Genomic DNA, 57,074 nt, shown 5'->3' on the forward strand with positions numbered 1-57,074 from the left:
GTCGCCAGATCCTCGCGCGCCGGCACGAAGCGCAGCGTGAAGGCCGGTCCCACCAGCCGCGGCAGGCCCGGCCGCAACGGACGCGCGCCGCGCATCCACACATTGCGCAGGCCCTTCTTCAGCAGGAGCGGGGGCTGGGGCCGGAGCAGCCGGCGCTTGCGGGTCGACCGTAGCCTGCTGCGGCGCCGTCTCGTTCTTCTTGGCCTTCTTGGGCTTATTCTGGCCTGTGTTGTCGTAGACGCCGGGGATCTGCACCGTGCCGCGGTCCGGATCGATGCGGATGGTGCGCCCGCCATATTCAAACGTGTACTGCGCCTGCGCGGCAGTGCTCGCCAAAAGGAATGCGGCCGTGGCCAACAGCTTCCTCATTTCCGTCTCCTGAACAGGTGGTCCCCGCACCGACGCTACGCGCCGGCTCGCTTGCAAAAAGTGATCTAGATCACTGTCGTTGGTGTGAGTCGTCTCCCGGCGGTTCCGGGTTCAATAGGCCCGGAGCCGGTCCAAAGTTTGGCGAGGCAAAGCGACGGAAGGACACGGCCTTATCGAACCAGGCCGGGCAGATCTTCTTGCAGGCGCCGTATTCCATGGCAATGTGCAGCCACTGGTCGACCGAAAAGCGGACAACTTTTCGGAAGGCAGAAATCGAAGGGAATCCTTGAAGTGACGATCTCGATCTACGAGGCCTCGGTCGGCCTGTTCGTGCCCTATTTGCGTAACCTGTCGGCGCTGCTCGACAAGGGCGTCGCGTATGTGCCGAGGCCCGGAAGTTTGATCCGGCGATTCTGCTCGGCATGCGCCTTGCGCCGAACATGTATGACCTCGCCCAGCAGGTCGGCGAGGCCTGCCGCCATGCCACGGTCGCGCCGGCCCTGCTGGCGCAGTGCGAGCCGGTGACGCTGCCGGCGCTGGAGCATGACATGGCCGGGCTGCAGGCGCGCATAGCGACGTCGATCGAGTTCATCGAGAGCCTGCCGCGCGCGGAGATCGACGTGGCGGCGGATCGGAATGTCTTCTTCAGATTGAAGAACGGCACCGAGCTGCCCTTCACCGGGCGGACGCTGCTGCTGACGTTCAGCGTCCCGCAATTCTTCTTTCACGTCACCACGGCCTACGACCTGCTCCGGCACGCCGGCGTCGAGCTGGTGAAGAAGGATTATCTCGGCAGGAAGTGAGGTCTTACGCTTCGCCCTTGCGTTCGTAATCGGCGAGCGAGCTGCGGCCGGCGATCTCGCTGCGCAGCAGCTCGAAGCGCCGCTGCGCCTCGTCTTGCTGGGTGTCGACGAAGCGCACCGCGGCCTCGCTCGTCATGGGACCGCTGACCACGGGCGCGGATTGCTCGCCGATGGTCTCGTGGACGTAGTACTGGCCGTCATCGCCGCGATGGACCGTCCATTTCAGACGGATCGCGACCATGGGTCCGGGACCAACCTTGCTGTAGCCATCGGCATCGGTGTGCTCCGGCGCCAGCGGCTGCTCCTCGACCACGGGATGCTCGTCGATCACCGGATGCTCGTCCACGATCGGCGGCTCGTCAGACGCGATGTGCTCACGCTCTCCGGCGACCACGATTTCGGTCTCGGTCTGGCGAATGACGAGAACGGGCTCGGGGTGCTCCAGGATGCTGGCGATGGTCGCCAGCGCGTGGTCGGTCGGGTCGATCTCTGACAAGGGTCCATCCTCCAGCTCGCCGCGCCGGCCAGTCTGTCCCACCGCCGCCGCGTTTCAAGCCCATTACGCGCGTTTGATTAAGGCTGAGTTGGGGCCCGATCTGCACCAAAATGGGACGCTTTCTGGCGTTCCGAAGGCGGCGGGGTGAGCCGCTGACCTTCCATAATCTCAGCCCAGCACGTCCTGGTTGATGACGTTCTGCCTGATGGGATCGCCGTCCAGCACGCTCAAAATATTGCGCGCGGTCTGCTCGCTCATGCGGCTCACCGCCTCGACCGTGACGCCGGCCACGTGCGGAGCCATGATGACGTTGGGCAGCGCGAACAGCGCGTTGCTGACCGGCGGCGGCTCCACCTCGAACACGTCGATGCCGGCGCCGGCGAGCTTTCCGGACGTCAGTGCGTCATAGAGCGCCGCTTCCTTCACGATGCCGCCGCGCGCGGTATTGATGAGGTAGGATCTATCCTTCATGCGGCCGATCCTGTCGGCATCGAATAGGCCGACGGTCTCCGGCGTCTTCGGGCAGTGGATGGTGACGAAGTCGGCGTGAGGCAGCGCGGCATCGAGGTCGGTGACCGGCTCGCATCCGGCCGCCCTGATGTCGGCGGCGTCCTTGTAGGGATCGTAGACCTGCACCTTCATCTCGAACGCCAGGCAGCGCTTCGCTGTGCGGCTGCCGATGCGGCCGAAGCCGATGATCAGCACGGTCTTGCCGTAGAGGTCGAACGGCAGCATGCCGAGCCGGTCGGCCCAGGTGCCCTCCTTGACGCAGGAATGCAGCTCCTGCGCGCGCTTGGCCAGCGTCAGCATCATGAACAGCGCCGCCTCCGCAACCGAGGGCGAATTGGCGCTGCCGGCGACCATCAGCGGCACCTTGCGGCGGGAGAGGGCGGGCACGTCGACGGCGTCGTAGCCGACGCCGATGCGGGTTACCACCTTCATGTCACGCGCGGCCTCGAGCTCGGTCTCGCCGAAGGCGGTGGCGCCCAGCGCCACGCCATGGACCGGCGCATGGCTCTTCAACAAGGCCTCGAAATCCTTCGCCGAGATCAGGTTCGGAAACTCGACGAGCTCGATATCGTCCCGCTGGGTGAGGAGGGCGCGAGCCCCTTGCGACAAAGTCTGCGTAACGAAAATCTTCTTCTTGTTGGTCGCCATCGCTCCCCTGCCTGCTCGCTTTTCTTGGATCGCGGCGTCACAACACGACGCCGGTCTCCTCATTTAGCAGGTGCATGTTGTTGAGGTCCATCGCCAGGCGCATGGGTGCCCCGTCCTTGGCGCCGGCATTGGGATCGACGCGGCCGCAGACCGGCGTGCCCTCGAGCCCGAAATAGACCAGCGTCTCCATCCCCATCGGTTCGGTGACGTCGAGCACGGTGTCGAAAGTCTCGACGCCGGGCGCCAGATGCGCATGCCACTCGGTGAGATGCTCGGGACGGAGGCCGAGCAGCAGCTTGTCGGTGCGTGGCAGCGCGTTGTAGCGCGCGGCGCGGGCCGGCGGCAGCGCGAAGGCGAGGCGGTCGGTGAGGCGCAGCTGAAGCGTGCCGCCGACATCCTCGAGCCGGCACGGGATGAAGTTCATCGCGGGTGAGCCGATGAAGCCGGCAACGAAGCGCGTCGCCGGCTTGTGGTAGAGCTCGTTCGGCGTGCCGATCTGCTCGATCTTGCCCTTGTTCATGACAACGACGCGATCGGCCAGCGTCATCGCCTCGACCTGGTCGTGGGTGACGTAGACCGTCGTGGTGCGCACCTTCTGGTGCACCTTCTTGATCTCGATCCGCATCTGCACGCGGAGCTTCGCGTCGAGATTGGACAGCGGCTCGTCGAACAGGAAGACCTTGGGATTGCGCACGATGGCGCGGCCCATGGCGACGCGCTGGCGCTGGCCGCCGGAGAGCTGCTTCGGCTTGCGGTCGATCAGATCGGTGATGTCGAGGAGGCGGGCGGCTTCGGTCACCCGCGCCTTGATCTCGGCCTTGGGATAGTGCTTCAGCCGCAGCCCGAACGACATGTTCTCCGCGACCGTCATATGCGGGTAGAGCGCGTAGTTCTGGAACACCATGGCGATGTCGCGGTCCTTCGGCGGCACGTCGTTGACGATATCGCCGCCGATCATGATGTCGCCGTCGCTGATGTCCTCGAGGCCTGCGATCATGCGCAGCGTGGTCGACTTGCCGCAGCCGGAGGGGCCGACCAGCACAATGAACTCATGGTCGGCGATGTCGAGGTCGATGCCGCGCACGGCTTCGACATCGTCGTAACGCTTGACTACCTTCCGCAAGGAAACGTCGGCCATTTCAGTTCAACCCCTCGCTTTCAACCCTTTGTCGCACCGGCAGTAAGGCCGGCAATGTAGTAGTCCATCAGGAAGGCGTAGATGATGAGCGGCGGCGCGGCTCCGAGCAGCGCGCCGGTCATGATCTGTCCCCAATTGAAGACGTCGCCCTTGATCAGCGTGGTGATGATGCCGACCGGCAGAACGAGCTGGTCCGTTGAGGTCGTGAACACGAGTGGATAGAGGAATTGCGCCCAGGATACGGTGAAGGCGAAGATGGTCGCGGCAATCAGCCCGGGCAGCGCGACCGGAATGAAGATCCGCGTCAGTGTCTGAAACCAGGACGCTCCATCGATGATGGCGGCCTCGTCGAGCTCCTTCGGGATCGAGGCGAAGTAGCCGATCATGATCCAGGTGCAGAACGGGACCGTCAGCGTCGGATAGATGAAGAGCAGCACGTACCATCTGTTGATCAGCTGGACTCCCGTCCAGTCGCCGATCAGCGCGAACATCTTGAATAGCGGAATGAACAGCAGGCTGTCGGGGACGAGGTAGGTGAGGAACACGCCGGTGGCGAGTGTCGCCGAGCCCCAGAACTTCATGCGCGCCAGCGCGAACGCGGCCGGCACGCTGATCAGCATGGTGAGGGTCACCACGATGATCGAGACCCACGCCGAATTCCAGAAGAAGCGCAGGAACTGGTTGGACGTCAGCAGCTCGGCATAGTTGTCCAGCGTCGGATGGAACACCCACCAAGGGTTGGTCGCCGCCGAAATCTCGGCGCTGCTCTTCAGCGAGGTGATCAGCATGTAGAGTGGCGGCGTCAGCGAGAAGATCGCAAACAGCACCAGGAAGAAGTAGGACCAGCGCAGCGCCCAGGCGCGGTCGCGGCTCATGCTGCCGTATTTGACGTTGCGGCGCGGTCCGGCCTTGTCGATTGTCATGGTGCTCATCAGGCTTCGTTCCCGCGTTTGTTGACGTCGCGAAGGATGAAGATTGCGGCGACCGCCAGGATCGGCACCATGAACAGCGAGACGCTGGCGCCGAGCGGAATGTCGCTGCCCTCGATGCCGACCCGGAACGCCCATGTCGCAAAGATATGGGTGTGATCCAGCGGGCCTCCCGCGGTCAGGATGCGCACGATGTCGAAATTGGCGAAGGTGACGATGAGGGAGAACAGCGTGGTGATCGCGATGATGTTGCGCATCATCGGCAGCGTCACATACCAGATGCGTTGCCACCAATTGGCGCCGTCGATGGCGGCGGCCTCGTAGAGTTGATCGGGCACCGATTTTAGGGCGGCCAGATACATGATCATGAAGAAGGGCGCGCCATACCAGACGTTGACCAGGATCACGGCGAAACGCGCCCAGGCGGCGTCGCCGGTCCACGGGATGGGCCCGATACCGAAGAATGCAAGTGTGTAATTGAAGGCGCTGTAGGACGGGTCGAACAGCCAGAGCCAGGCAAGCGTGCTCATCGCGGGCGGGATCACCCAGGGCACGAGCAGCATGCCGCGCCATTTGCGCTGGCCCTTGGCCGGAATGTTGTGAACGAAATGCGCGACGACGAATCCGATCAGGGCCTTGAAGACCACGGCCGTGATGGCGAAGATGCAGGATTGCTTGACCACCAGCCAGAATGTGTCGCGCCTGAACAGGAACTCGAAATTGCCGAAGCCTACAAACTTCTGCATCGACTTGTTCAGCGTTGCCAGATGCAGCGAATAGAAGGCCGGATAGACCACGAGCAGCGTGATCAGCAGGATCAGCGGCAGCGTCATCAGGAACGCCACGGTCGATTTCCGCCTGAGGGCGTTGTGCAGGCTTGCACGTTTTCGGGCGCTCGCAGGCCGGGCGACGCCGGGTTGCCGAACTACGGCATCAGCCATGATGCATCTTCCTCGCAGGATCGTTCGCACGGAAGCCGGCGGAACCGGCTTCAGAAATTGAAGCTTGTGGCGGCAGCCAGACCGGGCGGCTCACGTCCAGCGTGAGCCGCCGGTCTCTGTCTCAGCTTCGCATGAAGCCTTCGCACTCACCCTCCGCCCAAGCGAGCGTCGCCTCCATCTTCTCGCCTTGCGCGTAGCGGAGGCACATCTTGGTCAGCGTGGCCTGCGCATAGATCTGCTGGGCGATCTTGGGCGGAGCAGGAGAGGCAGCAATCGACAGCGTCTGGTGATTGTGGGGATTGGGGTAGTGATAAAGGGTGCCCTTCGGCGGCCCTTCCTCCTGCCAGGTCTTCAGCGTCGTCATGTTCGCGTAGGCCGGCAGGTCGTAACCGCCGCTCGCGGCCACGAACTTCTCGATCGATGACGGCTGCGACAGATGCGTGAGCAGGCTCTTCGCCGCTTCCTTGTTCTTGGAGAAGCTCCAGGTCCCCCAGAAATAAGGCAGGTAGGGCGCATAACGGCCTTTCGGACCGGACGGCATGCCGTGGGTCCAGCACTGCTCGGCGACCTGCGGCGCGTCGCGCTTGGCGACCGCCCACGCGCTCGGAGGATTCATGATCAGCGCGCCTTTGCCGGAGATCAGCCACTTATTGTTGGAGGCGTCATCCCAGGCGGCGACGTCGGGCGGCAGGACCGCGATAAGCTTCTTGTAGAATTCGAGCGCCTGGCGAACCGCGTCCGTCTTCACCGTGAGATCGCCCTTGGCATTGACCAGCTCAGCGCCGAACGACTGGAAGATGGCGCCGGCAGTGTCGGTGCTGTCGGTGGTCTCGCCCAGGCCGATGCCGAAGGGCACGCCGCCTTTTTGGCAGGCCTCGGCCGCCTTCAGGAATGTCTCCATGTTCCAGTTGTCGGCCTTGGGCTGGCTGCCCGCCGGATATATTTCCTGGATATCGATATTGGCGAACTTCTTCAGGAGATCGATGCGGGAGCAGGGCCCCTTGATCTGGCTTCCGATTGTTGCGGGCACCGCGAGCCATTTGTTGCCGGCCCGTCCCAGATATTTGACGGTGCCGTTCACGTCGCCGTTCTGCTTGATGATCGGCTCCATGATGTCATTGACCGGCTCGAGCAGTTCGGCATGGGCGTGCGGCCACCATGTCGGCATCGCCAGGACATCGTGACCTGACTTCGCCGCCGCCTCGGCCGCGATGGTGAGCTCGATCTTCTTGCCCTGGCTTGTGATGTAGTCGATGGAAATCTCGACCTTCTCCTTCGCCGCCCATTCGTTGACGAGCTCGGTCGAGGCCTTGTTGGCGCCCGGCACCCAATGGTCCCAGAAGCCGATCGAGAGCTTGCCGGCGGCGTAAGCGCCCCGGACATAGGGCGCCGAGATCAGCGCCGCGGAGGACATTGCAGTGGCAGCCACAAATTGACGTCGCGTCAGTGTCTTGCGTGACATCTCGTTTCCTCGCTTGGGTGTTGTTGTTGGAGTTTCCTCTGAGACTTCTTTCTTGAGTTCTTGTTGTCGATTTTCTTGTTGGTGCCGTCGGCCCGCGTGGGCAATTCACGCCTGTCGCAGCAAATTGGTAGCGCGATCAGATCATGATTGATCGCGTCTGTCGAGAAAGCCGAACGGCTCCGCGTCCAAAACTCATGTTGTGCCCGGAAAGGTCGCAACGTCTGGCAAGGCGATAGGGCCACAGGCGCAGCGCACGGTGTTTTTTTGCGACGCACACTTCGCGCCAAACGGCCTCGAACGCTGCCGTGCGCAATTGCGCCTCAGTTTCGCAAGAGGCTGGATAACCGCTTCGCGTGAAAGACCTTTCGGGCGTGGACAGCAATCGGCCACGTCTGGACCTCGAAGCGGCGGAAACGATAGAGTTGCGCCTAGCGGCTGATCCTCGCTGACAGGCCAGATCGATGATGGAGACGAGAATGATCAAACCGGCGGCACCAGCGCGGCTTCATCTGCGGCGATGCCTGGCGCTGGGGTCTATGCTCGCGCTGTTGCTCGGGGCCGGCGCGGTGGCGAATGCTCAAGGTCTGGTCAAGGGCGTTCAGGAAGGCGCCGCAGCCGGCAACAAGGCGGCAGGTCCGGTCGGTGGTGTGCTCGGTGGCGCCATCGGTGGCGTGGTTGGCGTTTTCACCGGCGTGCTCGGTGTCGGCAACACCAACACCGGCAATCAGGCGCCGCCGCCCAAGGAGGCCGGCAAGGACGCGGCTAAGGATTCCAAGCAGCAGGGCGGGGCCAAAGACAAGGATGGCAAAAGCGCCAAGGGCAAGAGCGCCAAGGCGACCAAGGAGGCGAAGAACGCGCCGCAGGACAACAAGGGTAAAGACAACAAGGAAGTCACGGTTCTGACCCAGCCCGGTGCGCCGCAGCTGACTGCCGAGCAGATCGTCGCGAACAGCGATTCCTACATCGAGCGGATCAAGAGCGAGCTGAACCTCACGCCGGATCAGGAGAAGCACTGGTACGGCTTCTCAAGCGCGATGCACTACCTTGGGCATAATGGCGCAGAGCGGCTCAACCTGCGGATTGCGCGCGCCAAGCGCGATCCGCCCGACGACATCATCGAGCAGATGCGCAACGAGGCCCAGTTCCTGATCGATCGCGCCGGCGATCAGCGCAACGTCGCCGATGCCGCCGAGCCGCTCTTTTCCAGCCTCGACGACAAGCAGAAGCAGGTGTTCATCCAGGCAATGGTGCGCCTCAGCCACGAGCGCGGACTGGATTGATCAAGTTGAATCGGTTCGGGCGCGTGTGAATTAACGGCGCCCGCCACGAATTCGTGTATCTACAGCGCAATTCGGTTATGCTTAGCTTCGCACGGCTGATTGCGGGGTTGATATGGCGGACGGACTCTCCGTTTTCCTGGTCGAAGACGAGGCGTTGATCCGGATGATGATCGCCGACATGGTGGAGGAACTCGGCCACCACGTCGTTGCGGAGGCAGACAATGTGCGCGACGCCAGCGCCTTTGCCATGACCGCGCAGTACGATCTGGCCATCCTCGACATCAATCTGATGGGCGTCTATGTCGACCCCGTCGCCGATTTGATCGAACGTCGTGGAAAACCGTTTCTGTTCGCCACAGGCTACGGTCCGGAACTGCTGCCGTCCTTGCTCCGGCGCAGGCCGATCCTGCGCAAGCCGATCGCGATGGATCAGCTCAAGGCGATGATCGACTCGATGTTTCCGGAGCCGTCGGCCACTATCCCGAGCTGACCGATCGCGCTTTTGCCGCCTGGCGGGAAGGACTCAACCGGCAGGGTTGCGGCCGTTCCTCAGCACCCTGGCAATGGTATGAGCCGTCATGGCCGCGCGATCCGAAGCGCGCTGGGCGGCCAGCTGGTCGCGGGCCTTTTCCTCGATCAGGAGCTCGATGAGCGCCAGCCGCTTGTCTTCGCTGTCCGCTTCGCGCAACAGGCGGTGATAGCGGTGATAGTCGAAACCCGAATCCTGCTTACGCATGTCACGCCCCCGCAACTACGCCACACACGGACAGATTGTTTCTCATCGGGAACAGGTAGGCAAGCACGAACCTGCGTGGAACCGCAGATGTGCCGCAATCAGCTGTGCATGACGGGAACTCGCCGCGGGGGCGCCCTCAGCCAGAATTGTGCTCGGCAAACATCGTCAGGCCGAGGAAGCTCGCATCGGGTTTGATCACGAGCCTGGTCGGGATGTTGCGCAGATAATCCCGGAACCGTCCCTTGGCTTCGAAGCGCGCCCGGAAAGCGGAGGCGGCGAGGAACTCGCGGAAGCGCGGCACGATTCCGCCGGCGACATAGACGCCGCCGCGGGCGCCGAAGGTCACCGCGAGATTGCCGGCGACCGAGCCGAGGATGGCGCAAAACATTTCGAGCGTCGCGCGGCTGACCGGACAGCTGTTCTCCAGGGCCGCCTTGGTGATCCCGGCGGCATCGCGATGCGGCACCTGGACGCCGTCGATCTCAGCCAACGCTTCATACAGGTTTTGCAGCCCCGAGCCCGAGAGGGCACCGCGCTCGATCGAGACATGGCCGAGGCGCTGCCGCAAGCAGGCGATCACGCGCTCCTCGCGCTCGTTCTCCGCCGGCAGGGTCGCATGTCCAGCCTCGGTAACGACGGCCAGGCGCGAACCATGGCGGTCGACCAGGCAGGACACACCAAATCCGGTTCCAGGCCCCACGACCAGCAACGGCTCGCCGGCCAGGCCGTCGCCGCCGCCGAGTGGGACCAGGTCTGAAGGCTCCAAGGCAGGCAGGGACCAGGCCACCACCTCGAAATCGTTCAGCACATGGACGCTGTCGAAGCCGAGCGCGGACTGCAGCTCGTTGCCGTCGATGACCCAGGGACTGTTGGTCATGACGCAGCGATTGTTGGTGACGGGACCCGCCACGGCCAGCACCGCGCGATGGGGCTGCTCGCCGTTGGACCGGCGCGCCAAGACGTCCGCGATGGCTTCGCGCACGGTCGGGAAGTCGGCGACCTTGACATAGTCGATCGGTCCGGTCTGACCGCTCGGGCTCAGCGCGAAGCGCGCATTGGTGCCGCCGATATCGGCGAGAAGAATTTTTCCGGTCTTGCCGATATTCATGGCCTCATCGCCGCCACGACCTTCAGGCCCTGGCAGCCCTGTCCTCCGCTGCTTCGACCCGATCCGCCTGGCGCGGGCGGTGCGAGAATCTGCCCTTGGGTGCGCCTAGTCAACACGGACGAGGTCAAACCGTTGCATCGTGGCGGCCACGGTGACCAATTCGCGCAGCTGCCGCGCGTGCCAGTGGTTGCGAAGCCGCGCGGGAAGGCCGACACTGAGGTGGTCGCCCGGCGCCGTCGCGCCCGGCAGATCGAAATGGGACGGCGATGAAGATTTCCGACCGCGACGTGTTGCTGGTGATCGACGTGCAGAACGACTTCTGCACCGGCGGGGCGCTCGCCGTTCCCGGTGGCGAGAAGGTCGTGCCCGCCATCAACAGGATCGCCCAAAAATTCGCCAATCTGGTGCTGACCCAGGACTGGCATCCGAGCGACCACGTCTCGTTCGCGCCGAACCATGCCGGCAAGCAGCCGTTCGAGACCATCGAGCTCGACTATGGCCGGCAGGTGCTGTGGCCGACGCATTGCGTGCAAGGCACGGCCGGCGCGGAATTTCATCGCGATCTCCACGTGACACGGGCAAGCCTCGTGGTGCGCAAGGGCTTTCGCCGCGGCATCGATTCCTATTCGGCGTTGTTCGAGAACGACCATCGGACACCGACCGGATTGCTTGGTTATTTGCGCGAACGCGAGCTGAAGACCGTCTTTGTCGCAGGTCTGGCGCTGGACTTCTGCGTCCGCTTCTCGGCGGAAGATGCGCGCAAGGCAGGGTTGGAGGTGGCCGTCATCGAGGATGCCTGTCGCGGCATCGATCTCGACGGCTCGGTCGCGGCGACCCATCGGAGTTTTCGGGACCTCGGCATTGCCGTCGTGAGCCTCGAGGCGTTTCTGTGAGGATGTCGAGGTAGCCATGGTGGACAAGACCTCCAAACCGCCACGCAGGTCAGCCCAGGCTCATGATGATCCACGGCTCTGGCCGTTTGCGGCAGCGCAGCTCGCCATGGATGCCTGCTTCTGGTGGCTGGAGCGGGCACCCGAGCAACAGGATGACAGCAGCCTGCCATGGACGACGCCGAGCCGCGTTGCGTTGGAGCTCCCGACGATGGACTTGCGCGATTGCTCGCAGACCCGGTCCGGCCAGCCGGCGCTGGTCTGCGCGCCCTATGCGCTGCACCGGGCCCTGATCGCCGATTTCGCCCCAGGCCACAGCGTGGTGCAGTCGCTGCAAAACGGCGGCATCGACCGGATCTATCTCACCGACTGGCGGTCAGCGACGCCGGACATGCGCTATCTCTCGATCGACAGCTATCTCGGCGATCTCAACGTCGCCATCGACGAGATCGGCGCGCCGGTCGATCTCGTCGGGCTGTGCCAGGGCGGGTGGCTGTCGCTGCTCTATGCCGCGCGCTTTCCAGGCAAGGTGCGGCGGCTGGTTCTGGTCGGTGCTCCCGTGGACCTGTCGATCGAGTCCTCGCTGGCCCGGCTCGCCCGCAACGCGCCCGAGCTGGTCTATGACCAGCTCGTCGCGCGCGGCGGCGGCAATGTCAGCGGCGAGGAGATGCTGCGCTTCTGGTCCAAAACCCCTGACAACGACGATATCAGGACGGCATTGCAGCGGGATCTCTCGGACGAGCAGGGCTCCGAGCTGCTGGCGCGGTTCGACCGCTGGAACACCGAGACGCTCAACCTGCCGGGCACTTATTATCTCGAGATCGTCAACGCGATCTTCCGGGAGAACCGCATCGCCGAGGGCCGTTTCGTCGCGCTCGGGCGCCCGATCGATCTGAAGGACGTCAAGGCGCCGATCTTCCTGCTCGCCGGCCTCGACGACGATGTAGTGCCAGCGACGCAAGCGCTGGCCACCGCGGGGCTCGTCGGTACGCCACCTGCCTTCGTTGCAGCGGCATCCGAGCCCAGCAACCACCTCGGCCTGTTCATGGGCGCGCGCACCCATGCGCATGCCTGGCCCCGGATCGCCGGGTGGCTGCGCGGCGATCTGCCCGGCGTGCTGGCCCGCAGCGCCTGACCTCGCCGGCACTGGACCGGATGGGGCGCAAATCCGTTATGCATGACGGCGGATGGCCTGCACGGGGCCAGATCGATGGGCTAAATATGACCGGAGCTGACGGCGGTGGCCGCCGGCGAGAGATTTGAGGGTACTGCGCTCGATGACTTTCCACTCGATTTACGCCCACGGATTTGCGCGCGTGGCAGCCTGCGTGACCACCTCCCACGTCGCCGATCCCAGCGCCAACGTGAAGGCCGTGTTGGCGGCGGCCAATGCCTGCCATGAGCAGTCGGTCGCGGTCGCGGTGTTTCCCGAGCTGTGCCTGTCCGGTTATGCGATCGAGGACCTGGTGAAGCAGGATCCGCTGCTTGATGCGGTCGAGCGCGGGCTTGCAAGCGTCGTTGCGGCCTCGGCGGGGCTGATGACGGTCCTGATCGTCGGGGCGCCGCTGCGCTTCGGCAATCGCATCTACAACTGCGCCGTCGTCATTCATCGCGGCAACGTCCTCGGCGTCGTGCCGAAATCTTACTTGCCGACCTATCGCGAGTTCTACGAGGGACGGCATTTCGCCTCCGGCGCCGGCATCGCCGGTGAGACCATCGCCTTTGGCGGCCTGCATGCGCCGTTCGGCGTTGATCTCCTGTTCGCGGCCGAGGACGTTCCGGGCCTCACCATTGGCGTCGAGATCTGCGAGGACATGTGGATCCCGGTGACGCCGGCCTCGGAGCTCGCGCTTGCGGGCGCGAGCGTGCTGATCAACCTCTCGGGCAGCCCGATCACGATCGGCCGGGCGCGCTCGCGCGCGTTGCTGTGCCAATCGACCTCGGCGCGCTGCCTCGCGGCTTACGTTTATTCCGCGGCCGGGGCCGGAGAATCCACCACCGATCTCGCTTGGGACGGTCAGACCTCGATCTACGAGAACGGCGTGCTGCTGGCCGAGGGCGAGCGGTTCCGCCAGGGCGGCCAGATCACGCTGGCTGACGTCGACCTCGACCTGCTCCGGCAGGAGCGCGCGCTGATGGGAACGTTCGACGACAACCGGCGGCAGCGCGAGGCATTTTTCCGCAAGGTGACATTTGCCCTGAAGCCGCCGGCCGCCGATATCGGCTTCCTGCGCAAGGTCGAGCGCTTTCCATTCGTGCCGAGCGATGAGAGCCTGCTCGAGCAGGACTGCTACGAGGCCTACAACATCCAGGTCGCCGGGCTGGTGCAGCGCATGCGCGCCACCGGTACCAAGCGCGTGGTGATCGGCGTGTCGGGCGGCCTCGATTCCACCCACGCCCTGATCGTCGCCGCCAAGGCGGTCGACCTGCTCGGCCTGCCGCGCGAGAACATCCTGGCCTACACCATGCCGGGCTTTGCCACCGGCAGCGAGAGCAAGACCAACGCGCTCGCGCTGATGAAGGCGTTGCAGACGAGCTGGCAGGAGCTCGACATCCGCACCACGGCGACGCAGATGCTGAAGGATATCGGCCATCCCTTCGGAAAGGGCGAGAAGGTCTACGACGTCACCTTCGAGAACGTGCAGGCCGGCCTGCGCACGGATTATTTGTTTCGGCTCGCCAACCATCACGGCGGCATCGTGATCGGAACCGGCGATCTCTCCGAGCTCGCGCTCGGCTGGTGCACCTATGGTGTCGGCGACCAGATGGCGCATTATAACGTCAACGCCGGCGTGCCGAAGACGCTGATCCAGCATCTGATCCGCTGGGTGATCTCCTCCAAGCAGTTCAGCGACGACGTCAACCGGACGCTTGGCTCGATCCTTGTGGCCGAGATCTCGCCGGAACTCGTGCCCGTCGAGGCCGGCCAGAAGCCGCAGAGCACGGAAGCGTCCGTCGGACCTTACGAGCTGCAGGACTTCAACCTGTTCTATACGCTGCGCTTCGGCATGCGGCCGTCAAAGATCGCCTTCATGGCGCTTCAGGCATGGAAGGACGTTGCCAAGGGCGAATGGCCACCGGCCTTCCCGAGCGATCGGCGCCGGGCCTATGACCTGCCGGATATCCGCCGCTGGCTCGAGGTGTTCCTGCGCCGCTTCTTCGCCTTTAGCCAGTTCAAGCGCTCGGCCATGCCGAACGGGCCGAAGGTCTCGGCCGGCGGTTCATTGTCGCCGCGTGGCGATTGGCGCGCGCCCTCGGATTCGAGTGCAGCGGCATGGCTCGAGGATCTCGAGCGGAACGTGCCGAACTGATCGGGGCAGCGGATCGGTGGGGATGATCGGATGTCAGCTGGCGATGAAGCGGAAGCGGGTGAGGAGGCCAGGGTCGTCAACGGCCTCTACATCTTCGACATCGAGATGCGGGACGGCAAGCGTGGGCAGGCCAGGGGCGTGGTCGTGCTCAGCGACGGCCGCATCATGGGCGGCGACAGCTACTTCTACTACACCGGCAGCTACACCTTCCGGAACGGCAAGTGGCGGGGCGACATGATCGTCAATCAGCACACCGAGGCGGTCGGCAGGACGCTCGCATTCGGCGGCAGGGAGGTCACCTGCGGCTTTTCCGGCGACTATTTCCCCGGCGGTGCGGAAGTCGAAGGCATGGCGCTGGTCGGCAAGACCAGCGTGACGTTCACGGCGCGGCTGACGCTGAAGGATGCGATGTAATGGCGACTTGATTGGCTCACCTCCACGACTGCGTTCCTGCTCAGGAACCTTCGTACGAACAGAACGTTCGCGTTTATTGTTGCGAATTGTCGAGGAGAGGGACCATGCGTCAACATTTGATGTTATCGACTGCGGCCGTCGGGCTCATGCTCGCATCCGGCCTTGCCTATGCCCAGGCGCCCGGTGAGCGCAGGGACGAGCCGAAACGGACCGAGGAGCCGGCCAAGGGCGCTTCTCCGCAGCGCGGTGGTGCGGCTCAAGAACGCGTTCAAGAGCGCGCGCAAGGCGCCCAAGAGCGGCTTCAGGGCGCAGGCCGCGAGGATCGAGGCGGCGCTGCCAAGAGCGAGGCAAGTGACGACAAGCGCCAGCCGGCGACGGCCTCGGAGCGCAATCAACCGAAGGCGAGGGACCAGGCACAAGACTCTCGTGAGCCTTCGCGCGATCGCAACCGGGAGGCCGAGAGCACCAAGCCCGGACGCGATGCGGGCAAGAGCGGTGCGGAAACCAAGCAGGACAAGGCTGCGCAGGACAAGGCTGCGCCGCAGAAATCAACCGCCGAATCCGAGAGATCCAAGACTGGCCCGACGACTGGTCCGGCTGGCCAGCAGAACGAGCGCACCGGAGCTACAGCCAACCAGAACGAGCGCAACCAGGCCCAGCCGCCGCGCAGTGCCGCCGAGCAGCAACAGAGCAACCAGCCGGCCACTGCGACGGATACCAGCCGCGCGGCACCGACCAACAACGCACAGACCGCGCCCGGCTCCACGGGCACGCAGACCAACCAGGCCAATCAGACCACGCAGACCAACACGCAGGTCAACCAGCAGGCCCAGGTGACGACCGAGAGGCAGGTGCGGATCTCCGAAACGGTGAGCCGCGCACGCCTGGCGCAGCCGGAGCGCAATCTGAACATCTCGATCCGGGTTGGCGAAACGATTCCCTCGCGCGTGCGTCTGCATCGGCTGCCGCCCGAGATCGTCTCGATCGAGCCTGCATATCGGGGCTACGAATATTTCACGACGGAAGACGAGGTCATTATCGTGGAGCCGCGCTCGCATCGCATCGTCAGCCAGGTACCCCGCGATCCGTCGCGGGCCCGGGCCCAAATGGGTGGCAGCACCTCCTCGTCGTCAGGCATGGCGGCGGCCGGCGGAAACAACATGGTGAACTGCCAGATCATGCGACGTGATGCCTCCGGCAACGTCGCTCAGGCCGAGCCGACCACCGTGGGCTCGACTGCGCGCACCGATTCCCTGAGCGTGATCGTCCAGATGCCTGGCGGCGGCTCGTCCACGCCGATCGCTCTCGGCGCTCCCGCGGGCAACATCGTGGTCGCGACGCAAGGGCAGGGCGATTGCACGGTGACGCTGGAGCCGCAGACACGCTAAGCGCCGAAACAAAGAGGCTCTGAAACGACAACGCGCCGCCCGGATGCCCCACCGGACGGCGCGTTGCTGCGTTCAATCTAAAAAGTTTCGAGGTCCGGAGTGCCTAGGAGTCCGGACCTCGTCACCTTGCCCCAGCCTTCAATCCCCCGCCCCATGTGGTCCCCCAACCCCATGTAGCGCGATCAGAGGGTGATGCCCGTGGAAGTGGCCGCCGATCGATGTCCCGCGATGTACGCGAAAGACGGCTAGGATTCCATTCCGGATCACTACGGACACGATGGCGCTTGCCATGTGCCCATTCGGCATCGCTCGGAGCGATCGCTTTTGCTTGAACCGCAGCACGCGCGGGCAGGATGTCCACATCTCGTCCACGCTGCGGAATGCGCATTTCACGGGCCTGTCATTGAACTGGTCTAGCGCTGCTCCCGTCATCGCTGACGACGAAGGAGCATGCCATGTCGAAGCCGGTGCTGGGCGCCGCATTGTCCATCAAATCGATCCCCGCGCATCGTGACTGGCTTCTCGAAAAGCAGCGCGATCTGGAAATCCAGGACTTCTTCCGCGCCGATCTGCTCGATAGCGACTGGCGCGCAACCGCCGGCGAGATCAAGCAGATGCTCACCGGGCACACCGGCCGGCTCGGCATCCATGGTCCGTTCTGGGGCTTCAAGATCGACAGCCACGATCCGATGATCCGCCAGGCGGTGACCAAGCGCCTGTTGCAGGGCCTTGACGCCGCCGAGTTCCTCGGCGCGACGCAGATGGTGATCCACTCGCCGTTCACGACCTGGGACCACAACAATCTCGATCTCTATCCTGACAATCGCGCCAATATCGTCGAGCGCGTCAAGGCGACGCTCGCGGAGGTGATTGCGCGTGCCGAGACGATCGGCTGCGAGATCGTCATCGAGAACATCGAGGATAAGGATCCGCGCGACCGCCTGCGCCTCGCCAAGGCGCTGGAAAGCAGCAAGGTCCGTGTCTCGCTCGACACCGGCCACGCCAATTACGCCCACATCTCCACCGGCGCGCCGCCGGTCGACTATTACGTCGAGACCGCCGGCGACATGCTGACGCATGTGCACCTGCAGGACACCGACGGCTTTGCCGACCGGCACTGGGCGCCGGGCGAGGGCAACATTCCCTGGGTCGCCGTATTCCGCGCGCTAGGACGGCTGACGTCGAATCCGCGGCTGATCCTCGAACTCCGCAACCACGACGATGTCCGCAAGGGCGCGGCGCATCTCGCCGCGCTCGGTCTCGCCGAGTAACCGCAATCACAAAGGGCAGGGTCACATCATGAGCAAGCTCACCCGTCGCACCATCCTGAAATCCGGCGGCGCGGCCGCAAGCACCTTGCTGCTGCCTCGCTTTGCCATCGCGCAAGGCGACAACCGTCCCTCCGTGACCGTCGCGGTGCAGAAGGTCACGAATGCGAACGTGCTCGACGTGCTGCGTGAGCAGTCCAATGTCGGCGAGCGCGTGTTCTTCTCCTCGATCTGGGAAGGCCTGATCTCCAAGAACTGGCGCGGCAAGCTCGAAGCTGTGCCGGGCCTTGCCACCGAATGGCGCCGCATCGACGACCAGACCGTCGAGGTGAAGCTGCGCCAGGGCGTCAAGTTCCACAATGGCGACGAGCTCACGGCGGAAGACGTCGTCTTCACCTTCAGCCGCGAGCGCATGTTCGGCGAGACCGAGGCCAAAAACCGCTCCACCATCAAGGCGTTCGAGAAGATCCCGACGCCGCGCCCGGGCAAGGAGCTGCCGCCGGACGTCCCCGCGGTCGCCCGCCGCATCTGGCCGGACCTGGTGCGCGTCGATGCCGTCGACAAGTACACGGTGCGCTTCTACAACGCGACGCCCGACGTCACGATCGAAGGCCGGCTGTCGCGCTACGGCTCCGACATCATGAACCGCCGCGCCTGGGAAGAGGCGGCGAGCTATCTCGACTGGGCCCGCAAGCCGGTGACGACCGGCCCCTACAGGGTCGTCGAGCTCAAGCCCGACGTCTCGCTGACGCTGGAAGCCCACGACGAATATTGGGGCGGCCGGCCGCCGCTCAAGCGCATCCGCTTCCTCGAAGTGCCTGAGGTCGCGAGCCGCATCAACGGACTGCTCTCGGGCGAATACCAGTTCGCCTGCGACATCCCGCCGGACCAGATTGCCGGCATCGAGAAGAATTCCGCCTTCGAAGTGCAGGGCGGCACGATTCAGAATCATCGCCTTACCGTGTTCGACAAGAACCACGCCGTGCTCGCCAATCCGCTGGTGCGGCGCGCCTTCACTCACGCGATCGATCGCCAGGCGATCGTCGACAGCCTGTGGGCCGGCCGCACCCGTGTGCCGAAGGGTCTGCAATGGGAATTCTACGGCGACATGTTCAACGCCGACTGGAACGTGCCGGCCTATGATCCGAAGCTGGCGCAGGATCTGCTCAAGCAGGCCAATTATAAGGGCGACCCGATCCCGTACCGCCTGCTCAACAACTACTACACCAACCAGGTCGCGACCGCGCAGATACTGGTCGAGATGTGGAAATCGGTCGGGCTCAACGTGCAGATCGAGACCAAGGAGAACTGGTCGCAGATCATGGAGCGCGGGCCGGCACGCGCCGTGCGCGACTGGTCGAACTCGGCCGCCTTCAACGATCCGGTGTCGTCGCTGGTCGCCCAGCACGGGCCGAACGGCCAGCAGCAGCAGATCGGCGAATGGACCAATGCCGAGCTGAACACGCTCTCCGAATTCCTGGAGACCTCGACCGACCGGGCCGCGCGCAAGAAGGCGTTCCGCCGCATGCTCGAGATCGCCGAGCGCGAAGATCCCGCCTACACGGTGCTGCACCAGAACGCGACCTTCACGGCCAAGCCGAAATCGATCAAGTGGAAGGCAGCGCCCGCCTTCGCGATGGATTTCCGCGCCGGCAATTTCGAGGTCTGAAGGTGAAGCCGCTGGTCAGCATCGAGGACTTGCGCGTCGGCTTCAATGGCGTGCCGGTCCTGCGCGGCATCGACATTGCCTTGCAGAAGGGCGAGGCCGTCGGCCTCGTCGGCGAGTCCGGCTCCGGCAAATCGGTGACCTGGCTCGCCGCGCTGGGGCTGTTGCCGCGCCATGCGCAAGTCTCTGGCTCGGTGCGGCTCGACGGGCGCCAGATTCTCGGCGCGCCGGCCGCCGAGCTCGATCAGGTCAGGGGCGGGCGCATCGCCATGATCTTCCAGGATCCGGCGAGCGCGCTCAACCCGGTGCTGACCATCCGCAGGCAGCTTTGCGAAGCGCTGGCGCTGCATCGCGATCTCCAAGGCAACGCCGTGAAGGCGGAGGCGCGGCGGCTGCTCGATCTCGTCGGCATTCCCGACGCTGGCCGCCGGCTCGAGGCCTATCCGCACGAATTCTCCGGCGGCCAGGTCCAGCGCATCATGATCGCGATGGCGCTGGCCGGGAATCCCGATCTCCTCATCGCGGACGAGCCGACCACGGCGCTCGATGCCACCATCCAGGCGCAGATCCTGGAGCTGCTTTCAACTGTCCGCCGCGAGCTCGGCATGGCCATAGTGCTGATCAGCCACGACCTCGGCGTCGTCGCGGAGAATTGCGACCGCGTCGCGGTGATGTATGCCGGCCGTATCGTCGAGCAGGCGCCGAGCAACCAGCTGTTCGCCGATCCCGTGCATCCCTACGCGCAAGGATTGATCGGCGCGCTGCCGCCGCTCGATGGTCCGCGGCGGCGCCTCACCGCCATTCCCGGCACGGTGCCTGATCCTGCGCACATGCCCGGCGGCTGCGCCTTCGCGCCGCGCTGCGCGCTTGTCGCGGAAGCATGCGGCCTTGCGGCGCCGCCCCTCGCGCCGATCGCCGATGATCGCAGCGTCGCCTGCGTCCGTGCCGAGACCTCGCGCCGCGCGCTGCTCGGGATGGCCGCCGAATGAGTCCGCCGCTCGTCGAGGTCTCCGCGATCTCGCGCACCTATGCGATGCGCTCCGGAATGTTCGGGAGAGCTGCGGCCGTGCATGCCGTCGACGGCGTGTCGCTGACGATTCCAAGGGGCCAGACGCTCGGTCTCGTCGGCGAATCCGGTTCGGGCAAGTCCACGACGGGCCGCATCGTGCTCGGCCTCGAGCCGCCTGACAGCGGCGAAGTGCGGTTCGACGGCAAGCCGATGTCCGCGCCGGGGACGACGGCGTGGCGTGCGCAGCGCGCGCGGATGCAGATGATCTTCCAGGATCCGCTCGGCGCGCTCGACCGCCGGCTGCCGGTTGCAACGCAGATCCGCGAGCCGCTCGACATTCACGGCCTCGGTACGCCGGCGGAGCGCGACGAGCGCGTCCGCGAGCTGCTGCGCGCCGTCGAGCTCACGCCGGCGCATGGCGCACGCTATCCCGGCGCGCTCTCCGGCGGGCAGCGTCAGCGCATCGTGCTGGCGCGGGCGCTGGCCACGAAACCGGATTTCCTGGTCTGCGACGAGCCGGTCAGCGCGCTCGACGTCTCGATCCAGGCGCAGGTGGTGAACCTGCTTTGCGATCTCCAGGCGCAGCTGTCGCTGACGCTGCTCTTCATCAGCCACGATTTGCGCGTCGTCAGGCAGATCAGCAACGTCGTCGCCGTGATGTATCTCGGCCGCATCGTCGAGATCGGCAGCGCGGACGATCTGTTCGCGCGGCCCGAGCATCCTTACACCCAGGCGCTGGTCTCGGCCTCGCCCGCGCCGGGCCGCCGCAGTGCGGGCCGGATCGTGCTGTCGGGCGATCCGCCGAATCCGGCCGCGCGCCCCACGGGCTGCGCCTTCCATCCGCGCTGTCCGCGCGCCATCGCGCGCTGCGCGAGCGAGGTGCCGGCGCTGTCCGCCGTCGGCGGCGACAGGCAGGTCGCCTGCCATCTCGTCGCCGGCGCTGCGACACGGGACGCCGCGTGATGGGACGTTATTTCGCCATTCGGATCGGACGCGCCGCGCTCACGATCGTGCTCGTCGTGACCTTCGCCTTCGTCGTGTTGCGGCTGTCAGGCGATCCCGCGCTGATGATCCTGGGACCGGAGGCGCCGCCGGAGGTGCTCGCGGCGTTTCGCAAGGCCTGGGGCCTCGACGATCCAATCTGGGCGCAATACTTCGATTATTTCGGCGCCATCGCCAAGGGCGAGCTCGGCCGCTCCATGCGCGACGGCCGGCCCGCGATCGAGCTGGTGCTGGAACGCATCCCGGCAACGCTGGCGCTGACCCTGCCGGCGTTCTTCTTCAAGGTGGCGCTCGGCATTCCCGCCGGCATCTACGCCGCGCTGCATCGCGGCTCGGGAATCGACCGCGCCGTGATGATGACGGCGGTCGCCGGCTTTACCGTCCCGAGCTTCGTGCTGGCGCTGCTGCTGGTGCTGATCTTCGCCGTGCAGCTTGGCTGGCTCCCTTCGGGCGGGCAGGACAGCTGGCGCCACGCCATCCTGCCGATCGCAACGCTCAGCCTCGGCGGCGCGGCGGTGCTGGCGCGCTTCACCCGCAGCGCCATGCTGGAGGTGCTGGGCCAGCCCTATATCCGCACCGCATCCGCAAAAGGCGTGCCGTGGCGCAAGGTGGTGACCTCGCATGCGCTGCCGAACGCGGCGATCCCGACCGTGACCATCCTTGGCTTCATGGTCGGCACGCTGATCGCAGGCGCGGTCGTGGTCGAGAGCGTGTTCGCCTGGCCGGGAGTAGGGCGGCTTCTTGTCGTGGCGGTTGCCAATCGCGATCTCGCGGTCGTGCAATGCATATTGCTGCTGGTTGCGATGACCATGGTGACGTCCAATCTGATCGTCGACTTCCTTTACGGCTTCCTCGACCCGCGCCTGCGCAGCAAGGGAGCCCATGCATGACCGACGCGACCCTGAAGGATAGCAAGGCGTTTTCACGCCGCTTCAGCCTGCCGGCCATTCCGGTCTCGGTCGCGCTGGCGATCACCTGGATCGTCGCGATGCTGCTGATCGCGGCCTTTGCGGAGAAGATCGCGCCTTACGGCTTCACGCAGCTCGACCTGCGCAACCGGCTTGCTGCGCCCGGCAATGCCGCGCACTGGCTTGGCACCGACGAGCTTGGCCGGGACGTGCTGTCGCGGCTGCTCGTCTCGATCCGCATCTCGCTCCTGATCGCGTTCGGCGCGACCGCAATCTCGGCCGTGGTCGGGACCACCCTCGGCTTCCTCGCCGCGCATTTTCGTGGGTTCGTCGAGCAGCTCGTGCTGATGCTGACCGACTTCCAGGCCAGCATGCCCTTCCTGATCATGGCGCTGGCCGTGCTCGCCTTCTTCGGCAACTCGTTGCCGCTCTTGGTCGGGCTGATGGGCCTGTTCGGCTGGGAGCGCTACGCCCGCATCGCGCGGGGCCTTGCCATCTCCGCCAATGCGCAGGGCTACGCCGCCGCCGTCCGCCAATTAGGGGCGACGCCGTCGCGGATCTACCTCCGGCACATCCTGCCCAACATCGCCTCGACCTTGATCGTCTCGACCACGCTCGTGTTCCCCGAGGTGATCCTGATGGAGTCAGGCCTGTCCTTCCTCGGCCTCGGCGTGCAGCCGCCGATGACCAGCCTCGGCAACATGGTCGGCTACGGCCGGGAATATCTGACCCGCGCCCCCTGGATCATGCTGGCGCCGGCGACGACCATCGTGGTCACCACCCTGGCGGTCTCTGTGATCGGCGACTGGCTGCGCGATCGGCTCGATCCGACGCTGTAATAGGGGCTCCGACGCCCCCCGCCGTCATTCCGGGGCGCGCCGAAAGGTGCGAACCCGGAATCCATTGTCCCGCGGGTGCTGCCGCCCGATGGATTCCGGGTTCGATGCTGCGCATCGCCCCGGAATGACAGAGAGTGAGCGACGAGCCCCCCGCGCCGGAAGCAGGGGAGCCCTGTCCGACCCAAGTTCCCGTTGCGCGGGCTGCCCCCGTGCGCTATCCGGCCGGAAAGGCCTGAGGTGGCTCCACATTTTCCCGCCCCGGCCGACGCAAACCCGAGGACGGAAACCGCCATGCCAGCCTATCGCTCCCGCACCACCACCCACGGCCGCAACATGGCGGGCGCCCGCGGCCTCTGGCGCGCGACGGGCATGAAGGACGCCGATTTCGGCAAGCCGATCATCGCGGTGGTCAACTCCTTCACCCAATTCGTGCCCGGCCACGTGCATCTGAAGGACCTCGGCCAGCTCGTGGCGCGCGAGATCGAGCAGGCCGGCGGCGTGGCGAAAGAGTTCAACACCATCGCGGTCGATGACGGCATCGCCATGGGCCATGACGGCATGCTCTACAGCCTGCCGTCGCGCGAGCTGATCGCCGACAGCGTCGAGTACATGGCCAACGCGCATTGCGCCGACGGCCTCGTCTGCATCTCCAATTGCGACAAGATCACGCCCGGCATGCTGATGGCCGCGCTCAGGCTCAACATCCCCGCCGTCTTCGTCTCGGGCGGGCCGATGGAGGCCGGCAAGGTCAAGCTGGCCGGCAAGACCAAGGCGGTCGACCTCATCGACGCCATGGTGGCCGCCGCCGATAGCAAGGTCAGCGACGAGGACGTCAAGGTGATCGAGCGCTCGGCGTGCCCGACCTGCGGCTCCTGCTCGGGCATGTTCACCGCCAATTCCATGAACTGCCTCACCGAGGCGCTCGGCCTGGCGCTGCCCGGCAACGGCTCGGTGGTCGCAACCCATGCCGACCGCAAGCGCCTGTTCGTCGAGGCCGGCCACACCATCGTCGATCTGGTCCGCCGTTATTACGAGCAGGACGATGCCTCCGTGCTGCCGCGCAACATCGCGAATTTCAAGGCGTTCGAAAACGCGATGACGCTCGATATCGCGATGGGCGGCTCGACCAACACCGTGCTGCATCTCTTGGCTGCCGCCCATGAGGGGCAGGTCGCCTTCACCATGAAGGACATCGACCGTCTGTCGCGCCGCGTGCCCGTGCTCTGCAAGGTCGCGCCTTCCGTCGCCGACGTGCATGTCGAGGACGTGCACCGTGCCGGCGGCATCATGGGCATCCTCGGCGAGCTCGACCGCGCCGGGCTGATCGACACCTCTGTTACGACCGTGCACGCGCCGACCATGAACGAGGCGCTGGAGCGCTGGGACATCAAGCGCACCAAGAGTGAGACGGTCCGGACCTTCTATCGCGCTTCGCCCGGCGGCATCCCCACGCAAGTCGCCTTCAGCCAGGAGCGCCGCTACGACGAGCTCGACGCCGACCGCGAGAAGGGCGTCGTGCGCGATCTCGCGCACGCCTTCAGCAAGGACGGCGGTCTCGCCGTGCTCTACGGCAATCTCGCGCAGGACGGCTGCATCGTGAAGACCGCCGGCGTCGATGCCTCGATCCTGAAATTCTCCGGCCCAGCGCGCGTGTTCGAAAGCCAGGACGCGGCGGTCGAAGGCATCCTGGGCGGCAAGGTCGTCGCCGGCGAGGTCGTGGTCATCATCTATGAAGGCCCTCGCGGCGGCCCCGGCATGCAGGAGATGCTGTATCCAACCAGCTATCTGAAATCGATGGGCCTCGGCAAAGCCTGTGCGCTCGTCACCGACGGCCGCTTCTCCGGCGGCTCCTCCGGCCTGTCGATCGGCCATCTGTCGCCGGAGGCCGCCGAAGGCGGCAATATCGGTCTGGTGCGGACGGGCGACATCATCGCCATCGACATCCCGAACCGCAGCATCAGCCTCGAGGTCTCCGACGAGGAGCTCGCCAAGCGCCGCGCCGCGGAGGAGGCGAAGGGCGATGCCGCCTGGCAGGCGCAAGGCCGCAAGCGCAACGTCTCGACCGCGCTGCAGGCTTACGCCGCGCTCACCACCAGTGCCGCGCGCGGTGCGGTGCGCGAGGTCAAGCGGCGTCCGAAGTAGGCGGCATCGGCGCCACTGGCCTGGATCGGCGATCTTCGGAACGCCTCGCGGCTCCGTGCGACCACCCGGATGCGCCGTTGGAAGTAGCCGGAACGGAGATCGGGAAAGAACGGCCCCCGCCTCCCTAGGGCGTGGGGCTGGTTGGGGTGGGAGCGGGAGCCGTTTGCTCAGTGGGCACCCGACGTGCGGGCTCGCCCGCCAGGCATCATCAACTTAGTGCATTGTCCACATTTTGCTATTTAATTTTTATTAATTTTGTTTTTATTTTTATTTAATCGTGCCATCCTAAGAAAAATCGTCGAAATCCATTTTTCCGAATCCAGCCGAGGCGGTCGCCCTATCGAGGTTCGTCCGCAAAGGTTCGGATTGCCAATAGCGGAGTTAGCCATGAGTCATTCTCCATCACTCGTGCCGCAAATCACGACAGACCGGGACGTCTATCTTGTGCTCGATGATTTCGGCCGCCGCCTGGGGCGGGCTTGGTGCGAGACGGCCGAGGAGGACGCCAATCGCGCGACCCTGCTCAGACATCTCGCCGAAGGGCAATATCTCCATCCCGCACGTATCGTGGCCTTCAATACTGCGGAGGGATGGTCGCGCGATGCCACCGCTGAAATCGCCGATGAGCTGCGCCGTCGCTTCGTCGAACTCGAGGAGACCGATCCCTCGCTGTTGGAGTTTCTGGAAAGAGCAGCGAGGCGTTGAAAGCTCGAACATGGAACGAGGATGAACTGCAAATTATGCTCGAACGAGTGCCGCGGCGATGTCCGATCGCGGACTCGCTGTCATGCGCACCCCCGCGCAAAACATCCCGCGCGTTAATGCGCGTGGTCAATGAGTTCTTACCCCTCCGCCGCGATCGATCGTTCGCATTAAGGATGCCTCGACGAAGTTCGGCAAGGCAAGGTTTTGCGCCGTATACTCCCGCGACCTTCGCAGATCCGTTTCGGGCAACTGGGGCACCACCGCAATGTCTCGTACTCTCGCTGTCGTTTTCTCAACGGCCGTCGTCGCCATTTCCATGACGGGCGCGGCCTCCGCCGGCTGCTACAATTGCTACACGCCGCCGCCGTGCACGACCTGCTACCAGCAACAATATGTGCCGCCGCAATACCGCACCGTCGACGAGACCGTGATGGTCTCGCCCGGCTCCGTGGTCGCGCACCGCACGCCGGCGCAGTACCGCACCGTGATGGTGCCGCAGACCGTGATGGTCGCGCCGCCCAGCGTCCAGTACGAGCGCATCCCGCCGCAATACGCCACCCGGCAGCGCGTCGAGATGGTCTCGCCGGGTTATTCCTATTACGCCCCGGTGCAGATGAACTGCGCGTCCTGCGGCTACTGAGCTAGACGCAAACAACAAAGAATTTCAGGACGGCGCTCTTCGCGGGGCGCCGCGCTTTCTGTTGCGCGACGCAAAGGTGAGGGAGCCTTTGAACCGCAAGGCCCGGAACGACACGAAACGGCATGAGCTCGTTTCTGGACTCCGTCGAGCGACCGCAACTCGGGCTGGTCGCTGCTTTCGCCGTTTCACTGATGTGCGCAGTTGCGGTGGTCTGGTCGGTCGGCTCGACCGATCGCGTTACCTATCTCGGCCCGGACCACGGCCAGGAGCAGACCATCACACAGGTCCGCCTCAAGACGCTCCCACAAGGGAGTTACGTGATCGAACGGGGCGCGATCTACAAGGCAATGCAGGCAGGGTGCCGCTACGACTTGAACTACAGCCCTCAATTCGGGCGCAACGTCAGCGACCGGCAGAGGACCAAGTACATCCGGAGTGCCGTCCTGGTTGATTGCCCGAAGAGCTAGACAGGTTGTGCAGGAAAAGGAACGCGCCGCGCTCCGGCCGGCAAAGGTTTGAGCACTTGCGCCAACTTGGCGTTGCCTTGCGCGGTCGACTACGTTAAGCGACACCCATTCCCGGGACTGGAAGGGTGGCCGAGTGGTTTAAGGCACCGGTCTTGAAAACCGGCGTGCCCGCAAGGGTACCGTGGGTTCGAATCCCACCCCTTCCGCCAGAAATCGCCATAAGTTCCCCTCGTGGGCTGGCACGCTCCTTGCCAATTGGACGTGCCCGACCATGGAGGCGTGCACCGATGGCACAGCGAGTTCGTATCTTAAAGCAATCCAAGTCCGGTTTGACACATATTGCCCGCGAGCTGGTGAGATTGCTGGACGCGATCGAGGAGCTCGAGGAGCTGAGAGAAAGGGTCCGGCTCGCCGAAGCCGCTCGCGTGTTGCACTAGCCTGCGCTGGAAAGACTGGGGCGCCTCGGCGCGTCACTCCCAAGGTCTGGATTGGCGGCGCCCCGGTGCCGCTCGGGTCATTTGGCCGAGACCCATTCCTAACACCGCAGCCCGACGGATCTGTTCAATCTTCCTCGCTCAAGTCCGGCCCGCGATGTTGGAGAGACGGATTCCGGCGGTGCCGTAGACCCATGTTGCGTTTGGATCTCCAGTCTTCAAGAGGAGGATCGGGACTGGTTGAAATGTAGTGGAAGGAAGCGTTGCGTGCTAGAGCCACGGACACGCGAAACTGCGCAGGAACGCTACTGACTTAGAGAGATTAGCCCGACAGCAAGCTTCACAGCGGGCAACGCATGTTCTTCTTTTTCTCGAACCGGCTGGGATGTCTCGGCTCGCTGCTGATCTCCGGCCTGGTCACGGTGGCGCTGCTCTTCCTGTTTGGATTCATTCGGTTCTGATCATCAGCGCCTGGGATCCGACCGTCATCCTCTTGCATGCTCCCTCAGGAACTTGGCCTCGGCTCGTCTGTTGTTCGCAGTCTCGAGCACACGGAGAGCAGCCTTGGAAAGCACCATCATTGGAGAATTCGACACGCGCCGCGGAGCCGAGCTTGCGGTTGAGCATGTCGTGCAGGAATGCGGCGTGCCGCGAGGCGACGTCTTCGTCCAGCCTGCCGGCGCTGCGAACACCGTGGGAACACGCGCGGCAGGTCCTGACGTCAAGACAGCGCCCACACCGGAGGGACGGCAGAAGCTGGAAGGCCTGATCGAGGTTTCCGTCGATTTTCACGGCGATGCCCCTGAGAAAATTGTCGATGTGTTGAGGAGCGCCGGCGCGAAGTTTGTCCGCACCAAATGACGACTTGTGCGACGGGCCCAGAGGGCCGGACATTCGGCATTCGCATCGAACCGCAGCCGTTGACCGTGTGGAACCCCTTGAGCCTCCAGCGCGTTTAGACGCAAACGCGAATTGCGAGGTCCACCTGCTTCAGAGCGCATCGACACTCACTCCCGGCGACACCGTCTGGCGACGGTGCAGGGCGCGGCGCGTGGCGGTTCTGAACGATGCCGCCGCCTATTTCGCAGCCCTGCGGGAGGCCCTGCTGGAGGCGCAGGATCTCGTCTATATCGTCGGCTGGGATATCCATAGCAGGACGCGGCTGGTCGGAGATTCCGGACGTGCCGATGATGGCCTGCCTGACGAGCTTGGTCCGTTCCTGCGCGCCCTGGTGCGGCGCCGTCCCGCCTTGCGCATCAACATTCTCGTCTGGGACTTCGTCTCGTTTTACGCTTCCGAGAGGGAGTGGAATTCCGCGGCGAAATTCACTGCCGATACCGATGGCCGCGTCCGGTTTCATCTGGACGCCACGCTTCCGTTCGGTTCGGCGCAACACCAGAAGATCGTCTGTGTCGACGGATCATTGGCGTTCGTCGGCGGCCTCGATCTGACGATCCGGCGCTGGGACACGAGTGACCACCGCGCCGACAATGCCATGCGCTGCGACCCACAGCGCAAGCCATATCCACCGTTTCACGACGTTCAGTGCCTGGTCGACGGGGATGCCGCGGAGCAGCTGTTCGCCCTCGCGGAGCAACGCTGGCGTGCGGCAGGCCAACAGTCCGATGAACGACGCGCACCGAGGAACGGTCGCTGGCCGGCGAACGTGCCTGTCGAGGCCGAGCACTTACCGGTCGGGATCGCCAGGACCGAGGTGGTCTGTCCTGCAGGCTCGACCATCAAGGAGGTGGAACGCTCCTTCATTGCGGCGATCCGGTCGGCAACGAGCTTCGTGTACATCGAAAATCAATTCACCAGCGCGACCAGGATGGCGCACGAATTGGCGGAGCAGATGTGTCGCGTGCCGTCGCTTCGGGTTCTAGTCGTCGCTCCGAAACTGCATTCCTCGTGGCTTGAGTCCCAGGCCATGCAGAACGGCCGTGGCGCCTTCATCGACTGCTTCAGCGCAGCTGGCGTGGCCGATCGCATCCGCTTCGTCTATCCGATCTCCCGCAGCGGCAATAAGGAAGCCGCGGTGATGGTGCACAGCAAGCTCATGATCGTCGATGACAGGATCTTGCGGATCGGCTCGGCCAATCTGAACAATCGTTCCATGGGCGCCGACAGCGAATGCGACCTCATCTTTGAAGCTGAATCCGAGCAGCATCGGGATTTCATCGCCTCGGTCCGCCGTCGGCTCATCGCTCATTTCTGCGGTCTCGACGAGCAGGCCGTCACGCAAAACGAGCATCGGCTGTTCGCCCTGCTGGACCAGGTGTCGAAAAAGGGTGGGGCGAAGACGCTGCGAAAAGTGGAGTCCTCGGTTCTGACCAGCACGCTGGCCACCCTGGTTCAGCCGGTGGCGGACCCTGAGCTGCCTCTTCATCTCGAGCGGGCGGCATCGCGCATGTGGAGCACGAAGACGATCATCGGGATCGCCTCGATCGCGCTGGCACTTCTTGGACTGACGCTGGCCTGGTCGTACACGTCCCTCAGCGATTACGCCGATACGGGCCGGATCTCGTCGTTCCTGTCTGCCTATTCGCAGTCCGTTTGGGGACCGCCATTCGCAATTGCGGCCTTTGTCGTCGGCGGGCTGGTCATCTTTCCGGTTCTCGTGCTCATTGCTGCGACCGCCGCCGCCCTGGGGCCCTGGCTGGGCTTCGTCACCGCAATGGCGGGCGTCTTGCTCAGCGCGCTCCTCCTTTTTGCGATCGGACGGTTCCTGGGCCGAGAGCGCCTTCAGCGCTTGCTGGGACGCCGTGCGGCGCGCATCCAGGAGCGCGTTGTCGGCAAGGGAATCCTGGCCGTCGTCGTCATCCGGATGATTCCGATCGCACCATTCTCGCTGGTGAACGTCGCGGCTGGCGCGAGCACGCTGCCGCTCCGTGATTTCCTGGTTGGAACGCTGCTGGGCATGATGCCCGGCATTCTCGCCATGGCCGTTCTGGGAGCGCAGATCGCCGATCTGGCCAGGAATGCGTCGTGGAGCAGCGTATTGCTGCTCACGCTGGCATTTCTGGGCTGGCTCGGCGTCTGTGCGGGCGCTCAATTCCTCGCGACGTGGCTCGCCGGGAGGCGCTGATGGCGCCGATGCGCTTCATGACGTGGAATGTGCACGGCACGTTCAATCTCAATCCGACGTTCGATCTGGAAGGTGTTTGCTCCATCATTCGCAAATGGTCGCCGGATGTCGTCGCGCTCCAGGAGGTGGATTCCCGATCGCGGTCGGACGATCCGTTCGCGAAGCTGGCGCGCGTCGTCGGCGATCATCGCGTTCATGCCAAGTCGATCGTCACGGAGGACGGTGACTACGGCCAGATGCTCATGAGCCGCTTTCCGTTCTCCAGCGTGCCCGAGATCGTCGACGTGTCGTATCGAGAGCGGGAGCCGCGCAGGGCGATCGCGACGGGATTGCTGACGCCTTTCGGCGACGTCCGCGTGGTCGCCACTCATCTCGGCCTCAGCATCCACGAGCGTTATGCGCAGGCTCAGGCCGTGGTGAGCCTGGTGAGGCCGGAAAGGACCGTCGTCCTCGGCGATTTCAACGACTGGTTTTGGGTGAAATCGGTGCGGCGCGTGCTCGCGCAGGCCTGCCCGAACCGGACGCGGTTGCGAACTTTCCCATCGCGCTTGCCCCTCATGCGGCTCGACCGGATCTACGCAACGCGTGACAGCCGAATCGAGAAAGTCTGGACCGATCATGCGGCGCGCGCCTATTCCGACCATTTGCCCGTGATCGCGGACATCGCGATCTGACGGTTCCGGCGACGGAGCGCGGATCTCTGGCCCTCATTGAGAAAAGCGTTGTGGTAGAGGAACTTAGCTACTGTGCATGGGGTTGTTTTCGGACAACTTATGCCCCCGGCCGACGGTCTCGAACGGGACCATGCGGAACTTTTTCCTCACGGCCACGTTCATTTGGCATGACTGAAGACCTTTCCTTCCGACGCAAACCCCTGACCCCCGAACAGCGCCATGCCCGCGATGCGGCTCGGCGGATCGAGGCGGAGAAGGCCATGCGCGACCACGAAGCGGCGCAGAAGGCGTTCTATGCCAACAAGGAACGGCTGAAGGCCGAGCGGCTGGCGCGCGAAGCGGCGGCGGCGAAGGGCTGAGCGAACGCGCTTAGCCGCGCAACTACCAAAAAATCGCATCTGCTGGCGGCCTGCATTTGATTGTCGGCCGCCAATGCCGCTTGGGTGTCTGCTTCCCATCGGCAGGCTTGACGGCGCTTCGCTTCCGGGAGGAAGCTCAAAAGTGACCTGAACCATGGAGACGTTCGCTCCCAGCAAGTGCGATCCTCATCAGCGACGCAGAATGGAGCTGACCATGACCACGTTCGACAAGCGCGAGCGGGGCTTTGAAGCCAAATTCGCCCACGACGAGGAATTGATGTTCAAGGCCACGGCGCGGTCCAACAAGCTGCTCGGGCTTTGGGCCGCAGGCCAGCTCGGGCTCAGTGGCGATGCCGCTGCAGGCTACGCGGCTGCGCTGGTGACGGACCATCTGGAGAGCCGGACGATGGACGATGTAGTCGGCAAGGTGGCGGGCGATCTCGCAGGCACGGGGATCGCGCGCGAGCAGGTCGCGCAGAGGCTTCAAGAATGTCTGCACCAGGCGCTGGCGCAGCTCGAAGCGGACCGGCAATGACACCCGCTGCCGCGTTCATTCGGCGCGCTTGCCGCCTTCCGACGGCTGTGCCGTTTCGTGCTACCGTGCCAGCCGCCGGAGACGGCGGCGAGCGGGAGGTGGGGGCATGTCAGGGGGCAGCTTTGGCAAATGGTCCGGCGCAATCGCATGCGCCGGCGCCATGCTGGTCGCTGCAGGTGGCGCCGAGGTCTCGGCGACGCCGCTGACGCCGTTTCGCTACGAGGCGCAGGCCCAGCGTCATTGCCCGCGCGACAAGGTGGTTTGGCTCGACTTCGGCAAGGGCGTTTATTACCGCAAGGGTCAGAAGCGCTACGGCCAGGGCTTCGACGGCAGCTTCGTCTGCCAGAACGAGGCCCGCGGCGGCTTCTACCGACGCTCGCTGTTGGGCCTGCGCTGAGCGGCGGGTTTCGGCGGCTGGCGGAGGCGCCGGCTATTTCGCTGATGGCAGCCTGACCGGCACATGCGGGGAGGTGCTGATGACCCGGGGGCTTCCATCCGGATAGGTGCGGTTGCCGCGGATCAGGGATTCCAAGACCAGGAAGAACTTCTCGGCAAGCATTTGCGTCACCCTCGTTGGTGATGGCCTCTTGCAATTGGTCGAGGCGCCGAACGCAATAATTCAATCAACTGAATGGGAGCGGGGACAGCCGCGCCTGCTGCGCCGCAATGGAGAGAACCCGTGTTGGACAGGAGGACGTGCGGTTCAGGCAAACGCCAGCGCGACGAGGCTCGAGCAGAGCAGCACCAAGCCGCCGGCGGTCAAGGCCAGGAAGCCATCGGATACGAGGTCATGATTACGCATGGGACACCTGCCGCTCTCGTGTTCGATGCGCGAGTGGATCGACCAAGACCGTCCGAACGCGCCGCATTGAAAGAGGTGATGCTTGCCGTCCGCGCGAGTGCCTTTAGGCCCTCGTGCGGTAACCCTCGAACGCATGGGCCAAGAAGATCCCCGCGCTTACCAGACCCATCAGTGCCGAAACCGTCTCGATCATCGTTAAATTCCAAATCCCGCCCTCGCATCCGAGAGAACGCGGGCGGCCTTGCACAGTCAAAAGAATTTCGGTGAGCGGCGCGACAATGGGGGTGGAGTGAGGATTTGGCGCAACAGACTGTCCGGCACTGGCACAGTGCGGGGGCCATCGCCCCGTAGAACAACGGAAAAATGCGAACGTCTCGTTTACCATCCCGGCGTGATCGCCGTGGGCTCCCCATTTCCGCCGCGTTCGGGTTGCGTTATCGTTACCGCTTCCGAGACGGTGGTGGGCCGCCTCGGATGAGATGACCGGACAGCGCTCCCGTAGCCAAAGCGGGTTGGGTACGCCTCCGGCCAAGTGGTATTTGGGGCGCATGGGGATCCATCGGTCAGATTCGGTTTTGCGAGCCGCGCGCGGTGTTGCGGCGGTCGCGACCTGCCTTGCGCTCGCCAACTGCGCCTCCTCAAACAAGTTCGCCAGCCGCGTCGACCCGAAATACGGCGTGTCCTCGAGCCCGCGGGTGGTGGCCTTCGGCGATCCGGTCCCGAAGGGTGGCGGCACCTACCGCGTCGGCAAGCCCTATGTCGTGGCGGGCCGGACTTACGTGCCGGAGGAGGACGCCAACTACCGAGCTGAGGGCATGGCCTCCTGGTACGGCGACAGTTTCCACGGCCGCCTGACCGCCAATGGCGAAGTGTTCGACATGACCTCGCTGACCGCGGCGCATCCGACGCTGCCGATGCCGTCTTATGCGCGGGTGACCAACGTCTCGAACGGCAAGTCGCTGATCGTCCGCGTCAATGACCGCGGGCCCTACCACGGCAACCGCCTCATCGACGTCTCCAACAAGGCCGCCGAACTCCTTGAATTCAAAGGGAACGGCGTCGCCAAGGTCCGGGTCGAATATGTCGGCCGGGCGCCGCTCGAAGGCTCCGACGACCGCCAGCTTCTGGCGACCCTGCGCACCGGCGTCCCGGCGCCGTCGCCCTCGATGGTCCGGGTCGCCTCGGCCAAGCCGTTTGTGCCGGAGCTGCCGTCCTCGACCCGCGGTGCCATTCGCGGTGAGGTCCCGATGCCGGAGGGGCGGCCATACAATCTCGGCAGTACCTCGGCCGATATGGCTTCGCTCAATGCTACCTCGGAGATGTCGGCTTCGAGCCGCAGCCGGGGCCGGGCGCTCCAGAACGCCCGCGCGGTGTCCTATGGCGAGGACGGTCGCTACGCCGCCGACAGCGCGGCCGCATCGACCGATGGCGCCGCCGAGGCCCGCAGCATCCTGAGCGGCCGCGGCCTCTACTGAGCCGCGCTCTCCTTCAAGAACGTGACGAGCGCCGCATTCACCTCTTCGGGCCGCTCCTGCTGCACCCAATGGCCGGCGCCCTCGATGATCAGCTTGCGCTTCAGATTGGGCAGCACGCGCTCGAGCTCGTTGACGCGCTTGGCCCCGATCAGGCCGGTGATGACGGCGTCCTTCGAGCCTGCGATGAAGAGGGAAGGCTGGTGAATCTGCGCGTCCTGCCAGGGCGCGGTCAGCTCCCAATTGCGGTCGATGTTGCGATACCAGTTCAGCCCGCCGCGGAAGCCGGACTTGCGGAAGGCCTCGGTGAAATAGGCCAGGTCTGCCTCGCTGAGCCAGCCAGGCAGCGGCTCGTCGGCGCCCGCGTGGCCGAGAAAGCCCTTGCCCTCCTGCACGAACATGGCGGCGGTGGGATCGGCGAGGCCCCGCCCGCCGAGGACGATGCGCATGGTGCGTGCGACGTCACGCTCGAGCTCGGCCTCGGCGACGCCAGGCGTCTGGAAATACTGCCAGTAGAAATTGGTGACGCCGCCCTGGCGCAGCAGGTCGAGCGGCTTGCCGCGGCCCCGGAACGGCGGCGGCACGCTCAGGCCCGCGACCGCCGTGAAGATGTCCGGCCGGAACAGCGCCGCGTGCCAGGCGACCGGTGCACCCCAATCATGGCCGACCACCATCGCCTTGGTCTCGCCGAGGGCCTGGACCAGGCCGACCACGTCGCCGACCGTGTCGAAGATCGAGTAGGCGTTCGCGTCGAGTGGTGCCGCGCTCTGACCATAGCCGCGCATGTCGGGGGCGACGACGTGAAACCCGGCTTCGGCGACTGCCGGGATCTGGTGGCGCCAGGAATAGGACAGTTCCGGCCAGCCATGGCACAGGACCACAAGCGGTCCCTGGCCGGCTTCGCGGACGAACAGCTCGACCCCGTTGGCCTTGATCATGCGGGTTGAGGGCATTCGCTTTTCCGCCTTGTTTCAGGGGTTTGGTCGAAAAACATGAGGCGCCACGATAGGGGCGCGGCGAGAATCGTGCAATCTCGGCGACAAGCGTCCAACCGCGTGTTGTTCGCATCTGTTCCAGCTGTTAGAACGCCTCTCTCAGGGCTTCGCCATGGCACTTCGTCTTCCTTTGCTTCGTCGCAACCGGCTCACCGCCGGAACGCTGGCACGCGGGCTGATCGCGACGGTTTTGGCAGCGGCCATCGGCTGGGGCGGGGCGCTCCTTGCGGCCAACCAGAGCGTCCAGGGCGGCAAGAAAGCGGAAGATGCCGGCTTCGACGGCGATGCCCCGACCGCGATCCTGATCGAAGCCTCCTCGGGCAGTGTGCTGTTCGAGAAGAACGCCGACGAGCTGCGCGCGCCCTCGAGCATGATGAAGCTGATGACCGCGGAGGTCGTCTTCAATGCCATCAAGAAGGGCGACATCAAGCTGAACGACGAGTATCGGATCAGCGAGAATGCCTGGCGCAGAGGCGGGGCCCCCTCGGGCGGCTCTACCATGTTCGCCGCCATCAACAGCAAGGTCTCGGTCGACGATCTCCTGCGCGGCGCGATCATCCAGAGCGGCAACGACGCCTGCATCGCGCTGGCCGAAGCCATGGCGGGCAATGAGCGGATCTTTGCCGCCGACTTCATGACCAAGCGCGCCCGCGAGCTTGGCATGACCAGGTCGACCTTCGCCAATTCCAGCGGTCTGCCCGATCCCGGCAACAAGATGACGGTGCGCGAGCTCGGCATGCTTGCCCGGCACATCATCCTGGACTTCCCCGAATTCTACAAACTGTTCGGCGAGAAGGAGTTCACCTGGAACAAGATCCGCCAGCAAAACCGCAATCCGCTGCTCAATTCGATGGAAGGCGCTGACGGCCTGAAGACCGGCTACACCAAGGAAGGCGGCTACGGCATGGTCGGCTCCGCCGTGCAGAACGGCACGCGGCTGATCGTCGTCGTCAACGGACTTGACGATCCCGAGGACCGCGCCACGGAAGCCAAGAAGATGCTGGAATGGGGTTTTCGCAATTTCGAGACCCGCACCCTGATCGCAGCCGAGCAGCCCGTCGGCTACGCCAAGGTGTTCGGCGGCGAGAGCCGGTCGGTCAAGCTCATCGCCAAGACGCCCGTGAAGGTGATGGTGCACAAGAACGGCAGCGACAAGCTGATTGCGCGCATCGTCTATAGCGGCCCGGTGCGCGCGCCGATCGAGGCCGGCCAGCGGGTCGGCGTGGTCAGGGTCTGGCGCAGCGGCAACATCGCGGTCGAGACGCCGGTCTACGCCGCGGAGGCGATCGGCACCGGCTCGACCATGCGCCGCGCGATCGACGGCGCCAGCGAGCTCGTGATCGGCATGTTCCGCGCAGGCGCCGAGAAGCTCTGATCATGAGTGAGAGCGCTGCACAGCGACCGTCCGGACGGGGACGCTTCATCACCTTTGAAGGCGGCGAGGGCACGGGCAAGTCGACCCAGATCAAGAAGCTCGCCGACCGCCTCAAGGCGGCAAAGCTGCGCATCCGCGTGACGCGGGAGCCGGGCGGCTCGCCGGGCGCTGAAATCATGCGTCATCTGGTGCTGTCGGGCATGGGCAAGCTGCTCGGCCCCGAGGCCGAGACGCTGCTGTTTGCCGCCGCGCGCGATGACCATGTCCGCACGGTGATCCAGCCGGCGCTGAGCCAGGGCGTCTGGGTGCTGTGCGACCGCTTCGCGGACTCGACGCGGGCGTATCAGGGCAGCCTCGGCCAGGTGTCCGATGGCCTGATCAACGCGATGCAAAGGGTGACGATCGGCGACCTCAAGCCGGACCTCACCATCATCCTCGATTTGCCGGTCGAGATCGGCCTGCAACGCGCCGCCGCGCGCCGCGGCAGCGGCACGCCGGACCGGTTCGAGGCCGAGAAGCTCAGCTTCCACCAGGGCCTTCGCGAAGCCTATCGCAAGATCGCGGCGGAGGATCCCGCGCGCTGCGTGCTGATCGACGCCAATTCCGATCCGGACACGGTCGCCGCGCGCATCTGGACGGCGCTGCGCGAGCGCCTGCTGCCAACGCCTGCGTCAGTGGTGTCGGTATGAGCCCGCGTCAGGCCGAGCGCGAAACCGCCATACCGCATCCGCGCGAGACGTCGCAGCTGTTCGGCCATCGCGAGGCGGAGGCCGCGCTGCTTGATGCCTATCGCAGCGGACGCATTCCGCATGCCTGGCTGATCGGCGGGCCACAGGGGATCGGCAAGGCGACGCTGGCCTATCGCATGGCGCGCTTCGTGCTCACCCATGCGCAGCCGCTGGCGCCGGCCGTGCAGCGCGCCGAAAGCCTTGCGATCGATCACGACGACGCCGTGGCGCGGCAGGTGGCGGCCGGCTCGCATGGCGGCCTGCTGACGCTCGAGCGCACCGCCAACGAGCGCGGCGTGATGCGCACCGTGATCACCGTGGACGAGACGCGCGAGACGATCGGTTTCTTCGGCTCGACCGCCGCGGCCGAAGGCTGGCGCGTCTGCATCGTCGACACCGTCGACGAGCTCAATCCGAACGCGGCCAACGCGCTTCTGAAGATCTTGGAGGAGCCGCCGCAGCAATCGCTGTTCCTGCTGGTGAGCCACGCGCCCGCGCGGGTGCTCGCCACGATCCAGTCGCGCTGCCGCAAGCTGCGCCTGCGGCCGCTCACCACGAACGATGTGATCGGCGCCGCCGCTTCGGCGGCTGAGCTCGATCCGAACGATGCCGCGCTGCGCGAGGCGGCCGAGGCCTCCGAGGGCAGCGTCGCACGGACGCTGACGTTGCTCGGTGGCGAGGCCCTGAAGCTTCAGCAGCGCACGGCGGCGCTGCTCGCGCGCCTGCCGCAGGTCGATCCGCGCGAATTGCACACGCTCGGCGATTCGCTCGGCACCAGCGACCGCGTGGCGCTTGCGGCCTTCATCGACGGCATCGACCGCTGGATTGCGGAGCGCCTGCATGCGGATGAGGCCAATGCCAACCAGAACCTGCCGCGCCTTGCGCGGCTAGCTGAGGTATGGGAAAAGATCGTCCGCGCCGCGCGCGACACCGAAACCTACAATCTGGAGCGAAAGCCCTTGGTTTTCTCGGTGTTCGGCTGGCTGGCGGACGCAACGCGCTAAAGCATGATCCGGAAAAGTGCGCAGCGGTTTTCCGAAAGATCATGCGCAAAACAATAACGGAACGCCGAGCCGTTTCCAAAATTCGAGAAGCCGGTAAAGGAATTCGTGGTGGCAACGCGAGCTAAGAAATCCGTCAAACGCAAGAGCGGCAAGAAGGCTGCGAAGAAGGCCGTCAAGAAAGCCGCGAAAAAGGCCAAGGCGCGCGCGGCCAAAGCTGCCAAGAAGGTCAAGAAGACCAAGAAGGCTGCCGTCAAGAAGAGCGTGAAGAAGGGCGCCGCAAAGAAGGCCGCGAAGAAGCAGGTCGTCGCCAAGAAGGCGGTGAAGAAAGCTGCCAAAAAGCCGGCCAAGGCTCCGGCGAAGAAGGTCGCGAAAAATGCGGCTGCGCCTGCCGTGACCGCCGCACCGACTCCCGTCGTGACGCCTGAGAAGCCAAAGGCGCCGAAGCCAAAGGCTCCTCGTTCACCGAAGCCCGTCGCTTCTGCGCACGTTGCCGCGCCTGCGGTTGCCGCCGCGCGCGACAACATCTTCTACATCACCACCGCGATCGCCTATCCCAACGGTAGCCCGCATATCGGTCATGCCTATGAGGCGATCGCGACCGACGCGCTGGCGCGCTTTGCGCGGCTCGACGGCAAGGATGTGTTCTTTTTGACCGGCACCGACGAGCACGGTCAGAAGATGATTCAGACGGCGGCGAACGAAGGCATGTCCACCGCCGCGCTCGCGACGCGCAATGCCGGCCGCTTCAGAGAGATGGACGAGCGCCTGGACGTGTCGTTCGACCGCTTCATCCGCACCACCGAGGAGCAGCATCACCGTTCCAGCCAGGAGATCTGGCGCCGCATGGAAGCGAACGGCGACATCTACGCTGACACCTATTCGGGCTGGTACTCGGTCCGTGACGAGGCCTATTACGCCGAGGACGAGACGCGTGTGAACGACGATGGCGTGCGCTTGGGGCCGCAGGGCACGCCGGTGGAATGGGTGGAGGAGAAGAGCTATTTCTTCCGCTTGTCGGAGTACCAGGACAAGCTGCTCAAGCTCTATGCGGATCAGCCCGACTTCGTCGGGCCGGACTCGCGCAAGAACGAGGTGGTGAGCTTCGTCAAGGGCGGCCTGCGCGATCTCTCGATCTCGCGCACCACGTTCGATTGGGGCGTGAAGGTGCCCGGCGACGAAGAGCACGTGATGTATGTCTGGGTCGATGCGTTGACCAACTACATCACCGGCGTCGGTTTCCCCGATGAGAGCGACAAGAACTGGCGCTATTGGCCGGCCGACGTGCACGTCATCGGCAAGGACATCATCCGCTTCCATGCGGTGTATTGGCCGGCCTTCCTTTTGTCGGCGGGCATCCCGCTGCCGAAACGGGTCTATGCCCACGGCTTCCTGTTCAACAGGGGCGAGAAGATGTCGAAGTCGGTCGGCAACACTGTCGATCCCTTCAACCTCGCCGACCAGTACGGCGTCGACCAGTTGCGCTACTTCTTCTTGCGCGAGGTGCCGTTCGGCCAGGACGGCAACTACAATCACGAGGCGATTGTCGCGCGCATCAACGCCGATCTCGCCAACGATCTCGGCAATCTCGCGCAGCGCTCGCTGTCGATGATCGCAAAACAGCTCGGCGGCGTGCTGCCCGAGCCCGGCGAGTTCAGCGACAACGACAAGGCGATCCTGGCGATGGCCGACGGCATGATCGCTGCCTCGCGTGAAGCCATGGCGACGCAGCAGATTCATCAATGGCTCAACGCCGTCTGGGCCGTGGTCGCGGAGGCCAACCGCTATTTTGCGGGTGAAGCGCCGTGGGCGCTCGCCAAGACGGATCCGGCCAGGCAGAAGACGGTGCTCTACGTCACCGCCGAAGTCGTGCGTCAGATTGCGATCCTGGCTCAGCCCGCGATGCCGACCGCCTCCGGCAAGCTGCTCGACAGCCTCGGCATCCCCGAAGCCGAGCGCAATTTTGACATGCTCGGCGGCGCCAAGCGCATCGCGCCCGGTTCGACGCTGCCGGCGCCGATGCCGGCGTTCCCGCGCTACGTCGAGCCGGCGGCCTGAAGGCGTTCGCACGATGCTGGTCGACAGTCATTGCCATCTGGATTTTCCGGACTTTGCGGAAGATCTCGACGGTATCGTGTCGCGGGCGCGAGCCGCCGGGATCGCCCGCATGGTCACGATCTCGACGCGGGTCCGGCGGCTGCAGGACCTGCTCGCCATCGCGGAGCGCTATGACGACGTCTATTGCTCGGTCGGCACCCATCCGCATCATGCGGACGAGGAGGACGGCATCGCGCCGGATGAGCTGATTGCGCTGACCCAGCACCCAAAGGTCGTCGCGCTCGGCGAGGCCGGGCTCGACTATTTCTACGACAACGGCTCGCCGGAAGCGCAGGCAAGGGGCTTTCGCTCCCACATCGCCGCTGCCCGTGCCACCGGCCTGCCGCTGGTGATCCACACCCGCGACGCCGACGAGGACTGCGCGCGCATCCTGGAAGAGGAGGCCGCGAAGGGATCATTTCGCGCCGTCCTGCACTGTTACACGGGCGGGCGCGAGCTGGCGCTGACGGCGGTGTCGCTCGGGCTCTATATCGGCTTCACGGGAATCCTGACCTTCAAGAAATCGGAGGCCTTACGCGCGCTCGCAGCCGAACTGCCCTCCGACCGTATTCTAATTGAAACGGACTCGCCTTACCTTGCGCCCGGCAAGTTTCGGGGCAAGCGCAACGAGCCGGCCTACGTGGTCGAGGTCGCAAGAGTGCTCGCCGAGACGCGGGGCGTGTCCGTTGACGAGATCTCGCGCCAGACCAGCGAGAACTTCTTCCGCCTGTTCTCGAAGGTGAAAGCTTGAGACTGGGAGCCACATGACGCTGACGCTGACGATCCTGGGCTGCGGCTCCTCCGCCGGCGTGCCGCGCCCGGCGCTCGGCTGGGGCGCCTGTGATCCCAACAATCCCAAGAACCGCCGTCGCCGCTGCTCGCTGCTGGTCGAACGGACGTCCGAGCACGGCACGACACGCATCGTGATCGACACCTCGCCGGACCTGCGCGAACAATTGCTCTCGACCAATGTCGACCACATCGACGCGGTGTTCCTGACGCACGAACATGCCGACCAGACCCACGGCATGGATGATCTGCGCTCGGTCGTCATGCACATGCGCCGGCGCATTCCAACCTATTTCAACCAGTCGACCGCCAAGGACATCCTGTCGCGGTTCTCCTATTGCTTCATCTCGCCCGAGGGCAGCGATTATCCGCCGATCCTGACGCGGCATTCGATCGAGGCGGGAGAAAGCCAGACCATTCTGGGGAAGGGCGGCGCGGTGACGATGACCGCCTTTCTGGTGCAGCACGGCAACATCCCCGCGCTCGGCTACCGCATCGGGGATGCGGCCTACACGCCTGATCTCAATGATATCCCGCGCGAGAGCTGGGGGGCGCTGGAAAATCTCGATCTCTGGATCGTCGACGGCCTGCGCTACACCGGCCATGTCAGCCATTTCAGCATTAACGACGCGCTGTCCTGGATCGAGCGCTTCAAGCCGAAGCGCGCGGTCATCACCAACATGACCGCCGACGTCGATTATGAGGTTATCCGGCAGTCGCTGCCCCCTGGCGTGGTGCCGGCCTATGACGGGCTGCGGCTCGAGACGCACTAAACCCGCGGTGGAAATTCTCCTGCCAGCCGGCATAGACCTTGCTTGCACCGGCCCCATCATGTTGATCTAACGTCTGAAAGACAGGCGTTGGGCAGGGCGATATTCAAACAGGACCGGCAGTCGGATGCTATCGGTCCGTCGAGTCGCATCGTGTGAGGATGGGGATCGCGTTGGCAGAGGACGATGTAGCGACTCAGGGACCGGTACGACGCGCGCTGGACCTCCTCTATCTCGGCGCGGGCTATGCCGCGGGCGTCTTCCTGGTCGCGATCTTCGCAATCATGATGGTGATGTCGGTCGGGCGCCAGTTTGCGCTCAACATTCCCGCCGGCGATGATTTTGCGTCCTGGTGCATGGCGGCGATGGCGTTCCTCGGCCTCGCTCACACCTTCAAGCGCGGAGAGATGATCCGCGTCGGCCTGTTGCTGGAGCGCTTGCACGGGCGGACCAAGCAGATCGCGGAGGTCGTGGCGCTCGGCATTGCCGCTGCCTTCATTCTCTACTTCACCCGTCATGCTGTGCAGATGACCTACGATTCCTGGCGCTTCAACGACGTGGCGCAGGGCGTGGTCGCGCTTCCGCTCTGGATTCCCCAGCTCGGCTTCGCCGGCGGCCTCGTGATCCTGTCGATCGCGCTGATCGACGAGATGGTCAACGTCATCGGCGGCAACCGTCCGAGCTACGAGAAGGGCTCGCCCGACGAAACTCCGGAAGAGTTCGTCGAACGCATCTCGCAGGGCGGTGGGGGCTGACCATGGCCAGTCTCGGCATGATCGAGCTGTCCTTCGTCCTGCTCGGCGTCATGATCCTGCTGCTGGGAAGCGGCGTCTGGATCGCGGTCTCGCTCGGGCTGGTCGGCTTCGTGGCGATGGCGCTCACCACGAGCCTGCCGCTCGGCACCGTGCTTGCGACCACCACCTGGAGCGCGAGCTCATCCTGGACGCTGGCGGCCCTGCCGTTGTTCATCTGGATGGGAGAGATTCTCTTCCGCACCAAATTGTCGGAGGAAATGTTCCGCGGCCTGTCGCCCTGGGTGCAGTGGCTGCCGGGACGGCTGACACATGTGAACGTGATCGGCTGCGGCATCTTCGCGGCGGTGTCGGGTTCGTCGGCGGCGACCTGCGCGACGATCGGCAAGATCGCGCTGCCGGAGCTCGACAAGCGCGGCTATGACAAGGGCCTGAGCCTCGGATCGCTGGCGGGCTCGGGCACGCTCGGCCTGCTGATCCCGCCGTCGATTCCGATGGTGGTCTATGCCGTCACGGCGAACGTCTCCGTGCTTCAAGTGTTTCTCGGCGGCTTCCTGCCGGGATTGCTCGTGATCGCGCTCTATTCCGGCTACATCATCATCTGGTCGCTGCTCAACCCGACAAAGGTTCCGCCGCGCGATCCGCCGATGCCGCTCCGGCAGAAGCTGCGCGAGTCCGCCAAGCTCGCGCCCTGCCTGCTGCTGATCCTGGCGGTATTCCTGTCACTCGTTCTCGGCTTTGCGACGGCGACGGAGTGCGCGGCCTGGGGCGTTTCCGGCGCGCTGCTGCTGGCTTGGTGGAGCGGCACGCTCACGCGCAAGAACTTCCTCGAGAGCATCATGAGCGCGACGCGCCTGACCTGCATGATCATGCTGATCCTGGCAGGCGCGGCCTACACCACGGCGGCGATGGCCTATACGGGGATTCCGGCCGCGCTCGCCACCTGGGTCCAGGGCCAGCAGCTCACGCCGAGCATGCTGGCGCTGTATCTGAGCATCATGTACATCATCCTGGGTTGCCTGATCGACGGCATCTCGATGATCGTTCTGACCGCTGTCATCGTGCTGCCCATGGTCAGGCAGGCCGGCCTCGACCTGGTCTGGTTCGGCGTCTATCTGATCATCCACGTCGAAATGGCGCAGATCACGCCGCCGGTGGGGTTCAACCTGTTCGTGCTCCAGAACATGAGCGGCCGCGATACGTTCACGGTCGCGCGGGCGGCCTTCCCGTTCTTCGTGCTATTGCTCGCTGCGGTCTTCATCATCACGGAGTATCCGCAGATCGTGACGTTCCTGCCGAAGCTCGCTTTCCCAGACTGAGCGTACCCGTTCTCTAGATCGACTGTGAGGAGAAGTCCGATGATGTCTCGTTTATTCCACGCATCTTTGATTGCTGGCGTTGTGCTGGCCGCGACACCTGCCTTGGCTCAGACCAAATGGAACCTGCCGGCAGCGTATCCTGCGGACAATCCGCACTCCGAAAACCTGGTCGCGTTCGCCAAGGACGTCGAAGCCGCCACCTCGGGCAAGCTCCAGATCACGGTTCATCCGGGCGCCTCGCTGTTCAAGGCCCCCGACATCAAGCGCGCCGTGGTGACCGGGCAGGCGCAGATGGGTGAGGTGCTGCTGTCGATCCACGAGAACGAAGACCCGATCTTCGGCGTCGACGTCGTGCCGTTCCTCGCGACCAGCTTCCCCGAGGCGACGAAGCTGTATCAGGCCTCCAAGCCTGCGATCGCCAAGAAGCTCGACGCGCAAGGTCTCAAGCTGCTGTTCGTGGTGCCGTGGGCACCGCAGGGCGTCTACGTCAACAAGCCGCTGGCCACGATCGAGGACATGAAGGGTCTGAAGTGGCGCGCCTACAATGTCGGGACCGCGCGGATCGGCGAACTGGTCGGCGCGCAATCGGTCACGATCCAGGCTGCGGAACTGCCACAGGCGTTGGCGACCGGCGTGGTGAACTCCTTCATGTCGTCGGGCGGCACCGGCTACGATTCGAAGGCGTGGGAGTCGCTCAAATACTTCTATGACGTGCAGGCCTGGATTCCGAAGAACTACACTTTCGTCAACAAGGCTGCGTTCGAGGCGCTCGACAAGCCGACCCAGGAGGCCATCCTGAAGGCCGCCGCCACCGCGGAGACGCGCGGCTGGAAGGCTTGGGAAGAGAAGGCCAATTGGTACCTCGGTCAGCTCAAGGCCAAAGGCATGACTGTCGAGCCGCCGAGCCCGGCACTGAAGGCCGGCTTCCAGAAGATCGGCGACCAGCTCACGGCCGACTGGCTTAAGAAGGCAGGGGCCGACGGTCAGGCGGTGCTCGACGCCTACAAGAAGATGTGAGGATGAGAGAGCTTCCACCCGCCGCAGGCGGGCGGAAGCTTCTTTGGCCGCTGGTCAGGCCGAGATCGCCTTCACCGAGCCGACTTCGTTGCGCAGCAGGAACTTTTGGATCTTGCCCGTGGACGTCTTCGGGATCGGCCCGAACACGACCGCCTTCGGCGTCTTGAAGCCGGACATCTGGCTGCGGCAGAAGGCGATGATATCCGCCTCGCTGGCACTGGCGCCCTCTTTCAGTTCGACGAAGGCGCAGGGCACTTCACCCCATTTCGGATCGGGCTTTGCCACCACGGCCGCGAACAGCACGGCCGGGTGCTTGTAGAGGATGTCCTCGACCTCGACCGAGGAAATGTTCTCGCCCCCGGAGATGATGATGTCCTTGGAGCGATCCTTGATGATGACGTAGCCGTGCTCGTCGAGCACGCCGAGATCGCCGGTGTGGAACCAGCCGCCTTCGAAAGCTTCCCTGGTCGCCTTCTCGTTCTTCAGGTAGCCCTTCATCACGATGTTGCCGCGGAACATGACCTCGCCGATCGTCTCGCCGTCGCGCGGCACCTGCTGCATCGTTTGCGGGTTGATCACGGTGACGCTTTCCTGCAGCGGGTAGGGCACGCCCTGCCGGCGCTTCATGCGCGCGCGCTCGGCGGCGGGCAGGTCATCCCAGCCCGGCTGCTCGGCGCAGACCGAGGCGGGGCCGTAGACCTCGGTCAGGCCGTAGACGTGCGTCAGCTTGATGCCGATGCTTTCGGCGCCTTCCAGCACCGCGACCGGCGGCGCGGCGCCCGCGATCAGGCCGACGACGCGGCGGGCCGCATCGCCCTTTGGTGCATCGGGCGCGTTGATCAGCGTGTTGTAGACGATCGGCGCGCCGCACATATGGGTGACGCCGTGTTGCTTGATCAGCTCGAAGATCCTGGTCGGCTCGACCTTGCGCAGGCAGACATTGATGCCGGCGGCCGCCGCAATGGTCCAGGGAAAGCACCAGCCGTTGCAGTGGAACATCGGCAGCGTCCAGAGATAGACCGGATGCTGGCCGAGATTGCCGGCGAGGATGTTGCTGACGGCGTTCAGATAGGCGCCGCGATGATGGGTGACGACGCCCTTGGGATTGCCCGTCGTGCCCGAGGTGTAGCTCAGCGCAATCGCGTCCCATTCATCGCTCGGCGTGATCGGCGCGAAGCTTGGATCGCCTTCGGCGACGGCTGCCTCGTATTCGATCTCGCCGATGCGGGTGCCGCCCTTGAACGATGCATCGTCGACGTCGACCACCAGCGGCTTGGGGCCGGTCATCTGCGCCAGGGCCGCAGTGATGACGCCTGAAAACTCTGGATCGACCAGGATGATTTTCGCGCCGCCATGATCGAGCTGGAACGCGATCGAAGGCGCATCGAGGCGGATGTTGAGCGCGTTGAGCACGGCGCCGGTCATGGGCACCGCGAAGTGCGCCTCGTTCATCGCGGGAATGTTCGGCAGCATCGCCGCGACGGTGTCGCCGACGCCGATGCCCTTGCTCGAAAGCCACGAGGCGAACCGCCGGCAGCGCTCATAGGTCTGAGCCCAGGTGAAGCTGCGGCCTTCATAGACCGTACTGACGTGATCGGGATAGACCGCGGCGCTGCGCGCGAGGAAGCTCAGCGGGCTCAGCGGCACATAGTTGGCTTGCGTCTTGTCGAGGCCGATATTGTACGGATTCTGTCGCTCGCTCATCGACACCCTCCTTTAACCGCATCAAAGAAATCCGATCGAGATCCAGGGAAAGATCGCGACGATGATCAATCCCACCAGCAGCGCCAGCAGATAGCCCCAGATCGGCCTGATGCCTTCGGCCGGATCGACGCGCCCGATGGCGCAGGCGGCATAATAGCCGACGCCGAAGGGCGGGGCGAATAGCCCGATACCCATGGCGAGAATGATCACCATGGCGTAGTGCACCTCGTGCACGCCGACGGCGCGGGCGATCGGAAACAGCAGCGGTCCGAACAGCACGATCGCCGGGATGCCCTCCAGCACGCTGCCGAGGATGGTGAAGGCCAGGATCGACACGGCGATGAAGGTCGCAGCCCCGCCCGGCAATCCCGTCATGGCTGCAGCCAGCGAGCGCGAGAAGCCGGATTGGGTCAGGCCCCAGGCCATGCCGGTCGCCGTGCCGATGATCAGGAGGATCGCACCCGACAGCGCGGCGGTCTCGACGAGCATCGGAAACAGCCGCCGCCAGTCGAAGCGGCGGTAGATCAGAAGGCCCACGAGGGCGCCATAGACGATGCCGATGGTGGAGACTTCGGTCGCGGTCGCGATGCCCTCGACCACGGCATAGCGGATCACGAAGGGCAGCGCGAGCGCGGGCAGGGCGACGACGAAGGTCTTGCCGATCTCGGATGCCGTCGCGCGGCGGACGTGGCTCATGTCCTCGTGGCGGTAGCGCCACCACACCAGCATGCAGAGCGTGACGGCGAGCACGACGCCGGGCAGGAGGCCGCCGGTGAAGAGGGCGGCGATCGAGACGCCCGTGACTGAGCCGATCGTGATCAGCACGAGGCTGGGCGGGATGGTCTCGGTCTGGGCGCCGGTGGCCGCCAGCAGCGCGACGAGATCGCCGGGCTTGGCGCCGCGCTCTTTCATCTCCGGGAACAGCACGGGCGCGACTGCCGCCATGTCGGCCGCCTTGGCGCCAGAGATGCCGGAGACGAGGTACATCGCGCCGACCAGCACGTAATGCAGGCCGCCCCTGATATGGCCGAGCAGGCTTGCCAGGAACGCCACCATGGCCCGCGCCATGCCGGTCATCTCGATCAGTAACCCCAGAAACACGAACAGCGGCACGGAAAGCAGGATGAGGTGGCTCATGCCCTCGTCCATGCGCCCGACCAGCACCATGACCGGCGTGCGCGTGGTCAGCGCGAGATAGCCGTAGATCGCAAGACCAAAGCCGAACGCAATGGGAACCCCGGCAAAGACGCAGAAGCCGGCGACGCCGACGAAGAAGATGATGAGGTTGAGATTGCCGAGCGGTCGCAGCAATGGCTCGGCCAGCCAGAACAGGCCGATCACGACCGCAACCGACAGCACGGCGGCCGCAACCATGCGGTGGTCGGCGGCGCGCGCGAGCCGCAGCAGGGCAAAGGCCGCCATCAGGCCGATGCCGGCCGGCAGCGCGGCGGCGCGCCACATATTGGAGATCTGCAGCGCCGGCGTCGTGATGTAGCTTTCTTCATAGGCGTAGTCGCAGGCCGGCCACACAATCAGGATCAGGAACGCCAGGGCCGCGGAGGTCGCGACCAGATCGAGATAGGCCCGCATCGCCGGCCTGGCGTTGGCGACGACCGCCGTCATGCGCATGTGCTCGGAGCGGCGGAACGCAACCGCCGCGCCCAGCATGGCGAGCCACAGGAACAGGATCGAGGCGAGCTCGTCCGACCAGATCAGCGGCCGGTGCAGGCCATAGCGTGCGACCACCCCGGCAAACAGGATCACGATCTCGGCGACCACCAGGATCGCCGTCGGGATTTCGACGACGAGGCCAAGCACGCGCTCAACTGAGGCCAGCAGCGAAGGTCGGCGAGGGGACTGCAACGTCACCTCGCCCACCGCTTCGGTCACCTCGATCTCGACGTGAGCCATCTGATACCGACCTCGACGGCCCCAATGCGCTACGACAGCTTGCCGACGGCTTTCTCCAGAAGCTCCCAAGCCTGATCGCCATATTTGCCCTTCCATTCGGCATAGAAGCCGGCGGAGCGCAGCTTGTCGCGGAACGGCGCGATGGCCGGCTGGTTGAAGGCCAGGCCCTTGCCCGCGAGCTCCTGCTGCAGGTTGGCGTTCAGCTTGGCGGTATCTTCACGCTCCCTAACGGCGGCGGCATTGATGTTCCTGGCGACGACGGTGCGCACGTCCTGCGGCAGCTTTTCCCAGGCTCTGCGGTTGGCCAGGAACCAGAATCCGTCCCACATGTGGTTGGTCAGCGAGCAGTACTTCTGCACCTCGTAGAGCTTGCCGGTCGAGATGATGGCCAGCGGGTTCTCCTGGCCCTCGACGATCTTGGTCTGGAGTGCGGAATAAACCTCGCTGAAATTGATCGAGGCGGGCGCGGCATCGAACGCCTTGAACATCGAGGTCCACAGCGGCGACACCGGCACGCGGATCTTGAAGCCCTTGAGATCGTCAGGCCCGGCGATCGGCCTGGTCGACGACGTGGTCTGGCGGAAGCCGTTGTCCCAGATCTTGTCCATGACCTCGAGGCCGGCCTTCTTGATCTCGCCGCGGACATGGGCGCCGAGATCGCCGTCCATGGCCTTCCAGACCGTGTCGTAGTCCGGGAACGCGAAGCCGATGCCGTTGATGGACGCCGCCGGCACCAGGGTCGACAGGATCAGGCCGGACAGCGTGAAGAACTCGACGCCGCCGGAGCGGATCTGGCTCAGCATGTCGGTGTCGGAGCCGAGCTGATTGTTCGGGAAGATTTGCAGGTCGAACTTGCCGCCTGTCTCGGTCTTGATCGCCGCCGCCATCTCCTTGGCACGGACGTTGAGCGGATGGGTGTCGGGCAGGTTATTGGCGTACTTGTAGGTGAACTCGGCGCTCTGGGCGCGGGCCACATGGGGCGCACCGAGGCCGCCCAGGACCGCGGTCGCGGCGGAAGCCTTGAGAAGCGTGCGTCGGGAATAGCGCGTGGAAAGGACCATGGGTCTGCTTCCTCGGAAGGTTTGTTGTTGTTCTGAGATGCAAACCTATACGGGCGGTCCGCCTTAGGGTCATCTGCGATCTCGCGGATGCCTCGCTTATTGCAGCCGGACAAGGTCACGGCAATATCGGCTTTCGCAGACCTCGACCCGTTTCAAAATCTGAAAAACAACCCCATGCACAGTAGACGTCAAGAGCTAAGACGACGGCCGACGCGCAGACGGAGATACGGGCTTTGGCGAAGGTCGGATGTCAGCAATTCCGCCCAAATGATTGATTTCATTGTACATAAATATATTCCATAATATACCTTATGCGAATTGTGGATTTTGCTCTGGCGACGGCATCCGACCGCTCGCATCGCATCGAGGCCCACCCTGAGATTCCGTCTGGGACGCTTTCGACGGCCTGCCGGCCACTGTCCTTCGGACAAGCCGCCATGCGATCGAGGGCACCCATAGCCACGATTGCCGCAAGCGCGTTACGCCGCCGACAGCGATCGGAGCCAAGCCAATCTCGAGATCGCTTGCTCTGCCAGTCGCTGCAGGCGTTCGAGGTGGGCCGCATCGGTCGCCCGTTCGGCGCCTTCGAGGTAGCCGTCGACGAGCGCTTCGGCGACCTCCAATGGGCCTTTGCGCTCCAAGGGCGCCGGAAAGCTTCCCGCACCCACGGCGGCGTCGGCCATCTCGATTGCCTGTTGGCGAATGCCCCTTATCCGGACCGCCGCTGGCCCGCCCAGGCGTGGTTCCATCTCGGCAAGTTGCGCGGCCAGGCGGAGCTCGAGCCGCTGCGCGTCGATATGCGGCGGTCGAGGCTCCGCCGACGTCTCGGCACGGCTCCGTTCGTGTTCGTGGCGATATGCGCGCCGCCTCTCCTTCCGCAGCGCGGCGACATGGCCGAGTTCCTCCCTTGCCATGGCCTCGGACGCCTTCTTGACTTCAGGATCCCGGGAATAGGCCGCCAGGTAGGACCAGAATGCGAAGGCCCGTTCCTCATTGCGCACTGCCATCGCTAACGCGCGGTACGGCGTCAAAAGCCGGGAGGTGTTCACCTCAGCGGCGGTCTCTGCATCGAAGGTCTCGGGCGCTTCCCAGCGCACCAGCGCAGGATCCGGATCCTTGCCGCAGCGCGATTGCGACCATCGTGCGACGCTGTCGACGTGCTCGCGTTCCGCGGCTGCGAGTTGGGTGAATACCGCCGCCAAGTCGTTCTTGGTCTGCCGACGCATCTCATCGGCAAATCCGCTGTACCTGTTCGCGGCCTCCTGTTCCATGGCATGCGCGAGCGCGAACAGCTCATCAAGCGACTGCAAGGTACCGGTCGGCTCGGCTCCCAGGAGAGCCTTTCGAAGCAGAGGCATTGCCGAATTCCTTCGCTGTTTGATCCAGCGCAATGAGGCATCGTGTCCGGATACTAACAAGGCTGTATTGACGCGAGTCAATTCGGCTCAGGCAATGAGCCTGCCAACCCGGCGTCAGCGGCGATCCCGGGACATCAAACTTTCGAAATCGAATGAAAAGCTGTCCTCGTTTGGGGCGGCTGTTCCACCTGTGGTGCTCATGGCCCGGAGTTGTTCCGCAACCGCAAACGATTGGCTCGGCGGCCCGTTGCTCGCCGTCCTCTTTGCGATCTGTGCAACGCTGTGGCTCGAACCCGCATGCGCCGCAGGAAATCTTGCGGGTTATCTTTCCAAAACATCGCCTGCTGACTTCTTCCCAAGCGCCGAGCGCTTCGGACCTCCGCAGGGCGATCCGCCCATCGTGCCCGTCTATCGTGGTGACCAGCTCCAAGGTTTCGTGTTCCTGAACTCCGACTTCGCCAACACCGTCGGCTACTCCGGCAAACCGATTCACTTGCTGGCTGGAATCGACCCCAACGGCGTCATCACCGGCATCAAGCTCCTCGATCACAAGGAGCCGATCGTGCTGGTCGGCATTCCCGAGGCGCGCATCATCGCTGCCGTGAACGCGCTGATCGGCAAGGACATGAAGCCGGTCGCAAGTGGTGCCGAGAGGCCACCGCAGGTCGACATCGTCAGCGGCGCAACCGTCACCGTGCTGGTGATGGGCGACAGCATCGTTCGTGCGGCGTCCAAGCTGATCCGAAGCGGCCGTGTTGGCGGCGGCAACGGCGCGGCGGTTTCAGCTGCCCTGCCCCCCGCCATCAAGACGCTGGATCTCGAACACAGCGAAGTCCGCGACTGGGAGAGCCTCGTCGGCGACGGTTCGATCCGCCGGCTTCATCTCGGGATCGGCGACATCAACGACGCCTTTGCAAAATCCGGCAGCGCGGCGGCGACTCAATATCCCGAACCGGGTGACGCGAACGACACCTTCATCGATCTTTACGTCGCCCTCGCGAGTGCGCCCACGATCGGCCGCAGCCTCCTTGGCGAGGATGGCTATCGACGCTTGAAGGAGGGCCTTAAGCCCGGACAGCAGGCGATCATCGTCGCCGGCAACGGCCCCTACTCCTTCAAGGGCTCGGCCTATGTGCGCGGTGGTATCTTCGATCGGATCGAAATCCTGCAGGAAGGCAACAGCACCCGCTTCCGCGACCGGAACCATACCCGCCTTGGTGCGCTGGACGCGGTCGGCGCGCCGGAGTTCAGGGAAGTCGCGCTGTTCGTCACGCCTCCCGAGTTCACGCTGGATCCAACGCAGCCGTGGCAGCTTCAGCTCCTGGTGCAGCGCAGCCTCGGCGGCCGCGACAAGGCGTTCCTGACCTTCGACGTCAACTACATCCTGCCCGATAGCTACATACGCCGCGAGCAGCGGGCCGTGACCGTGCCAGAGAGCGCAGCGCCTCCGCCCTCGCAGGCAGCCGTCGCGGCCGCCCCGCCGGCGGAGGCGGACGAGCCACTCTGGATGCGGATCTGGCGATCGAGCACGGTCTCGATCGCCATCACCGCCTTCATGCTGGCCGCCCTCACCGGCGTCTTCTTCTTCCAAAACCTCTTGGTGCGCCGCCCGGTGCTCTACACCTGGGTGCGGCGGGGCTATCTCGCCTTCGTTCTGGTCTGGCTCGGCTGGTACGCCAACGCGCAGCTCTCCGTCGTCAACGTCGTCACCTTCACCAACGCGCTGGTGACCGGCTTCCACTGGGAATTCTTCCTCGCCGCGCCGCTGATCTTCATTCTATGGGCGGCGACGGCCGGCGGGCTCCTGTTCTGGGGGCGCGGACCGTTCTGCGGTTGGCTGTGTCCCTTTGGCGCACTGCAGGAGCTCACCAACACGGCTGCGAAATGGCTGAAGGTGCCGCAAATAACGGTGCCGTGGGGACTGCATGAACGGCTATGGCCGATCAAGTACATCATCTTTCTCGGACTGTTCGGGCTGTCGCTCTACTCCGTCGAGATGGCCGAGCGATTTGCCGAGGTCGAGCCGTTCAAGACCGCGATCATCCTGAAATTCTCACGAAGCTGGCCGTTCGTGGCCTATGCAGTCGCCCTGCTCGTCATCGGCCTCTTCATCGAGCGCTTCTTCTGTCGCTACCTCTGTCCGCTCGGCGCGGCGCTCGCGATTCCCGGGCGCATGCGGACGTTCGAATGGCTGCGCCGCTGGGAAGAATGCGGCTCGCCGTGTCAGCGCTGCGCCAAGGAATGCCCGGTGCAGTCGATCCATCCCGAGGGGCACATCAACGTCAACGAATGCATCTACTGCATGCATTGTCAGGAACTCTATTACGACGACCACCGCTGCCCGCACATGATCCAGGTGCGGCTCAAGCGCGAGAAGTTCGCGGCGATGTCGTCGCCCTCGATGCGCTCCGGCGGCAAGGGTCCCGCGACCGTCATTACCGCCGGTGGCAAGCCCGTTGCCGCATCGGCAGTCCTCTCTCCACCCCCAAACTGAACCCGAAGCCGAGGAGGCAATCATGAGTGAAAACGAAAAAACCAAGGGCGTCAGCCGACGAACCGTGCTCGGAACGACGGCGGCCGCAGCGGGCGTGGGCCTTGCCGGCGGAGTGATGCTGAAGGACGGCGGATTCGTCGCGCCTGCGGACGCGCAGACCAAGAATGCCGCGCCGAAAGCACCGGCAGCCCGGCCGGCCGTTCACAAGACCGAGGTCGCGCCCGGCGAGCTCGACGAATATTACGTGTTCTTCTCCAGCGGCCAGTCCGGAGAGATGCGGGTCGTCGGCCTTCCCTCGATGCGCGAATTGATGCGCGTTCCGGTTTTCAATCGCTGCAGCGCGACCGGCTGGGGGCAGACCAACGAAAGCATCAAGGTTCTGACCGAGGGGATGCAACCTGCGACCCGCGAGTTCCTGAAGAACCGCGGCGGCACCTACCTGAACGGCGACCTCCACCACCCGCACATTTCGTTCACGGACGGCACCTATGACGGTCGCTATGCCTTCATGAACGACAAGGCCAATAGCCGCGTCGCGCGGGTGCGGCTCGACATCATGAAGTGCGACAAGATCATCGAACTGCCGAACCAGCACACCGTTCACGGCCTCCGCCTGCAGAAATATCCGCGCACGGGCTATGTCTTCGCCAACGGCGAGGATGGCGTGCCGCTGCCCAATGACGGCAAGATCCTGGACGATCCCAAGCAGTATCGCTCGATCTTCAGTGCGATCGACGGCGACACGATGAAGGTAGCCTGGCAGGTGATCGTCAGCGGCAACCTCGACAATGTCGATGCCGATTACCAGGGCAAGTACTGCTTTGCGACCTGCTACAACGGTGAGGAAGGCGTCACTCTCGCGGAAATGACCGCCAGCGAACAGGACTGGGTCGTCATCTTCAACATCAAGCGGATCGAAGAGGCCGTGAAGAAGGGCGACTTCAAGGAGATGAACGGCGTGCCCGTGATCGACGGCCGCAAGGGTTCGGCCTACACCCGCTACGTTCCGGTCTCGAACAATCCGCATGGCATGAACACCGCTCCGGACGGCATCCACATCGTGGCGGCCGGAAAGCTCTCGCCCACCGTGACTGTGATGGACGTCCGCAAATTCGACGACCTGTTCGATGACAAGATCAAGCCGCGCGACGTTGTCGTTGCAGAACCGGAGCTTGGCCTCGGCCCGCTGCACACGGCCTATGACGGCAAGGGCAACGCCTACACCACCCTTTTCCTCGACAGCCAGGTCTGCAAGTGGAACATCGACCTCGCCAAGCGCGCCTTCAAGGGCGAGAAGGTCAATCCCATCCTCCAGAAGCTCGACGTGCACTATCAGCCGGGCCACAACCACACCTCGATGGGCCAGACCAAGGAGGCGGATGGAAAATGGCTCATCTCGCTGAACAAGTTCTCGAAGGACCGCTTCCTGAACGTCGGCCCGCTCAAGCCGGAGAACGATCAGCTGATCGACATCTCGGGCGATCAGATGAAGCTCGTGCATGACGGCCCGAGCTTCGCCGAGCCGCATGACGCGACCATCGTCCACCGCTCCAAGATCAACCCCGTCTCGATCTATGACCGCGCGGATCCGATCTTTGCGGATGCGGTCAAGCAGGCCAAGGCCGACGGCATCAACCTCGAGGCGGATTCCAAGGTGATCCGCGACGGCAACAAGGTGCGGGTCTATATGACTTCGACCGCGCCGGCCTACGGACTCGATCAGTTCCAGGTCAAGCAAGGTGACGAAGTGACCGTCTTCGTCACCAACATCGACGCGGTCGAAGACCTGACGCACGGGTTCTGCATCGTCAACTACGGCATCAACATGGAGATCGGGCCGATGGCCACCGCGTCGGTGACCTTCACGGCCGACAAGCCAGGCGTCTACTGGTATTATTGCTCCTGGTTCTGCCACGCCATGCATATGGAGATGAAGGGCAGGATGTTCGTCGAACCGAAATCGGTCTGATCGGAGTGACTTCGTGCGACTTCTGTTACGCATGTTTCCGGCGGCGCTGGCCGCCGCCGGATTATCCGGCTTCGCCGAAGCGGAGACCTTGACGGCTGCACCCGGCCAGCCGCTGCAAGCCGTGCTGGATCATGCGCGCGCCGGCGACGTCGTCGAGCTTGCGCCGGGCGAATATCATGGTCCGATCCGGATCGACCGCCCCTTGCAGCTGGTCGGGAGTCGGGACGCTGTGCTCGATGGCGATGGTTCCGGCAACGTCATTACCGTCAGCGCGGCCGATGTGACCATTCGCGGCTTGACCATTCGCGGGTCCGGCCGCGACTTGCAGGCGATGAATTCCGGGATCTTCCTGCAGAAGACGGCCGAGCGCGCGAGGATCGAGGACAACCGGCTGGTGGAAAACCTGTTCGGTGTCTATGTGCATGGCGCCAGGGGCTCGCGGGTGGCGCGCAACGAGATCGAGGGACTGCGCGGCGGGCGTCTCAGCGAGGCCGGCAATGGAGTCTCGCTGTGGAACGCGCCCGATGTCACCATCGCCAACAATACGTTCCGCTATGGCCGCGACGGCATCTTCTCGATCTCCAGCAGCAAGGACCGCTTCATCGACAACCGCTTCGAGCAGGTTCGCTTCGCGGTCCACTACATGTACACCAACGACAGCGAAGTCAGCGGCAACGTGTCGATCGGCAACCACGTCGGTTACGCCATCATGTACTCGAACCGTCTGGTGATCCGCGGCAACAGCTCCGATCGCGATCGCGACTATGGACTTCTCTTCAACTACGCAAACTACGCCGTGATCGAAGGCAACCGGGTCACCGGCGGCCAGCTGAACCCGACGATGCAGAAGCCGGAGGACGGGCCGGCCGAGGAGCGAGGCATGCTCCCGCAGCAGAAGCGGGAGAGCTCTCTCAAGACCGGCCCGGAAAAGTGCGTGTTCATCTACAACACCAACCACAACAAGTTCCGCAACAACTGGTTCGAGCGCTGCGCGATCGGCGTGCACTTCACGGCCGGCTCCGAAGGCAACGAGATCACGGGCAACTCCTTCGTCAGCAACGCCAACCAGGTGAAATATGTCGGCACCCGGCATCTCGACTGGTCGATCGGCGGGCGCGGCAATTACTGGAGCGACAATCCGGCTTTCGACCTGAACGGAGATGGTATCGCCGATACGGCGTATCGGCCGAACGACCTCGTCGATCGCGTGCTGTGGACCGCGCCGGCCGCGAAGGTCCTGATCAACAGCCCCGCAGTGCAGGTGATCCGCTGGGCGCAGGCGCAATTTCCCGCGCTGCTGCCTG

The 57,074-nt window shown here is 64.6% G+C and carries 50 protein-coding genes, 1 tRNA gene and 3 pseudogenes (1 of these 54 running past the window's edge); 38 read left to right on the forward strand and 16 right to left on the reverse strand.

Annotated elements, in window-relative coordinates:
* Both I6F21_RS39040 and I6F21_RS18140 read right to left on the reverse strand, forming a co-directional pair.
* Positions 1 to 128 (reverse strand): annotated as a pseudogene (locus tag I6F21_RS39040) (ribonuclease activity regulator RraA); the annotation flags it as partial.
* Positions 124 to 369 (reverse strand): annotated as a pseudogene (locus I6F21_RS18140) (DUF2147 domain-containing protein); the annotation flags it as partial. The pseudogenes I6F21_RS39040 and I6F21_RS18140, both read right to left, overlap by 5 nt.
* A 303-nt stretch (positions 370 to 672) precedes the next feature.
* Between I6F21_RS18140 and I6F21_RS18145 the strand changes: the two are divergent.
* A pseudogene (locus tag I6F21_RS18145) lies at positions 673 to 1,172 on the forward strand (DUF1993 domain-containing protein).
* A gap of 4 nt (positions 1,173 to 1,176) precedes the next feature.
* Here I6F21_RS18145 and I6F21_RS18150 read toward each other — a convergent pair.
* The 6 genes from I6F21_RS18150 to I6F21_RS18175 all read right to left on the reverse strand — a co-directional run bounded on the left by I6F21_RS18150 (position 1,177) and on the right by I6F21_RS18175 (position 7,296).
* Entirely contained in the window at positions 1,177 to 1,668 is a 492-nt protein-coding gene (locus tag I6F21_RS18150; RefSeq protein ID WP_036028083.1) for a hypothetical protein, read from the reverse strand.
* A 168-nt stretch (positions 1,669 to 1,836) separates the two neighbouring features.
* Positions 1,837 to 2,826 (reverse strand): hydroxyacid dehydrogenase, encoded by a 990-nt coding sequence (locus I6F21_RS18155; RefSeq protein WP_225138492.1) that lies wholly within the window; start codon positions 2,824 to 2,826, stop codon positions 1,837 to 1,839.
* Between the two features lie 37 nt (positions 2,827 to 2,863).
* A complete protein-coding gene (ugpC, locus tag I6F21_RS18160) occupies positions 2,864 to 3,964 on the reverse strand; it encodes a sn-glycerol-3-phosphate ABC transporter ATP-binding protein UgpC (protein WP_036012409.1) in 1,101 nt (366 codons plus the stop codon).
* Between the two features lie 20 nt (positions 3,965 to 3,984).
* Positions 3,985 to 4,896, reverse strand: coding sequence for a carbohydrate ABC transporter permease (locus I6F21_RS18165; protein WP_036012407.1), 912 nt, complete (start codon positions 4,894 to 4,896; stop codon positions 3,985 to 3,987).
* Positions 4,896 to 5,834: a sugar ABC transporter permease gene (locus I6F21_RS18170; protein ID WP_036012404.1), complete on the reverse strand. Its 939-nt coding sequence runs from the start codon at positions 5,832 to 5,834 to the stop codon at positions 4,896 to 4,898. Before I6F21_RS18170 ends, I6F21_RS18165 begins: the two co-directional genes overlap by 1 nt.
* Before the next feature lie 121 nt (positions 5,835 to 5,955).
* Positions 5,956 to 7,296, reverse strand: coding sequence for an extracellular solute-binding protein (locus tag I6F21_RS18175; protein ID WP_036012401.1), 1,341 nt, complete (start codon positions 7,294 to 7,296; stop codon positions 5,956 to 5,958).
* A gap of 476 nt (positions 7,297 to 7,772) precedes the next feature.
* On the opposite strand from I6F21_RS18175, the gene I6F21_RS18180 reads away from it, so the two are divergent.
* Together I6F21_RS18180 and I6F21_RS18185 are read left to right on the forward strand one after the other, a co-directional pair.
* Positions 7,773 to 8,576: a Spy/CpxP family protein refolding chaperone gene (locus tag I6F21_RS18180; RefSeq protein ID WP_109143715.1), complete on the forward strand. Its 804-nt coding sequence runs from the start codon at positions 7,773 to 7,775 to the stop codon at positions 8,574 to 8,576.
* A gap of 112 nt (positions 8,577 to 8,688) precedes the next feature.
* A complete protein-coding gene (locus I6F21_RS18185) occupies positions 8,689 to 9,066 on the forward strand; it encodes a response regulator (RefSeq protein ID WP_036012398.1) in 378 nt (125 codons plus the stop codon).
* Positions 9,067 to 9,099: 33 nt separating this feature from the next.
* On the opposite strand, the gene I6F21_RS18190 is transcribed toward I6F21_RS18185, so the two are convergent.
* A complete protein-coding gene (locus I6F21_RS18190) occupies positions 9,100 to 9,312 on the reverse strand; it encodes a hypothetical protein (protein WP_036039656.1) in 213 nt (70 codons plus the stop codon).
* Between the two features lie 136 nt (positions 9,313 to 9,448).
* Entirely contained in the window at positions 9,449 to 10,420 is a 972-nt protein-coding gene (glk, locus tag I6F21_RS18195; protein WP_225143745.1) for a glucokinase, read from the reverse strand.
* A gap of 266 nt (positions 10,421 to 10,686) precedes the next feature.
* On the opposite strand from glk, the gene pncA reads away from it, so the two are divergent.
* The 22 genes from pncA to I6F21_RS18305 all read left to right on the forward strand — a co-directional run bounded on the left by pncA (position 10,687) and on the right by I6F21_RS18305 (position 32,553).
* Entirely contained in the window at positions 10,687 to 11,313 is a 627-nt protein-coding gene (gene pncA, locus I6F21_RS18200; RefSeq protein WP_036028076.1) for a bifunctional nicotinamidase/pyrazinamidase, read from the forward strand.
* A gap of 16 nt (positions 11,314 to 11,329) precedes the next feature.
* Positions 11,330 to 12,445, forward strand: coding sequence for an alpha/beta fold hydrolase (locus I6F21_RS18205; protein ID WP_036028075.1), 1,116 nt, complete (start codon positions 11,330 to 11,332; stop codon positions 12,443 to 12,445).
* A 142-nt stretch (positions 12,446 to 12,587) separates the two neighbouring features.
* Positions 12,588 to 14,621 carry an NAD(+) synthase gene (locus I6F21_RS18210; RefSeq protein ID WP_225143747.1) on the forward strand — a complete coding sequence of 678 codons (2,034 nt, stop codon included), beginning with the start codon at positions 12,588 to 12,590 and terminating at the stop codon, positions 14,619 to 14,621.
* Positions 14,622 to 14,651: 30 nt separating this feature from the next.
* A complete protein-coding gene (locus tag I6F21_RS18215) occupies positions 14,652 to 15,035 on the forward strand; it encodes a GrlR family regulatory protein (RefSeq protein ID WP_036012369.1) in 384 nt (127 codons plus the stop codon).
* Positions 15,036 to 15,139: 104 nt separating this feature from the next.
* A complete protein-coding gene (locus I6F21_RS18220; RefSeq protein ID WP_225143749.1) occupies positions 15,140 to 16,423 on the forward strand; it encodes a DUF1236 domain-containing protein in 1,284 nt (427 codons plus the stop codon).
* A 455-nt stretch (positions 16,424 to 16,878) separates the two neighbouring features.
* Positions 16,879 to 17,694, forward strand: coding sequence for a sugar phosphate isomerase/epimerase family protein (locus tag I6F21_RS18225; RefSeq protein ID WP_225140905.1), 816 nt, complete (start codon positions 16,879 to 16,881; stop codon positions 17,692 to 17,694).
* 28 nt (positions 17,695 to 17,722) lie between these two features.
* Complete coding sequence (locus I6F21_RS18230) at positions 17,723 to 19,360, forward strand: ABC transporter substrate-binding protein (RefSeq protein WP_225125360.1); 1,638 nt, start codon at positions 17,723 to 17,725, stop codon at positions 19,358 to 19,360.
* Positions 19,361 to 19,362: 2 nt separating this feature from the next.
* The gene (locus I6F21_RS18235) at positions 19,363 to 20,346 is read left to right on the forward strand and encodes an ABC transporter ATP-binding protein (RefSeq protein ID WP_225140903.1); all 984 of its coding nucleotides are present in this window, start codon (positions 19,363 to 19,365) and stop codon (positions 20,344 to 20,346) included.
* The gene (locus I6F21_RS18240) at positions 20,343 to 21,329 is read left to right on the forward strand and encodes an oligopeptide/dipeptide ABC transporter ATP-binding protein (protein WP_225140901.1); all 987 of its coding nucleotides are present in this window, start codon (positions 20,343 to 20,345) and stop codon (positions 21,327 to 21,329) included. Before I6F21_RS18235 ends, I6F21_RS18240 begins: the two co-directional genes overlap by 4 nt.
* Positions 21,329 to 22,258 carry an ABC transporter permease gene (locus I6F21_RS18245; protein ID WP_225140899.1) on the forward strand — a complete coding sequence of 310 codons (930 nt, stop codon included), beginning with the start codon at positions 21,329 to 21,331 and terminating at the stop codon, positions 22,256 to 22,258. The genes I6F21_RS18240 and I6F21_RS18245 overlap by 1 nt, the downstream gene beginning before the upstream one ends.
* Complete coding sequence (locus tag I6F21_RS18250; RefSeq protein ID WP_225137325.1) at positions 22,255 to 23,115, forward strand: ABC transporter permease; 861 nt, start codon at positions 22,255 to 22,257, stop codon at positions 23,113 to 23,115. Before I6F21_RS18245 ends, I6F21_RS18250 begins: the two co-directional genes overlap by 4 nt.
* A gap of 291 nt (positions 23,116 to 23,406) precedes the next feature.
* On the forward strand, positions 23,407 to 25,257 hold the full coding sequence (gene ilvD, locus I6F21_RS18255) for a dihydroxy-acid dehydratase (protein WP_109143722.1): 1,851 nt from the start codon (positions 23,407 to 23,409) through the stop codon (positions 25,255 to 25,257).
* Between the two features lie 255 nt (positions 25,258 to 25,512).
* A complete protein-coding gene (locus I6F21_RS18260) occupies positions 25,513 to 25,962 on the forward strand; it encodes a hypothetical protein (protein WP_225140897.1) in 450 nt (149 codons plus the stop codon).
* Between the two features lie 316 nt (positions 25,963 to 26,278).
* On the forward strand, positions 26,279 to 26,602 hold the full coding sequence (locus I6F21_RS18265) for a hypothetical protein (protein WP_036028057.1): 324 nt from the start codon (positions 26,279 to 26,281) through the stop codon (positions 26,600 to 26,602).
* A gap of 122 nt (positions 26,603 to 26,724) precedes the next feature.
* Positions 26,725 to 27,069 carry a hypothetical protein gene (locus I6F21_RS18270; protein WP_036012306.1) on the forward strand — a complete coding sequence of 115 codons (345 nt, stop codon included), beginning with the start codon at positions 26,725 to 26,727 and terminating at the stop codon, positions 27,067 to 27,069.
* Positions 27,070 to 27,188: 119 nt separating this feature from the next.
* Positions 27,189 to 27,278, forward strand: a tRNA-Ser gene (locus I6F21_RS18275).
* Positions 27,279 to 28,067: 789 nt separating this feature from the next.
* A complete protein-coding gene (locus I6F21_RS18280; RefSeq protein ID WP_035999192.1) occupies positions 28,068 to 28,364 on the forward strand; it encodes a hypothetical protein in 297 nt (98 codons plus the stop codon).
* Positions 28,365 to 28,431: 67 nt separating this feature from the next.
* Positions 28,432 to 30,588, forward strand: a complete 2,157-nt coding sequence (locus I6F21_RS18285; protein ID WP_225140895.1) for a VTT domain-containing protein — start codon at positions 28,432 to 28,434, stop codon at positions 30,586 to 30,588.
* Complete coding sequence (locus I6F21_RS18290) at positions 30,588 to 31,262, forward strand: endonuclease/exonuclease/phosphatase family protein (RefSeq protein ID WP_035999197.1); 675 nt, start codon at positions 30,588 to 30,590, stop codon at positions 31,260 to 31,262. Before I6F21_RS18285 ends, I6F21_RS18290 begins: the two co-directional genes overlap by 1 nt.
* A 167-nt stretch (positions 31,263 to 31,429) precedes the next feature.
* On the forward strand, positions 31,430 to 31,621 hold the full coding sequence (locus I6F21_RS18295; RefSeq protein WP_035999201.1) for a hypothetical protein: 192 nt from the start codon (positions 31,430 to 31,432) through the stop codon (positions 31,619 to 31,621).
* A gap of 214 nt (positions 31,622 to 31,835) precedes the next feature.
* Positions 31,836 to 32,156 (forward strand): DUF1476 domain-containing protein, encoded by a 321-nt coding sequence (locus tag I6F21_RS18300; RefSeq protein WP_035999245.1) that lies wholly within the window; start codon positions 31,836 to 31,838, stop codon positions 32,154 to 32,156.
* A gap of 106 nt (positions 32,157 to 32,262) precedes the next feature.
* Positions 32,263 to 32,553, forward strand: coding sequence for a hypothetical protein (locus I6F21_RS18305; RefSeq protein ID WP_035999207.1), 291 nt, complete (start codon positions 32,263 to 32,265; stop codon positions 32,551 to 32,553).
* Between the two features lie 33 nt (positions 32,554 to 32,586).
* Here the strand turns inward: I6F21_RS18305 and I6F21_RS38830 are convergent, their stop codons facing one another.
* Positions 32,587 to 32,715: a hypothetical protein gene (locus I6F21_RS38830; RefSeq protein WP_260347296.1), complete on the reverse strand. Its 129-nt coding sequence runs from the start codon at positions 32,713 to 32,715 to the stop codon at positions 32,587 to 32,589.
* Between the two features lie 791 nt (positions 32,716 to 33,506).
* Between I6F21_RS38830 and I6F21_RS18310 the strand changes: the two genes are divergently transcribed.
* Positions 33,507 to 34,433 carry a septal ring lytic transglycosylase RlpA family protein gene (locus I6F21_RS18310; RefSeq protein WP_051056822.1) on the forward strand — a complete coding sequence of 309 codons (927 nt, stop codon included), beginning with the start codon at positions 33,507 to 33,509 and terminating at the stop codon, positions 34,431 to 34,433.
* Here the strand turns inward: I6F21_RS18310 and I6F21_RS18315 are convergent.
* Positions 34,427 to 35,383, reverse strand: coding sequence for an alpha/beta hydrolase (locus tag I6F21_RS18315; RefSeq protein WP_035999214.1), 957 nt, complete (start codon positions 35,381 to 35,383; stop codon positions 34,427 to 34,429). The genes I6F21_RS18310 and I6F21_RS18315 overlap by 7 nt on opposite strands.
* Before the next feature lie 154 nt (positions 35,384 to 35,537).
* Here I6F21_RS18315 and I6F21_RS18320 point away from each other — a divergent pair, with 154 nt between their 5' ends.
* From I6F21_RS18320 to I6F21_RS18360, 9 genes are all read left to right on the forward strand, one after another.
* Positions 35,538 to 36,800 (forward strand): D-alanyl-D-alanine carboxypeptidase family protein, encoded by a 1,263-nt coding sequence (locus I6F21_RS18320; RefSeq protein WP_035999217.1) that lies wholly within the window; start codon positions 35,538 to 35,540, stop codon positions 36,798 to 36,800.
* A 2-nt stretch (positions 36,801 to 36,802) separates the two neighbouring features.
* Positions 36,803 to 37,489 carry a dTMP kinase gene (tmk, locus tag I6F21_RS18325; RefSeq protein WP_036031435.1) on the forward strand — a complete coding sequence of 229 codons (687 nt, stop codon included), beginning with the start codon at positions 36,803 to 36,805 and terminating at the stop codon, positions 37,487 to 37,489.
* Positions 37,486 to 38,532, forward strand: coding sequence for a DNA polymerase III subunit delta' (locus I6F21_RS18330; protein ID WP_225140893.1), 1,047 nt, complete (start codon positions 37,486 to 37,488; stop codon positions 38,530 to 38,532). Before tmk ends, I6F21_RS18330 begins: the two co-directional genes overlap by 4 nt.
* A gap of 108 nt (positions 38,533 to 38,640) precedes the next feature.
* A complete protein-coding gene (gene metG, locus I6F21_RS18335; protein ID WP_074448020.1) occupies positions 38,641 to 40,587 on the forward strand; it encodes a methionine--tRNA ligase in 1,947 nt (648 codons plus the stop codon).
* 13 nt (positions 40,588 to 40,600) lie between these two features.
* A complete protein-coding gene (locus I6F21_RS18340) occupies positions 40,601 to 41,377 on the forward strand; it encodes a TatD family hydrolase (RefSeq protein WP_225140889.1) in 777 nt (258 codons plus the stop codon).
* A gap of 13 nt (positions 41,378 to 41,390) precedes the next feature.
* On the forward strand, positions 41,391 to 42,188 hold the full coding sequence (locus tag I6F21_RS18345; protein ID WP_225183355.1) for an MBL fold metallo-hydrolase: 798 nt from the start codon (positions 41,391 to 41,393) through the stop codon (positions 42,186 to 42,188).
* A gap of 158 nt (positions 42,189 to 42,346) precedes the next feature.
* A complete protein-coding gene (locus I6F21_RS18350; RefSeq protein ID WP_035999231.1) occupies positions 42,347 to 42,940 on the forward strand; it encodes a TRAP transporter small permease in 594 nt (197 codons plus the stop codon).
* Positions 42,941 to 42,942: 2 nt separating this feature from the next.
* Complete coding sequence (locus I6F21_RS18355) at positions 42,943 to 44,256, forward strand: TRAP transporter large permease subunit (protein WP_035999234.1); 1,314 nt, start codon at positions 42,943 to 42,945, stop codon at positions 44,254 to 44,256.
* A gap of 39 nt (positions 44,257 to 44,295) precedes the next feature.
* Positions 44,296 to 45,273 (forward strand): TRAP transporter substrate-binding protein, encoded by a 978-nt coding sequence (locus tag I6F21_RS18360; protein WP_035999237.1) that lies wholly within the window; start codon positions 44,296 to 44,298, stop codon positions 45,271 to 45,273.
* Positions 45,274 to 45,327: 54 nt separating this feature from the next.
* On the opposite strand, the gene I6F21_RS18365 is transcribed toward I6F21_RS18360, so the two are convergent.
* From I6F21_RS18365 to I6F21_RS18380, 4 genes are all read right to left on the reverse strand, one after another.
* The gene (locus I6F21_RS18365; protein ID WP_225140887.1) at positions 45,328 to 46,977 is read right to left on the reverse strand and encodes an acyl-CoA synthetase; all 1,650 of its coding nucleotides are present in this window, start codon (positions 46,975 to 46,977) and stop codon (positions 45,328 to 45,330) included.
* Between the two features lie 21 nt (positions 46,978 to 46,998).
* Complete coding sequence (locus I6F21_RS18370; protein WP_225140886.1) at positions 46,999 to 48,888, reverse strand: TRAP transporter large permease subunit; 1,890 nt, start codon at positions 48,886 to 48,888, stop codon at positions 46,999 to 47,001.
* A 29-nt stretch (positions 48,889 to 48,917) separates the two neighbouring features.
* Entirely contained in the window at positions 48,918 to 49,949 is a 1,032-nt protein-coding gene (locus I6F21_RS18375; RefSeq protein ID WP_109143763.1) for a TRAP transporter substrate-binding protein, read from the reverse strand.
* Positions 49,950 to 50,428: 479 nt separating this feature from the next.
* A complete protein-coding gene (locus I6F21_RS18380) occupies positions 50,429 to 51,307 on the reverse strand; it encodes a ferritin family protein (RefSeq protein ID WP_225140884.1) in 879 nt (292 codons plus the stop codon).
* 199 nt (positions 51,308 to 51,506) lie between these two features.
* Here I6F21_RS18380 and I6F21_RS18385 point away from each other — a divergent pair, with 199 nt between their 5' ends.
* The 3 genes in view from I6F21_RS18385 to I6F21_RS18395 are tightly spaced (at most 22 nt apart) and all read left to right on the forward strand, a layout consistent with a single transcriptional unit that may run on beyond the window.
* Entirely contained in the window at positions 51,507 to 53,801 is a 2,295-nt protein-coding gene (locus tag I6F21_RS18385) for a NosR/NirI family protein (protein ID WP_225140882.1), read from the forward strand.
* A 22-nt stretch (positions 53,802 to 53,823) separates the two neighbouring features.
* Positions 53,824 to 55,770 carry a TAT-dependent nitrous-oxide reductase gene (nosZ, locus tag I6F21_RS18390; protein WP_128261662.1) on the forward strand — a complete coding sequence of 649 codons (1,947 nt, stop codon included), beginning with the start codon at positions 53,824 to 53,826 and terminating at the stop codon, positions 55,768 to 55,770.
* A gap of 13 nt (positions 55,771 to 55,783) precedes the next feature.
* Positions 55,784 to 57,074, forward strand: partial view of a nitrous oxide reductase family maturation protein NosD gene (locus I6F21_RS18395; protein WP_225140880.1) — the 5' portion only. Its footprint extends 71 nt past the window's final position; only the first 1,291 of its 1,362 coding nucleotides appear in the window; its start codon is at positions 55,784 to 55,786; its stop codon lies beyond the right edge, outside the window.

The organism is Bradyrhizobium sp. NBAIM03 (genome assembly GCF_020194055.1).
GTDB lineage: Bacteria > Pseudomonadota > Alphaproteobacteria > Rhizobiales > Xanthobacteraceae > Bradyrhizobium > Bradyrhizobium yuanmingense.

What these genes read in the sequence shown, in the direction of transcription:
- I6F21_RS18305 (WP_035999207.1), top strand. Translation starts at nt 32,263, where the DNA reads ATGTCAGGGGGCAGCTTTGGCAAATGGTCCGGCGCAATCGCATGCGCC.
- I6F21_RS18180 (WP_109143715.1), top strand. Translation starts at nt 7,773, where the DNA reads ATGATCAAACCGGCGGCACCAGCGCGGCTTCATCTGCGGCGATGCCTG.
- I6F21_RS18220 (WP_225143749.1), top strand. Translation starts at nt 15,140, where the DNA reads ATGCGTCAACATTTGATGTTATCGACTGCGGCCGTCGGGCTCATGCTC.
- I6F21_RS38830 (WP_260347296.1), bottom strand. Translation starts at nt 32,715, where the DNA reads ATGCTTGCCGAGAAGTTCTTCCTGGTCTTGGAATCCCTGATCCGCGGC.
- I6F21_RS18225 (WP_225140905.1), top strand. Translation starts at nt 16,879, where the DNA reads ATGTCGAAGCCGGTGCTGGGCGCCGCATTGTCCATCAAATCGATCCCC.
- I6F21_RS18310 (WP_051056822.1), top strand. Translation starts at nt 33,507, where the DNA reads ATGGGGATCCATCGGTCAGATTCGGTTTTGCGAGCCGCGCGCGGTGTT.
- I6F21_RS18365 (WP_225140887.1), bottom strand. Translation starts at nt 46,977, where the DNA reads ATGAGCGAGCGACAGAATCCGTACAATATCGGCCTCGACAAGACGCAA.
- I6F21_RS18270 (WP_036012306.1), top strand. Translation starts at nt 26,725, where the DNA reads ATGAGCTCGTTTCTGGACTCCGTCGAGCGACCGCAACTCGGGCTGGTC.
- I6F21_RS18215 (WP_036012369.1), top strand. Translation starts at nt 14,652, where the DNA reads ATGTCAGCTGGCGATGAAGCGGAAGCGGGTGAGGAGGCCAGGGTCGTC.
- I6F21_RS18340 (WP_225140889.1), top strand. Translation starts at nt 40,601, where the DNA reads ATGCTGGTCGACAGTCATTGCCATCTGGATTTTCCGGACTTTGCGGAA.
- I6F21_RS18155 (WP_225138492.1), bottom strand. Translation starts at nt 2,826, where the DNA reads ATGGCGACCAACAAGAAGAAGATTTTCGTTACGCAGACTTTGTCGCAA.
- glk (WP_225143745.1), bottom strand. Translation starts at nt 10,420, where the DNA reads ATGAATATCGGCAAGACCGGAAAAATTCTTCTCGCCGATATCGGCGGC.
- I6F21_RS18345 (WP_225183355.1), top strand. Translation starts at nt 41,391, where the DNA reads ATGACGCTGACGCTGACGATCCTGGGCTGCGGCTCCTCCGCCGGCGTG.
- I6F21_RS18290 (WP_035999197.1), top strand. Translation starts at nt 30,588, where the DNA reads ATGGCGCCGATGCGCTTCATGACGTGGAATGTGCACGGCACGTTCAAT.
- I6F21_RS18245 (WP_225140899.1), top strand. Translation starts at nt 21,329, where the DNA reads ATGGGACGTTATTTCGCCATTCGGATCGGACGCGCCGCGCTCACGATC.
- I6F21_RS18205 (WP_036028075.1), top strand. Translation starts at nt 11,330, where the DNA reads ATGGTGGACAAGACCTCCAAACCGCCACGCAGGTCAGCCCAGGCTCAT.
- I6F21_RS18330 (WP_225140893.1), top strand. Translation starts at nt 37,486, where the DNA reads ATGAGCCCGCGTCAGGCCGAGCGCGAAACCGCCATACCGCATCCGCGC.
- tmk (WP_036031435.1), top strand. Translation starts at nt 36,803, where the DNA reads ATGAGTGAGAGCGCTGCACAGCGACCGTCCGGACGGGGACGCTTCATC.
- nosZ (WP_128261662.1), top strand. Translation starts at nt 53,824, where the DNA reads ATGAGTGAAAACGAAAAAACCAAGGGCGTCAGCCGACGAACCGTGCTC.
- I6F21_RS18360 (WP_035999237.1), top strand. Translation starts at nt 44,296, where the DNA reads ATGATGTCTCGTTTATTCCACGCATCTTTGATTGCTGGCGTTGTGCTG.
- I6F21_RS18165 (WP_036012407.1), bottom strand. Translation starts at nt 4,896, where the DNA reads ATGAGCACCATGACAATCGACAAGGCCGGACCGCGCCGCAACGTCAAA.
- I6F21_RS18210 (WP_225143747.1), top strand. Translation starts at nt 12,588, where the DNA reads ATGACTTTCCACTCGATTTACGCCCACGGATTTGCGCGCGTGGCAGCC.
- I6F21_RS18230 (WP_225125360.1), top strand. Translation starts at nt 17,723, where the DNA reads ATGAGCAAGCTCACCCGTCGCACCATCCTGAAATCCGGCGGCGCGGCC.
- I6F21_RS18190 (WP_036039656.1), bottom strand. Translation starts at nt 9,312, where the DNA reads ATGCGTAAGCAGGATTCGGGTTTCGACTATCACCGCTATCACCGCCTG.
- I6F21_RS18355 (WP_035999234.1), top strand. Translation starts at nt 42,943, where the DNA reads ATGGCCAGTCTCGGCATGATCGAGCTGTCCTTCGTCCTGCTCGGCGTC.
- I6F21_RS18385 (WP_225140882.1), top strand. Translation starts at nt 51,507, where the DNA reads ATGGCCCGGAGTTGTTCCGCAACCGCAAACGATTGGCTCGGCGGCCCG.
- I6F21_RS18185 (WP_036012398.1), top strand. Translation starts at nt 8,689, where the DNA reads ATGGCGGACGGACTCTCCGTTTTCCTGGTCGAAGACGAGGCGTTGATC.
- ilvD (WP_109143722.1), top strand. Translation starts at nt 23,407, where the DNA reads ATGCCAGCCTATCGCTCCCGCACCACCACCCACGGCCGCAACATGGCG.
- I6F21_RS18350 (WP_035999231.1), top strand. Translation starts at nt 42,347, where the DNA reads ATGGGGATCGCGTTGGCAGAGGACGATGTAGCGACTCAGGGACCGGTA.
- I6F21_RS18295 (WP_035999201.1), top strand. Translation starts at nt 31,430, where the DNA reads ATGACTGAAGACCTTTCCTTCCGACGCAAACCCCTGACCCCCGAACAG.
- I6F21_RS18300 (WP_035999245.1), top strand. Translation starts at nt 31,836, where the DNA reads ATGACCACGTTCGACAAGCGCGAGCGGGGCTTTGAAGCCAAATTCGCC.
- I6F21_RS18315 (WP_035999214.1), bottom strand. Translation starts at nt 35,383, where the DNA reads ATGCCCTCAACCCGCATGATCAAGGCCAACGGGGTCGAGCTGTTCGTC.
- I6F21_RS18265 (WP_036028057.1), top strand. Translation starts at nt 26,279, where the DNA reads ATGACGGGCGCGGCCTCCGCCGGCTGCTACAATTGCTACACGCCGCCG.
- I6F21_RS18375 (WP_109143763.1), bottom strand. Translation starts at nt 49,949, where the DNA reads ATGGTCCTTTCCACGCGCTATTCCCGACGCACGCTTCTCAAGGCTTCC.
- I6F21_RS18370 (WP_225140886.1), bottom strand. Translation starts at nt 48,888, where the DNA reads ATGGCTCACGTCGAGATCGAGGTGACCGAAGCGGTGGGCGAGGTGACG.
- pncA (WP_036028076.1), top strand. Translation starts at nt 10,687, where the DNA reads ATGAAGATTTCCGACCGCGACGTGTTGCTGGTGATCGACGTGCAGAAC.
- I6F21_RS18320 (WP_035999217.1), top strand. Translation starts at nt 35,538, where the DNA reads ATGGCACTTCGTCTTCCTTTGCTTCGTCGCAACCGGCTCACCGCCGGA.
- I6F21_RS18175 (WP_036012401.1), bottom strand. Translation starts at nt 7,296, where the DNA reads ATGTCACGCAAGACACTGACGCGACGTCAATTTGTGGCTGCCACTGCA.
- I6F21_RS18170 (WP_036012404.1), bottom strand. Translation starts at nt 5,834, where the DNA reads ATGGCTGATGCCGTAGTTCGGCAACCCGGCGTCGCCCGGCCTGCGAGC.
- I6F21_RS18380 (WP_225140884.1), bottom strand. Translation starts at nt 51,307, where the DNA reads ATGCCTCTGCTTCGAAAGGCTCTCCTGGGAGCCGAGCCGACCGGTACC.
- I6F21_RS18250 (WP_225137325.1), top strand. Translation starts at nt 22,255, where the DNA reads ATGACCGACGCGACCCTGAAGGATAGCAAGGCGTTTTCACGCCGCTTC.
- ugpC (WP_036012409.1), bottom strand. Translation starts at nt 3,964, where the DNA reads ATGGCCGACGTTTCCTTGCGGAAGGTAGTCAAGCGTTACGACGATGTC.
- I6F21_RS18240 (WP_225140901.1), top strand. Translation starts at nt 20,343, where the DNA reads ATGAGTCCGCCGCTCGTCGAGGTCTCCGCGATCTCGCGCACCTATGCG.